Origin of the sequence: Yersinia ruckeri ATCC 29473, assembly GCF_000754815.1 — a bacterium.
In the GTDB taxonomy this organism is placed as follows: Bacteria; Pseudomonadota; Gammaproteobacteria; order Enterobacterales; family Enterobacteriaceae; genus Yersinia; species Yersinia ruckeri.
Map to the genome: position 1 here is coordinate 798,997 of NZ_KN150747.1, position 57,671 is coordinate 856,667.

The following is a 57,671-nucleotide window of genomic DNA, read 5'->3' on the forward strand; positions in this document are numbered from 1 at the left end:
AATTTTGATTGGCAAGGTAAGGTTGCGGTGCAGTTGCCGAAAAATGGCATGCCAAATTATCAGGTCGATGTGAATGCTGAGTTAAAAGAAGTAAGTAGTCACTTACCTCCGCCATTAGACACTCAAAGTGGTCAATCTTTGCCGGTCAGCATTCGAGCGACAGGAGATCTGGATGGTTTTACGCTCTCAGGTTCTGCGGCTGGCATGAATCATTTCAATAGCCAATGGTTGTTGAAAGACCAGAAAGTAGAACTGAGTAAAGCGATCTGGCAAACCGCCAGCAAAAAAATTCCGGCATTACCGGCGCAGAACGGGCTGATTGTCAGTTTACCGCGTCTTGATGGCGAACGTTGGCTGGCACTAGTCGGCCCGGCTTTGGCTTCTGTTTCACCGCTGGCTTCGTCATCCGGTTTGGGTAAAAAGGCCGTTAGCTCGACCTCATTCACTTTACCGGAACGTATTGAACTGCAAACGCCAGAGCTGCTGTTTGCCGGGCAAGCCTGGCATGATCTGACATTAAAGATTGAACCACAATTGCGCAGTACCGATGTGAGCGCCAAAGGACGCGAAGTGGACGGTAAGCTGCGAATCGCCAACAACGCTGCCTGGCGTGCTGATATTAACTACCTTTACTACAACCCGCAGTGGACGGTGCAGGATGCGGATCAACCGCTGGCAAAGGCCGCGTTACAAGATTCTCCCCTTGCTAATGATATCTCCTTCCGCGATTGGCCGGCATTGCAGCTTCGCTGCCAGGATTGTTGGGTATTGGGACAAAATATCGGCAAGGTCACGGCGGATATTGCCCACAGTGGCGATATTCTGAGCCTGACCAATGGCTTGATTGAAGTTAGCGGGGCGCGCATGGCGGTTAACGGTACATGGCGGAAAAACGGTGATGACAATACAACGTCGCTGACGGCAAAAGTATCCGGCAGCAAGATTGATCGCACTTTGTCATTCTTTGGCATTATTACTCCGCTGAAAGATGCCTCTTTTGACGCTAACGCCGCACTGACATGGCAAGGCGTGCCGTGGCAACCGCAGATTCAAACGTTGACTGGCACGTTGGGGGCTAAATTTAGTCAAGGCGCGATGGTCAATCTGGGCGGTGGGCGTGCTGGGCAACTATTGCGGTTGGTCAGCTTTGATGCGCTGCTACGCAAGCTACAATTGGATTTCAGCGATACCTTTAGTCGTGATTTTGCCTTTGATTCTATTCGCGGTACGGCGAAAGTCATATCGGGTGTGATTCATACTGATGATTTATTGATTGATGGTCTGGCAGCAGATATTGCCATGAATGGCCATATCGATTTGGTGAAGCGTCAGATTGATATGGAAGCGGTGATTACGCCAGATATCTCTGCCACCGTCGGGGTGGCAGCCGCATTTGTCATTAACCCGGTTATCGGGGCGGCGGTCTTTGCGGCAACCAAAGTGCTTGGGCCGTTGTGGAGTAAAATATCGCTGATTCGCTATCAGATAACCGGTAGTCTGGATCAGCCGGAAATCCATGAGGTGTTACGCCAGCTAAAGGAGAATAAGGCACCATGAAAAATGCCAATGTTGCACTTTTACAGCTTTGTAGCGGTGAGCAAACCCGGTCTAACCTGGCTCAAATAGAGCAACAGATTAAGCAGTTGAATTCAGGCATTAAATTGGTGATGACACCAGAAAATGCGTTGTTATTTTCCAATCCGGATGCCTATCGTAAACAGGCCGAACGTCACAACGATGGCCCGTTACAGCAGTCCATCCGTGACATGGCGCGTCGTTACGGCATCTGGTTGTTGGTCGGCTCGATGCCGATGATCAGCCGTGAATCACCCGATCGAATCACCACCAGCAGCCTGTTGTTTGATGATAAAGGCGAATTACAGGCTCGCTACGATAAAATCCATATGTTTGACGTGGATATAAACGATAGCCACGGCCATTACCGCGAATCTGATACCTACCAACCGGGAGAGCATCTGACCGTAGTGGATACACCGGTTGGGCGGTTGGGCATGACTCTCTGTTACGACTTGCGCTTCCCTGGTTTATTCCAGGCGTTACGCGCTCAAGGCGCTGAAATTATTTCTGTTCCGGCAGCATTTACCCGAGTCACCGGTGAAGCCCACTGGGAAGTGTTGCTGCGGGCGCGAGCCATTGAGAACCAGTGTATGATACTGGCCCCGGCACAAGTCGGTAGCCACGGTCTGACTCGTCGTACCTGGGGCCATTCAATGGCCGTTGATGCCTGGGGCAAAATCTTGGGCGAGAATCCAGATAACGTATCGGCTCTGAAAGTGAGGGTCGATATCAATGGCCTGCAAAAAATACGTAAGCAGATGCCGGTGATGCAGCATAATCGCTTCCAGCCAAGTCTGGTGCCGCCATTCAATGAAGTTTCATCCAATAAAGAGTGAAAAAAATATGAGCCTCACGTTTGTCAGTGAGCAGTTACTCGCTGCTAACAAATTGACCCAACAGGACCTTTTCTCGGTACTGGGTCAGTTGGCTGAACGCCGTCTTGATTATGCGGATCTGTATTTTCAGTCCAGCTATCACGAGGCATGGGTATTGGAAGACAGCATCATTAAAGATGGTTCTTACAATATCGATCAAGGTGTCGGTGTCCGGGCGGTTAGCGGTGAAAAAACCGGCTTTGCCTATGCAGATCAAATCACTCTGAATGCTTTGCAGCAGAGTGCGCAGGCCGCTCGCAGCATTGTGCGCGAGACTGGCAATGGCAGAGTCCATACGCTGGGTGAAGTATCCCATCGCTCGCTGTATCCGTTGCTCGACCCATTACAAAGCTTGCCGCGAGAAGAAAAAATTGCGCTGTTGCATCGGGTCGATAAAGTGGCCAGAGCGGCAGATGCGCGGGTACAGGAAGTTAGCGCCAGCCTAACGGGTGTTTACGAACTGATCTTGGTCGCGGCAACCGACGGTACATTAGCTGCGGACGTGCGTCCGTTGGTACGACTATCGGTTAGTGTATTAGTGGAGGACAATGGCAAGCGTGAGCGTGGTGCCAGCGGCGGCGGTGGCCGTTTTGGCTATGACTATTTCCTTGAGCAGGTTGGTGGTGATGTGCGTGCCGATGCGTATGCCAAAGAAGCTGTGCGTATGGCGTTGGTGAATCTGTTTGCCGTTGCCGCACCAGCAGGTGCCATGCCTGTGGTTCTCGGTGCCGGTTGGCCGGGCGTATTGTTGCACGAAGCGGTAGGCCACGGTCTGGAAGGCGATTTTAACCGTCGTGGTAGCTCGGTATTCAGTGGTCAAATGGGTCAGTTGGTGGCTTCTGAGCTGTGTACTGTGGTGGATGACGGTACGATTCAGGGGCGTAGAGGTTCACTGGCTATTGATGACGAAGGCGTGCCGGGGCAATACAACGTATTGATCGAAAATGGTATTCTGAAAGGCTATATGCAAGATAAGCTCAATGCTCGTCTAATGGGGGTTGCGCCAACGGGTAATGGTCGCCGTGAGTCTTATGCACATCTGCCGATGCCACGGATGACCAACACTTATATGCTGGCGGGGAAATCGACGCCGGAAGACATTATCGCCAGCGTGGAATACGGCCTATATGCACCAAACTTTGGCGGTGGTCAGGTGGATATCACCTCCGGTAAATTCGTATTTTCTACTTCAGAAGCTTATCTGATCGAGAACGGTCGCATTACCAATGCGGTGAAAGGAGCCACTCTGATTGGTTCGGGTATTGAAGCGATGCAGCAAATCTCAATGGTAGGCAACGACCTGGCACTGGATAAAGGTGTCGGCGTCTGCGGCAAAGAAGGGCAAAGCCTGCCTGTGGGGGTGGGTCAACCTACTTTGAAATTGGATAATCTGACGGTGGGTGGCACGGCTTAACCGTTACTGGCCTTCCCCATCGGTGGGAAGGCCATTGTCATTAGCGGTAACCCTGATATATTTCGGCCATCCTTTTGAAGTATTCCGTCAAATAATCAATGCACACCTGCACTTTCAACGGCATTTTATCCTTTTCTGTATACAGGGCATAAACTGGCCGAGGCTCTGAATGATAGTGACTAAACAACACCTCTATATCGCCACACTTAATTTCATTAATCACCCACATTAACGGTGCGTAAGCAATGCCAGCACCGGCTTTAAGCCAGTGGATCATGGTTTGTGCATCATTGGTGACAAAGCGGCCCCGCGGCGAAATTTGGGTTGAAATACCTTCAGGCGCGGTTAATTCGAAGCTGCTATCGGCTCGCAGGCTGTACTCCAACCAAGAAAAATTGACCATATCTGAGGGTTTCTCCGGTGTGCCGTGTTGCGCCAGATAGCTTTTTGCTGCACAGACCACCATCGGCATTGAGCCGAGTCGACGACAGAACAGCCCGGAATCTTGCAGGGTACCAACGCGAATAACCACATCCAGGCCATCGGCGATCAGATCCGGTGCGGGAATACCGGTGACCAGATTGACCGATAACCCCGGATAGGCTTTCAGCATCTCGGCAGTCATGGTCGCTAATACGTTTTGCGCCATGGTGGAGGAGCAGCCAATGCGTAATGTGCCAGTTGGCGTATTATTAAAGGCATAGAGTTGTTCATGAACCTCCTGTACCTCCTGCAACATACGACGACAACCCTGATAATAAATCCGGCCAGCCTCGGTCAGACCAATGCTACGCGTGCTGCGGTTCAATAGCTTGACCTGTAACTCATTCTCCAGTTTGGATACCGTCTGGCTGATTGAGGAAACGCTAATACCGAGCTGCCGTGCAGCTGCGGTAAAAGATCCGCACGCGACCACTTTGGCAAATACTGACATTCGTTTTAATCGTTCCATTGTTCACTCTGGATGAATTGTTAACTTTGGCTTAAAAGTGATTTAGATCACGGATTGTAGATCAGTTGATAATAAGCAGGCTAATATAAGCGTCGGGATCCATAAACCTTTGGTGTTCATCTGCTCCGCCTCAGTCACTCTCACACCATCTACAGACAAGCTTAGCCCTTCAGGCACCTGATGAGGTTTCAGGTTGATGTCGCGATCTCGTGGGTGAGACTTTTCACCAGAGGGCAAGAATCCAGCGGGAGGGTCAACCAACCGATCCCCTAAAACGATAAGGAAAATAGAATGAGTTTGCTTCCGGTGATGGTAATTTTTGGCCTGTCTTTTCCGCCGGTTTTTCTTGAACTGCTGATTTCTTTGGTTTTATTTTTTATTGTGCGTCGTCTGCTGCAACCGACGGGCATTTATGAATTTGTTTGGCATCCGGCGTTATTTAATACGGCGTTGTACTGTTGCCTATTTTATTTAACTTCCCGTTTATTTTCCTAAGGTTACCGTGAGTACATTTCTGACAAAAATAATTCGAATCGGTATCACTCTGATGGTGGTACTGCTGGCTATTATAGCCATTTTTAAAGTCTGGGTATTTTATACCGAATCACCGTGGACCCGTGACGCCAAATTTACCGCTGACGTAGTGGCTATTGCACCGGATGTCAGTGGCTTGATCACCGAAGTGCCGGTGGTTGATAACCAATTGGTACAAAAAGGTCAGGTGCTGTTTGTGATTGACCGACCGCGCTATGAACAGGCGCTGGCGGGTGCGGAAGCTGATGTGGCGTATTACCAAACGCTGACAACGGAGAAACAGCGGGAATCGGGTCGACGGTTGCGCTTGGGCGTACAGGCGTTATCTCAGGAAGAAATTGAGCAGTCTACCAATGTGCTACAAACCGTCAGGCACCAATTGGCAAAAGCGATTGCTGCCCGCGAGTTGGCGAAGCTGGATCTACAAAGAACCACGGTTCGTGCCCCTGCGCAAGGTTGGGTGACCAACCTGAATATTCATACCGGTGAGTTTATTAATCGTGGCTCAACGGTTGTGGCATTGGTGAAGAAAAACACTTTCTATATCCTCGCCTATCTGGAAGAAACCAAACTTGAAGGCGTAGGTCAAGGCGATCGCGTCGAGATCACACCGCTCGGTAGCAACCGCATTTTGCATGGGACTGTGGACAGCATATCCGCAGGTGTGACCAACAACAGTAGCCGCGCTGATAGCAAAGGGTTAGCCACCATCGACAATAATCTGGAATGGGTGCGTCTAGCACAGCGAGTACCGGTAAAAGTGCGTTTGGATGCAGAAGAACAACAGCATCCCTATCCGGCGGGTACAACCGCGACTGTGGTGATTACTGGGCCGAAGGATCGCCAACCTAGCCATGCTTCTGCACTGATCCAACTCATGCATCGCCTGCGTGAGTTTGGTTAAGGGAAATGATGTTCACTAGCCAGAGATTTATCCGCTACCGTTTTGCGTTCAAGCTGAGTTTTGCCATTATTGCGGCACTGTTCCTCGGTTTCCATTTTCAGTTGGAAACGCCGCGTTGGTCAGTGATGACAGCAGCCATTGTGGCCGCGGGTCCAGCTTTTGCCGCTGGTGGTGAGCCTTTTTCTGGAGCGATTCGCCGTCGGGGCTGGTTACGGATTATCGGGACATTTATCGGTTGTATTGGTGGCCTGATTATCATTGTGCTGACCATAAGAGCGCCGGTATTAACGCTGATGTTGTGTTGTATTTGGGCTGGTGTTTGCACCTGGATTTCTTCTCTGGTTAAAGTCGAAAACTCTTACGCATTCGGTCTGGCGGGCTACACCGCCTTGATTATCATTGTCACTATCGGTAAAGCCCCATTGTTGACGCCGCAGTTTGCAGTCGAACGCTGTAGTGAGATCGTACTGGGGATCGTCTGCGCGGTGATGGCGGATCTGTTTTTTTCACCTCGATCGATTAAACAGGACATCGATCGTCTGGTAGATAAACTGCTGGTGGATCAATATCACCTGCTTCAATTATGTGTTTGTTCGGCAGAAAAAGAAGAAATCGATCGTGCCTGGAATGATTTGGTGAAAAACACCACGGCTCTGAAAGGGATGCGCAGCTATCTGATGATGGAATCGTCTCACTGGCAGCGTTGCGATCGCCGCTTGCAGGCATTACACGTCCAATCGTTAGCCATGATTACTCAAGCTTGCGAAACCTATCTGCTTCAGATTAACCAGCCTGATTTGCTAACGGATGAGCTAAAGACGTTGCTCAGTGTACCGGGCAATCGCTGCGGCGATATTCACCGACAGATGAAAATTTTGCGCCAACACCTCGGTGGTAGCCACAGTAGTGCCATACCGCTGACCATCAGCAGTTGGGTGGGTGCTGCAACCCACTATTTATTATTGCTGAAAGGCATCCATACCAATGGCAGCATCAATAGTGTTGAAGAACCGCTGCTAATCACGCAACCAGAGGTAAAAAACACTTCTGCTGAAGGGCACCATGCGATGATCAATGGCCTGCGTACCGGTATTGCTACGGCTATCGGCGGTTTGTTCTGGCTGTGGACTGGCTGGACATCTGGTGCGAGCTGTATGGTGATGATTGCGGTGGTGACATCGCTGGCTATGCGTACGCCAAATCCACGCATGGTGGCAATAGATTTCCTGATTGGCATGTTAATGGCGTTACCGATTGGCGCGCTGTATTTTATGTTTATCCTGCCATCGACACAGCAGAGTCTACTGCTGCTTTGTATCAGTTTGGGTTTACTGGCCTTTATTATCGGAGTGGAAGTGCAAAAACGGCGGCTTGGCTCGTTGGGTACGCTAGCCGGAACCATCAATATTCTGGTATTGAGTAATCCAATGGAATTTAATGTTAGCCAGTTCCTGGATAGTGCTCTTGGCCAGATCGTTGGTTGTTTCGTTTCCTTGATCGTCTTGCTACTGATTCGGGATAACGCTAAGGCGCGAACGGGGCGGACATTATTAAATCGCTTTGTTTACCGTGCTGTTGCTGCTCTGACCCCCAATAAAGCCCAGCTCAGTGATAATCATTTGCCCGCGTTATATCAACAACTCAATCAACTGTTAATGATGTTCCCCGGCGATCTCGCCAAATACCGTCTGGCTTTATTATTAATCATTGCTCACCAGCGCTTAAATAGTGCCAATATTCCGGTTAATGACGAATTGAGCGCTTTTCATAAACAGATTCGTTATACGGCGGATCGAGTGATTACTGCGAAAAATGAGCAAAAACGGCGTGGCTACTTTTTCCTCCTACTACAACAGCTCAATGAATATCAACAGAAATTGATTGATTATCAAGCTCCTGCCAATGTGACCCAACCCGTCCAACATCTGGCTGATGTGTTGCATAAATATCAGCATGCGCTTATTCACTAACCTAATAAGGGGAGTGCGCCTGTTTTCCTAGTGCTATCAAGGGCTATACTCAACCTAAAACTTATTCTGCCCATTAAAATGGCATAGGCGTTAATCTTCCCTCGCGTTTGGGGAGCAGATGCCGATACAGGAGGCCTGAAAATGTCGTCACAAACCTATCTGGATCACCCGCTACAGCAACACGAACTGTTTAAAACTGGCTATTTTGTCGGAGGAAAATGGTATCAGGCGGCGGAAACATTTGATGTAGTTAACCCGGCTACCGGTGAAATGGTTGCTCAGGTGGCAAAAGCGGGTAAACGTGAAACGGAAGCGGCGATTAAAGCGGCTCATGACGCTTTTCCAGCTTGGCGAAAAACACCCGCTAAACAGCGTGCTGAAATCTTGCAACGTTGGTATCAACTGATGGTAGAGAATCGTGATTATCTGGCGGCATTGATGGTTGCGGAACAAGGTAAGCCATTGAAAGAAGCTCTAGGCGAGGTGGAATATGCTGCCAGCTTCATTCAATGGTTTAGCGAACAGGCCAAACGAGCCAACGGCGAGATTATTCCACCGACTAAAGCAGGCTCGCGGATATTTGCCACCCGCGAACCCGTGGGCGTAGTGGCGGCGATTACACCGTGGAATTTCCCGCTGGCGATGTTGACCCGTAAACTTGGCCCCGCGCTGGCAGCAGGCTGTACCGGCTTGATTAAACCCGCCAATAACACACCGCTTTCAGCGTTTGCCTTACTGGCTCTGGCTGAAAAAGCTGGGGTTCCGGCCGGGGTGTTAAACGGTGTAGCCGGTGATACTCAGGCGATCAGTGATGCCATTATGGTCAGCCCTGAGGTGCGCAAAATTTCCTTCACCGGCTCCACCGAGGTGGGCAAGACATTGATGCGTAACGCCGCTGAAACGGTGAAAAAAATCTCAATGGAGTTAGGCGGGAATGCGCCTTATATCGTCTTTGATGATGCCGATCTGGATACGGCGATTCAAGGTGCCATGGCGTGTAAATTCCGCAATGCGGGGCAGGTTTGCGTATGTGTTAACCGTTTTTATATTCAGGATGGCATTTACGAAGAATTTGTCACCCGTTTGGCGACGGAAGTCAAAAAACTGAAAGTGGGTAACGGCATGGATGATGGCGTCAATCTTGGGCCACTGATCAATTCTGCCGGTGTGAAGAAGGTAGAGGAGCAAGTTAAAGATGCGCTGGCGAAAGGCGGACGTTTGTTGGCCGGTGGTGAACGTCATGCACTGGGTGGGAACTTCTTCCAGCCAACGGTGATTGCTGATGCGACTGAAGAGATGAAAGTGGCTGATGAAGAAACCTTCGGGCCATTAGCTGCCTGTTTTCGTTTTACCAGTGAAGAGGAAGTGATTGAGCGCGCCAATAATACGCCATTCGGCCTGGCGGCTTACTTCTACACCCAAAATCTGAAACGGGTATTTCGCGTCTCGGAAGCATTGGAAAGCGGCATGATTGGTGTTAACGAAAGCTCGGTTTCTACCGAGTTGGCACCTTTTGGTGGTGTAAAAGAGTCGGGGTTGGGACGAGAAGGCTCCGTGCTGGGGTTAGAGGAGTTTATGCAAGTCAAAACCCTGCATTTAGGTAATCTGTAAGCCGCACAATAGGTTGGCGCTAATGAGCGTCAGCCGACGCTTTAACCTAATCAATGGGTGAGAAAACCATGAATAAACGTTTGCTGGGTATTCTGGCGGTAGCGCTGGTATTCATTGTTGCGGCCATTCAAGGGAATGAGCGGGGAAGCACGCCGAACAACGAGCGAGTAGCGACTAAAACAAACCAGCATACTGGCCAAAGTGATGCGGATAGCCATAATCAGGCTAGTTCTATTGATCAACTGACGCAACATGATAAAGTTTCAAAATACATTAAACAGAATAATGAGCTACCGGATTTCTACATCACAAAAAAGCAGGCTCGTGAGCAAGGCTGGAACCCAAAAGACGGTAATTTGTGTCAGGTATTACCGGGGAAAGCCATTGGTGGCGATCGTTTCTCAAACCGGGAAGGGATATTACCTAAAGCGGATAAGCGGATTTGGCGTGAGGCAGATGTCAATTATCAATGTGGCCACCGCGGCACAGATCGACTGCTCTATTCCAATGATGGCCTGATCTACCTGACTCGGGATCACTATAAGCATTTCGTTCGAATGGAGTGAAAAATGGTGAAAGTGACCTTTGATTTTGACCATATACCGGATCTTCCCGCGTTTTATCATGTATTTTCGCAGAAATTTGCCCTGAGTGAAGAATTCGGCGCCAATCTGGATGCGCTATGGGATACGGTCACTGGCGGCATCGGTTTACCGGTGGAAATTGAGTTTATTCATCTCAATCACCGCCGGAAACGGCGCTTTGGTGCGATTATTCTGCTATTTGAAGAAGCGGAGGAAGAGCTGTCCGGCAGTTTACGCTTTAACATCGGCTAGTCGGGTACCGGGGCCTGTAACAAGCTCCCGGCCCCGTCCGATCATGACTGCTTCTCGGCAAGATCACGCAGGTACTGGAAGATTTGACGGAATGCTTTCGGTGGCTTATTGGCAGCCTTTTCTTTCTGGGCATTACGAACCAGGCTGCGCAGTTGCTGACGATCAGCATCGGGATACAGTTCCAGTACGGTAGGTACGACGTTATCACCTTCGGCAACCAGACGATCGCGCAATACTTCCAGCTTATGGAACAGCGAAATCTGCTGATTATGGCGATTTTTCAGCTTATCCAGCGCGGTTTGGATCGGCTCGATGTCACGGGCACGCAGCATTTTACCAATCAACTGAATCTGGCGGCGACGGCCTTCTTTCTTGATCTTCTGCGCCAGCTCAATGGCGGCCAACAGATCTTCATCCAGCGGGATTTTATCCAGGGCATTTTTCCCCAGTTCAACCAGCTCGGTACCTAAATCTTTCAGTGCTTCGGCATCACGTTTAATTTCACTTTTACTGACCCAGATAATCTCTTCATCATCTTCGTTTTTTTCTTCTGGGACTTCGTCTAGCCAATCTTCGGGCTGTTTGTTCATGGTGTTATTCCTTAAAAAGAGGCTAATCCTATCAGGTTGTTGGCTTTCTGCGAAATTGTACGCAGATCCTGTTAGACTCAAAGCCATGGCACTCTACATTTTATCCGTGTAAACCGTCGTATTACTACGCCGTCACGGCACTTTTCTGAACGATTATCTCATTAATTATGGCAGATCGATGAAAGTAGTCACTCAAGTTGCAGAACAGCGTAAAACGCTGGAACAGGCTGTTGCACAAGCTTTGGAACTGGCACGCGCTGGTTCGGATGCGGCCGAAGTCGCCGTTACCAAAACCACCGGTATCAGCGTCAGCACCCGCTTTGGCGAGGTAGAGAACGTGGAATTCAACAGCGATGGTGCGCTGGGAATTACCGTTTATCATCAACAGCGTAAAGGCAGTGCCTCCACCACGGATTTAAATCCCGACGCGGTGGCTCGTACCGTGCAGGCGGCGTTGGATATCGCCCGTTACACCTCTCCGGACCCTTACGCTGGCCCGGCAGAACAATCCTTGCTGGCTTTCGATGCACCGGACTTGGACCTGTTCCATCCAGCAGAACTGGATGCCGAACACGGTATTCAACTGGCTGCCCGGGCAGAACAGAGCGCACTTCAGGCGGATAAACGCATCACCAATACTGAAGGCGGCAGCTTTAATAGTCATTACGGTATTAAAGTATTCGGCAATAGCCAGGGTATGTTGCAAAGCTATTGTTCCAGCCGCCATTCGATCTCCAGTAGCGTTATCGCAGAGCACGATGGCGATATGGAGCGAGATTATGCATACAGCATCAGTCGGCGGATGGAAGATTTAGCCAGCCCGGAATGGGTGGGTGAAGAGTGTGCTCGTCGTACCTTATCCCGTTTATCGCCGCGCAAGCTGCCAACGATGAAAGCCCCAGTATTATTCGCTGCTGAAGTGGCTACCGGTTTGTTTGGTCATTTGGTTTCCGCGATCAGCGGCGGCAATATTTACCGTAAATCTACTTTTTTGCTCGATCATTTAGGTAAGCAAATCCTGCCGGAATGGTTGACCATTGAAGAGCACCCACACCTATTACGCGGACTGGCGTCTACGCCATTCGATAGCGAAGGGGTTCGCACTTCGCAGCGTGATATTGTGAAAGATGGCGTATTACAAACCTATCTGTTGACCAGCTATTCTGCGCGTAAATTGGGGCTGCAAAGTACCGGCCATGCTGGTGGTATCCATAACTGGCGCATCGCGGGTCAAGGCCTGGATTTTGACGGTATGCTCAAGCAAATGGGTAAAGGTCTGGTGGTGACTGAATTGATGGGGCAAGGTGTTAGCACCGTCACGGGAGATTATTCTCGTGGTGCCGCCGGTTTCTGGGTTGAGAATGGCGAAATTCAGTTCCCGGTAAGTGAAATTACTATCGCAGGTAATTTAAAAGACATGTTGCGCCATATGGTGAGTGTGGGCAGCGATATTGAAACGCGCAGTAATATTCAGTGTGGCTCAGTATTATTGCCAGAAATGAAAATTGCCGGAGAATAACCGATTATCTATTTTTGCATAGCTAACCACGGTTAATGGTTTTAGGTTTCACAAATGATTTAAATGGCTAGTGGCAATTGTCCCTAGCCATTTTTATGCTCAAATTTTCAGTGTTTTACAAAAATAACATTGCCAGTTCTACTCTCTTACACCTATGTTTAGAGGGATACATAGTACTAACAATAATTATAAGGAATGTGAGCATGAGTCAGAAAATTAAGGTATTGGTTGCCGCTATGCTATTGAGCGCCAGTACTTTCGTCATGGCCGCAGACATTGCGGAAGACATGGATACCATTGCGACAAACTATGGTGCTGTCCTGAAAACCGATTCAATTGACCGCTTTAAAGAAGGTTTACAAGGGATGCGCGTCGCCGCTCTGGATGCACAAAAAGGCATACCGAGCAAATTGAGCAGCAAAGGACCAGATAGTGCGGAGGTGAAAGATTTTCGCCACGGATTAACCATACTAATTGATCAGATCGATCAATCTCTGGCATTAGCTAATCAGGGCAAATTGGAGGAAGCGCGGAAAGTCGCGCAGGAATTCAAAGTTACCCGCGATGTTTACCATAAGAAATACCGCTAATCGGTTGTCCTCCAAGCGAATAAAAGGGGAACAGCTCGTCGAGCTGCCACCCTTTACTGATTTATCGCATGGTACGGCTAGCGATAATGGTTTTCAACGCTAACATTAGCGGTGAAATTCACCAGCAGCTTCTGGCTGATAGAGTAATTCCAATACGGTAATACGAGCCTCGTCTCCGCCCGGCAGCGTCCAGTTGATTTCATCATTGACGTGCAGCCCAAGCAGCGCCGCCCCCAGTGGTGCCATCACTGATATTTGCTCACTACTATCTTTCAGCGACGCAGGGTAAACCAGCGTACGAATATGCTCTTCCTCGCTGTTCAAATCACGAAAACGCACCCGGCTGTTCATGGTTACCACATCAGCAGGAATCTCTGATGGTGGTAAAATGTCGGCACGATCAAGTTCTTCATTTAGCGCATTGGCAATAGGACTATCAGCAAAAGCAGGTTGTGCCAACAACGCATCCAAACGTTCGGCGTCCAGCTCGTTAATCGTGATGCTTGGCTTGGTCATACCACTCTCCAATTCAAGTACAGAAAACATAAAAACAACACCCCCGCACCAGAGGAGAGGGGGTGTTAGAAAATATCAGATTATTAGTCTGATACTAGGCGTTTCCGAAGAGAAAAGAAAGAGATCTGGATCACGGAGCATTTTTGGCGTGGCGGTAACGGACCATCGACGATTTTAAATGACTCACTTGAACTTCAATTTTAAGGCCTGTAGATATTCAATATCAATGAAGGGACTGTATTTGCAAAAAGATGATTAAAGTCCCAATTTTAACTAGTTTATTTTTACTTTCACAATAATACTTTGCTTTATATGTTTATAATTAAAAATGTACTTGTTGGTGCGGGTGAGATTTATCTAGAGAATACATTGGCTGAATTCCTAAATGCGGCGTATCTAATTAAAGATAATTTTTTTTGATATTAATATTTGGTTTTAATCTGTTATCATAGCAATGATAAAGGTGAAAAAGGCTAGTATATAACCCATGGACAATAACAGGATGGATAATGTATTACTACATGCCTTTTGTTTTTAGTTTAATCGGTTCCTATTTTTTCCTTAAAAAATACAAGCTAAGTAATAAGTTGATGATCTACATGCAGATATTATTTATATCTGTAATGTCTACTTTTTTATACATGATTTCACACGATATATCACATATGTATGAGTTGGTTAGTATCAATAAAATATCAGATTTATTGATATTCTCGACGTTGACGTCTTTGTTCATCTTTATCATTCATCTTTTAATTAACAATAATCGTATCAAAGGGAGCTAATATGATTAAATTAAATAATGAAGAAATGAGCTGTGTTTACGGCAGTGTCGATAATAGACAAGTTATTAAAGATATCCTTATTGATAGTGTGCTAGGTGCGGGTTTTGGCGCGCCTGGTGGTCCCCCTGGAATGTTGCTCGGCGCAGGGCTTGGCGCGAGCCAATCAGTGATTCATAGCGCGATAAATCATGGGCCAGTTGATGTTAAGATCCCGACGGTGCCAATGGGGCCAATATGGAATGGTAGTGGCGTAAATATTATGAAAAACACATGGGTTCCAGGATTCGGAAGCAAGGTGAATATGTATTGATTTTGATATTTGTTTTAATAAAAACTAATGGGTAAATAAAATACTTATTTAAAAGATGGTTTAATATGGTTGTGAATTTATTTGAATATTTAATATAAATGAATTCTCACCGTTGGCTGGTGTTTGCCAGCCTATTTTTAGTGTTCAAATAAATAAATTAATATACTCATCGCCATGATCAATAAAGTACTGGTTAATTTTTTATTATTTGTCGATAATAGATCTAAAAATGCAGAACCATCTCATATAATTAAATTTCAATCTAATTAAAAACCATATCTGCAATTATATACTCAATGGACTCCTTGTCGAATAACCACACTTATTGGCTTACCGATATTCTTCTGACGGTATATTATTCTACTTTCCCCAACGTTTAGAGATATAAAATTGCAATATTAAAGGCATCCGATTGATTGTTTAGGGAGAGCCTAAGCCCTCCCGTTATAGCGTGTGACTGGAGATATTATTGCCAACCATAGCGGCGAACAAACCAGCCTTTCACGAGTTGCGTCGTCACCATGTAGCCAGTCAGAATCACGATCAACCACGGGAAGTAGCTGAGCGGTAGCGCCTGCAATTGCAGGAATCCTGCTAACGGTGAAAAGGTCAAACCGATACCCGTGACTACCACGGCTAGCGTCATTAGGCACAGTGGCCATGAGGCTCGACTTTGAACAAACGGAATCTTTCTGGTGCGAATCATATGTACAATTAATGTTTGCGATAGGAGGCCTTCAATAAACCAGCCTGACTGGAATAATGTCTGCATCTCTGGTGTGTTAGCCTTAAATACCCACCACATTAGCGAGAAGGTCAATACGTCAAAAATTGAACTTATCGGGCCAAAGAACACCATGAAGCGCCCAAGATCTTTAGCGTTCCAGCGCTGAGGCTGGGTTAATTGTTCTTCATCCACGTTATCGAATGGGATCGCGATTTGTGAAATATCATACATCAGATTTTGTACCAGCAAATGCAGCGGCAGCATCGGTAGGAAAGGTAAAAATGCGCTAGCAATCAGTACGCTAAACACGTTGCCGAAGTTAGAACTTGCTGTCATTTTTATGTATTTCAGCATGTTGGCAAACGTCCGCCGTCCTTCAATTACCCCTTGTTCCAGCACCATCAGGCTTTTTTCCAGCAAGATGATATCTGCTGCTTCTTTGGCAATATCTACCGCCGAATCTACGGAGATACCGATGTCAGCCGCGCGTAACGCGGGTGCATCGTTGATACCGTCGCCCATAAAACCAACAACATGACCTGCGCTACGTAATGTCTGCACAATACGTTCTTTATGTAGCGGTGTCAGTTTGGCAAAGACGGTTGTTGTGCGAGCGGCGGTGGTTAATGCTTCATCACTCATTTGTTCAATATCGTTGCCGCACAACACCTGCTCGACGGAAAGACCTACCTCTTTGCAGACTTTCCGTGCCACCAATTCATTATCGCCGGTAAGAATTTTTACGGTAATACCGTTCTGTTTCAGTGCGTGTAGTGCCGGAGCCGTACTTTCTTTTGGCGGATCGAGGAAGGCAATATACCCTTCCAGAATCAGGTCGGACTCATCGGCTACGCTGTAGTCCTGATGATGGATTGCCGGTAAGATTTTATTGGCGACGGCGACAACTCGCAGGCCTTGCTGGTTTAAGTCGTCGGTAATACGACGAATACGGCTGAGTAATACCTCGGTCAGTGGAATCACGTCATCGCCCTGACGGACATGGCTGCAAATGCTCAGCATTTCTTCCAGTGCACCTTTGCAAATCAGTTCGTGATAGTCATCCTGAGTTGCGACGACCACCGACATTCGGCGGCGTTCAAAATCAAACGGAATTTCATCCACTTTTCGATAGCAGTTTAATGCCGCACTGGCATCGGATTCTGCCATCGCGCTGAGAACCGCCACGTCTAGCAGGTTTTTCAGGCCAGTCTGGTAATGGCTATTCAGCCAGGCGTAGTGCAAAACTCTTTCGCTGTTAGCGCCAAAGACATCGGTATGGCTTTCCAGTACGATTTTATCCTGTGTCAGTGTCCCGGTTTTATCAGTACACAGAATATCCATCGCCCCAAAGTTCTGAATCGCATCTAGACGTTTGACGATAACCTTTTGCTTTGAAAGTTTGACGGCTCCTTTTGCTAAGGTTGAGGTCACAATCATTGGCAGCATTTCAGGCGTTAAACCGACGGCGACAGAAAGCGCAAACAGCGCCGCTTCCCACCAGTCGCCTTTGGTAAACCCGTTGATCAGTAACACAATAGGTGTCATCACCAACATAAAGCGGATTAGCAACCAACTGACTTTACTGATGCCACTTTGAAAAGCATTAGGCTGCTCATCTTGGTGGGTAACCCGTTCTGCTAGCTGACCAAAATAAGTTTGATTACCAGTGCCGATAATGATGGCCAATGCTGATCCGCTGATCACATTGGTGCCCATAAAGCACAGAGTATCGCGCTCTAATGGATTAGATTCATCGGGATAACGACTGGTGGCGGTTTTTTCTACCGGTAGAGATTCACCGGTCAGCGCCGCTTGGCTGATAAATAAATCTTTAGCCAGTAGGATCCTGAGATCTGCGGGGATCATATCGCCAGCGGAAAGCTTGATAATATCGCCGGGCACTAGCTGGGAAATCGGAATTTCCCAGAGTTCGCTTTTCCCGGTTTTATCATCACTACGAATGGCGGTCGCGGTGTTGCTGACCATGGCTTTTAACGCATCAGCCGCCTTGTTGGAACGGGCTTCCTGAATAAAATGCATCAGCGTGGAAATCAGCACCATCATACCAATAACTAATGCGGCGGTAAGATCTTCTGTTGCATAAGAGATCAGTGCCAGCAGCGTAAGCAGTAAATTGAATGGGTTACGATAACAGTGCCACAGGTGAAGCCACCAAGGTGCAGCTTGCTGATTTTCAATGGTATTTTCACCACAGCGTAGGCGGATAGCGTTGACTTCCGTCTCGGTTAACCCCTCGGGATGGCTACCAAAGCGATCGTAAAGTTGTTGCGATGTTTCGTTGGCACAGTGCAGACGTTGTTGTGCCAGTTCAGCTGGCAGCTCTTTGGCCATGCCTTTTTTAGGCAGGCCATCCAACATGGTTTCGCGCCGGATCAGGCGGCGTGGCAGATTGCGGCTCAATGCATTAAGCATTTGCCGGGCAAGATTTTTTACTTTCATCGTACTGAACCTGATTACATCCACGACAAAACTGCCGTGGTAATGGCAAAAGTATTGCTAAGCAGGAACGAGCGAAATTATGACACGTTACTGCCTACCAGATTATTTTCCGGTAAGGCAGCAGCGAAAACGGAGCATGACCTTACCGGTGCCACCCTAAGGGGGCCGATTGGGGGACGGGGTCCACTGGGTATTAACCTCCGGTAAGGAAAAAAAATAGGGTAGGCGCTACGCGACTTCCACCCGCACATAGAAACCTTTACGGTATTTTTTATGGCGTAAAGGTAGGAAAATACGGTGTCTATAGGCATTATTGCCTTGATCTATCTTTCAAACCGCAGCGCCTTTACTCACCTCGGCCAGTCGTAGGCTAAGCTCACGAATGACGACTTTGTTGCGGTGTGAAATCTAGCGGTATTTCATCTTTAACACTGTTGATTGCAGAAGAAATAACCTTTCTATTATCAAGGTAAAACCTAATAATCGTCCTAGTTTATACTTTTCAACCTAAACGTTAGGTAAACCATGCAAAGCCGTTTGACGATCAAAGATATTGCCCGTATGAGTGGTGTGGGGAAATCCACCGTATCGCGGGTTCTGAATAATGAAGGCAGTGTTAGCCCACAAACTCGGGACAGGGTTGAGGCGGTGATTCGTCAGCACGGTTTTACACCGTCTAAATCTGCCCGGGCAATGCGTGGCCACAGCGATAAAGTGGTGGGTATTATTGTTTCCCGTCTGGATTCTCCCTCTGAGAATCAGGCGGTACGCACCATGTTGCCGCTGTTTTATCAGCAAGGCTATGATCCGATTTTAATGGAAAGCCAGTTTGATGCCGAGCGGGTTACTGAGCATCTCAATATCTTGCGGCAGCGTAATGTCGATGGCGTCATTGTGTTCGGTTTCACCGGGTTAAGTGCCGAAATGTTGATACCGTGGCAGGAAAAACTGGTTGTGCTGGCGCGAGAATATCCTGGATTTTCGTCTGTTTGTTATGATGATGATGGTGCCGTCAGCCTGTTAATGGATAAGCTGCGCAAGGCGGGTCATCAGCATATTAGCTATATTGGCGTCCAATCTTCTGATGCCACTACCGGTATGCGCCGCTATCAATCCTATCTGAATTACTGCCAACGGCATGGGTTGACGCCGACGGTCACGCTAGGAGAACTCAGTTACCAAAGTGGTTTTCAGCAAGCCTCTCAGGTGATCAAACCTGATACTTCGGCGTTGGTTTGCGCCTCAGATACTATTGCACTGGGCGTGAATAAATACTTGCAGCAGCAGGGTAAGCAACATATTCAAGTGTGTGGGATAGGGAATACACCATTGCTTAACTTCCTGTTTCCTAATTCTTTTTCTGTTGAATTAGGTTATGGTAGTGCTGGTGTTCAAGCCGCTCAGCAGTTGCTCGGCCAGCTAAATAATGGCTTGGCGATCCAACAGATCATCATCCCCGGAAAACTGATTTGATCGATCGAATCAACGTATTTTTGCTGGTTATATCAGCAATAAAAGGCGTTAAATTGTGATCTTCAACACAGCATGGGAACGTTCCCATTCCATAAGTGTAGATCAGTAGCTAATCTTTAATGAGCTACTAATTTAAATCTTGGTGTGTCTGTCCCGGCAAATGATCGCGGTTTCCCACCTTATGAAAGGTATGTTGAAATGAGCAAAGTAAAGCAACAAGACATCGACCAGCTGATCGTATTGGTGGGTGGCAGAGAGAATATTGCCACTGTCAGTCATTGTATTACCCGGCTACGTTTTGTCCTTAACGATCCGCTTAACGCCGATCCTAAGGCGATTGAAGATCTGCGGATGGTTAAAGGTTGTTTCACTAATGCAGGTCAGTTTCAGGTGGTTATCGGGCCAGAAGTGGATGATTACTATAAGGCGTTGATTGCTACCATTGGTCATGCCGAAGCCGATAAACAGCAAACCAAGCTGGCTGCCCGACAGAATATGACTTGGTTTGAACGCGGAATTTCCCATTTCGCTGAAATTTTCTTCCCGTTATTGCCCGCATTAATCAGTGGCGGTTTAATTCTTGGTTTCCGTAATGTTATTGGTGACATTCCAATGTCCGGTGGCCAGACATTGGCACAAATGCATCCGGCCTGGAAAACCATTTATGACTTCTTATGGCTGTTGGGCGAGGCTATTTTCTTCTACTTGCCAGTGGCTATCTGTTGGTCAACAGTTAAGAAAATGGGGGGGTCGCCAGTACTGGGTATCGTACTGGGCGTTACGCTGGTATCACCACAGTTGATGAATTCTTACCTGTTAGGACAACAATTACCTGAAGTGTGGAATTTTGGCTGGTTTACCGTTGAAAAGATCGGTTATCAGGCGCAGGTAATTCCATCAATTCTCGCCGGTTTGGCTCTGGGCTGGATTGAAGTCAATCTGAAGAAAATCATTCCGGCTTATTTGTATTTAGTTGTTGTTCCGGTGGTTTCTCTATTGCTGGCAGTGTTCCTGGCGCACACGCTAATTGGGCCGTTTGGTCGCATGATCGGCGACGGTGTGGCATGGGGCGTCAAAGCAGTGATGACGGGCAGTTTCGCACCCATTGGTGCGGCATTGTTTGGCTTCCTGTATGCGCCGTTGGTGATTACCGGTGTACATCAAACGACGCTGGCCATTGATATGCAGATGGTACAAAGCATGGGCGGTACACCCGTTTGGCCATTGATTGCGTTATCCAATATTGCGCAGGCATCGGCGGTATTGGGCATCATTATTATCAGCCGCAAAGTTAATGAACGTGAAATTTCGGTGCCTGCGGCAATCTCTGCCTACCTTGGCGTAACCGAGCCAGCCATGTACGGAATTAACCTGAAATATCGTTTCCCGATGCTGTGTGCGATGGTGGGTTCAGCGGTTGCTGGCCTGATTTGTGGTTTAAGTGGTGTGATGGCCAACGGCATTGGTGTCGGTGGTTTACCGGGAATTTTATCAATCAAGCCGCAGTTCTGGCTAATCTATTCACTAGCGATGTTGGTGGCAATTATTATTCCGCTAGGGCTGACTATTTTGGTTTATAAACGCAAAGAAAGCCGTGGAGAACTGCCGGTTTGATTAGCGTGATGCCCTGTTGACGTTTGGCGGGGCAATTTTTCAAATGAATAAATGAATAAGAGTCTCTGCTATGAATAATCCTATTCCCTGGTGGCAAAACGGTGTCATCTATCAGATTTACCCAAAAAGTTTTCAGGACAGTACTGGCAACGGTTACGGTGATTTGGCTGGCGTCACGCAGCGCTTGGACTATATTCGTCAATTGGGCGTTGATGCCATCTGGTTAACGCCGATTTATCTTTCGCCACAGGTAGACAACGGTTACGACGTAGCTGATTACTGCGCTATCGATCCTGCTTACGGCACCATGGATGATTTTAAAGCCTTTATACATGCAGCCCATCAGCGTGGAATTCGCATCGTGATGGATATGGTGTTTAACCATACTTCCACTGAACATGCTTGGTTCCAGGCGGCGAAAGATCCTGCCAGCCCGTATCGCCAGTTCTATATTTGGCGCGATGGTGAAGGAGAGCAATTACCTAATAACTGGCGATCCAAGTTTGGTGGTAACGCTTGGCAATGGCATGCGGAGAGTGGCCAGTATTACCTGCATTTATTTGCACCAGAGCAGGCTGACCTGAACTGGGAACACCCGCCCGTGCGCGATGAACTGAAAAAAGTTTGTGAGTTTTGGGCAGATTTAGGTGTCGATGGACTGCGGCTGGATGTGATTAATCTGGTGTCCAAGCAACAAGATTTTCCTTCTGATCCCACGGGTGATGGGCGTCGTTTCTATACTGATGGCCCACGAATCCATGAATTCTTGCAAGAGATGAGTCGGGAGGTATTCCAACCACGCGGTTTAATGACTGTTGGTGAAATGTCTTCCACCCATCTGGAACATTGTCAGCGCTATGCGGCATTAGCCGGTAATGAATTGTCGATGACGTTCAATTTCCACCATTTGAAAGTGGATTATCTGAACGGTGAGAAATGGTCGCTGGCGGAGCCGAATCTGGTTGAACTGAAAGAAATTTTCCGTACCTGGCAACAAGGTATGCATAACCGGGCGTGGAACGCTTTGTTCTGGTGTAATCACGATCAACCACGCATCGTCTCTCGTTTTGGTGACGAAGGCTCGTTGCGCGTACCCGCGGCTAAAATGCTGGGGATGGTATTGCAGGGTATGCAAGGCACCCCATATATCTATCAAGGGGAAGAGATTGGCATGACCAATCCGAGTTTTTCCACTATCGAACAATATCGGGATCTAGAAAGCCTGAATATGTTTGCTGAATTGAGTGCATCAGGGTGCCAACCTGATGAGTTATTGGCTATTTTGGCTAGTAAATCAAGGGATAACGGGCGCACGCCGATGCAATGGGACAGCAGTGCTAATGCCGGTTTCACTGTAGGGACACCATGGATTTCACCTTGTACTAACTATCCTGAAGTTAATGTCAGTGCCGCTTTGGCAGACAAAAACTCGGTGTTTTACGCTTATCAGCGGCTGATTAGCTTACGCAAACAGCACGATATTTTCACCTATGGAGATTATCAGGATCTTTGCCCCGAGCATCCGAGCCTATGGTGTTATCTACGTAGTTGGCGTAATCAGCGTTTGTTAGTGGTAGCAAACCTGAGTGATAAACCGGTGCAGTGGCAATCTGGCGATCTGGAACGAGGCAATTGGTCCTTGCTGATGAGCAGTTATGACGACAGTCAATCGCAGCCGGAATCTCTGATGTTGCGTCCGTACGAAGGAATCTACTGGATGAAAGATTGATCGATAAAACCAGGGGTTTTTCTCAGTGAGTTGTCAAATCAGGCAGGATGAACGGATAAGACGTTAATACGAGGTTAATGACAAAGTGCTCGCAGCGGTGAAAACAGGCAGATCGTCAAGACGCCGTGAATACGTCCTTGTCGGCTCGTTCCGCGCCATTATTGGCGCGGGCGCTTGACTCTTCTACCTGTTTCCCCCACCAGAGATCGCTGGATCGAGGTTTTTCAGCCGTTATTGGTACTGATACTGAGTCGGATTAACGACGCACGGCGATAGCTTCGATCTCGATTTTCACGTCTTTTGGCAAACGCGCCACTTCAACGCAAGAACGGGCCGGGAATGGTGCGTTATGTTCAGTAAAGAAAGCTTCATAGGTCGCATTGACTGTGCTGAAATCATTGAGGTCTTTAACGAATACCGTAGTTTTAACGATATCAGCAACTTTCAGGCCTGCGGCTTCAACAATGGCTTTCACGTTTTCAAGAGACTGACGAGCCTGAGCTGAAACGTCATCTGCAACCGCGCCAGTTTTTGGGTCTACTGGGATCTGGCCGGAAGTGATGATCATGCTGCCCAGATCAACGCCTTGAACATAAGGACCAATGGCGGCAGGGGCGAGCTCAGTGCTGATAATGCGTGACATATAGACTCCTGGTTAATGTGTAGCGGAAAGGGATATCAATTTATCTTCGCTATTATAGAGCTGAGGTGAATTACAGCAACCCAGGGACATAAAATGGGTGCGGTGCCTCACAGTCCCCGCCGCATAAAATCCTGCAATGTTAATCTCTTTGCCGCGATCAACCTTGTAATACCACCTGATGGTCGAATTCTTTCTCGCAGTATTTGCACTTCAGCAGTACTTCATCCTGCTGCTTTTTCACTTTAAAGCTGGAGTCTACCGGCTCATTACGACTGATACAGTTACTGTTAGGGCAAGTGAGCACACCGTCAATGTGGTCAGGCAGACTGAGGGTCAGTTTTTTCACCACGTTATAATTATCAATGCGATTTACTGTGGCGTGAGGGGCATACATAGCCAGTTGGTTAGCCTGCTGTTCTGTCAGGAAAGTATTCTCAATCTTGATGAGATCTTTACGACCTAGCTGATTGGATGGCAAATTTAAACCGATAGTGATGCGTTGGTCTGTGGCGGTCAGTTTGAACAGTGATAACAGCTTAAACCCGATTTGTGCCGGAATATGGTCAATTACAGTGCCACATTTAATCGCTTCTACCTGAAGTTTGTAATCCTGAGTCATAGCTTTCCCCTTAAAGAGCCAATTCAGCGTTTAAAACCAGCGCCAGCAATGCCTGACGTGCAAATATCCCGTTGCCAGCTTGTTGGAAATAGTAGGCATATGGCGTTTTATCCACATCAGCTGTGATTTCATCGATGCGTGGCAGCGGGTGAAGGATTTTCAGATGTTCACGGGCGTTGTTCAGATCCGCTGCGCGCAGCACAAACTGAGCTTTTACGTTAGCGTACTCAGAGGGATCGAGACGCTCTTTCTGTACTCGGGTCATATACAGAATATCCAGCTCCGGCACCACTTCCTCAATGCTGGCATGCAGACTGTACTGGATGCCTTTTTCTTCCAGCATTTTCAGAATATAGGCAGGCATGGCCAACGCATCTGGTGCGATAAAGAAGAAGCGGTTACCGTTAAACTTGGCTAGCGCTTGCGTCAATGAGTGAACCGTGCGGCCGTATTTCAGGTCACCCACCATCGCGATATTAATGTTATCCAACCGGCCTTGGGTTTCCTGGATGGTGAACAAATCCAGCAAGGTCTGGGTGGGATGCTGGTTGGCACCGTCGCCAGCATTGACCACGGGTACGCCGCCGGAAAACTCGGCCGCCAGACGCGCGGCACCTTCTTGCGGATGACGCATGACGATGGCATCAACGTAGGTACTGATGACAGATAGAGTATCTGCCAGCGTTTCCCCTTTCTTACCTAACGAGGTATTGCTGCTGTCAGAAAAACCCACCACAGAAGCACCCAGGCGATGAATCGCGGTTTCAAAGGAGAGGCGGGTACGGGTTGACGCTTCAAAGAAACAGCTGGCGATCACTTTATGTTTCAATAGCTCAGGCTGCGGATGATTTTTCAGGCTGGCGGCGGTGCGTAATACCAGCTCAAGATCCCCGCGGCTCAGATCGTTAATTGAGATAATATGTTTGTGATACAACGGATTGGCCATGTTTCGCTCTCCTCTGTGCTAGCCCGTGGCGTTGGGCTGAACCTGATATGTCATTCGGGTTAATGTATAATTCGCGTATTATTTGAAATCTGTTTACCGATCCGCAGACAAAAAAAAGCCCCTCAATGAGGGGCCTGATAAGATCGGTTTAGCAACGGCAGAAACCACGGCAGTTGGCTGCCAACAGGCAGACGATTTTGTCGATTTTCAATCTGATGATATCCAACAAAACACTCGCGGTTTTTCATGGGTTCTCCCGGCAAATTGTGGCGAATTATACGCGCAGCTGTGTTCTCTGCAAGCGCTAATATGCATATTTTTAAAATTAGCAAACGATTACCTTTGGTGCTGTAGGCTTTTATTGGCGGGAGTGGATAGATAGAACAACGTTGGAGTGAAAGCAGAGTGGCGGTATCGGTCAATGGAAATGTCGGGTGTTGTGGAACGATGATTGCGGCTAGTACATCAAGCCGCAATCATTGTTATCAATCTTCATCAAAGCCGGAATTAAACAGCTCAATAACTGCTGCAAGGGCAGAAATTTCATCCGCCCCAGTGGCTTCCACTTCAATTTGCCGGCCTTTGGCTGAATCAAGCATCAACAAGGCGATGACGCTACTGGCTTCGGCTTCGGTACCACTGTCATTGCGTAGTATCACTTCAGCGTCAAAACTCTGAACCAGCTCGAATAATTTCATCGCTGGTCTGGCATGCATACCCAGTTTATTTTTGATCTCGACTGTTTGTTTGACCGTCATTATTTACGTTTTTCCAGAGTACGGTGACGGGACTGAACATTTTTGCCCCGAGCCCGGAAGTAGTCGGCAAGTTGCTCGGCAACATATACCGAACGGTGTTTACCGCCGGTACAACCAATGGCTACCGTTAGATAGCTACGGTTATTGGTTTCCAGCATCGGCAGCCATTGTTCCAAATAACTGCGGGTCTGGTAGATAAAATTATGTACTTCCGTATGACGATCGAGGAAGGCGGCAACCGGACGATCCAAACCGGTCATCGGACGAAGTTTTGGATCCCAGTGCGGGTTCGGCAGAAAACGCACATCGAAGACATAATCAGCATCAATGGGTAAGCCGTGTTTAAAGCCAAAGGATTCAAACACCATCGTTAATTCGCGCTCGCGTTTCCCAAGTAGGCGAGTACGCAGCATTTCAGCCAGTTCATGTACTGACATTTCCGATGTATCGATAATTAAGTCAGCTCGTGAACGCAGGGGTTCCAGTAGCGCACTTTCTTCATCGATGGCACTTTCCAATGAGAGATTTTTATTGGAGAGCGGATGCAGACGACGGGTATCGCTGTAACGGCGGATCAGCGTGTTGCGATCGGCATCCAAAAATAGCAATTGTGGAGAGAAACTTTCCGGTAATTGTGCCATGGCATGCTCAAACACTTCCGGTGATTCCGGCATATTACGGACATCAATGCTTACTGCTGCGGAAATGTTCAGATCAGCAAGTGTTTGCGCCAGTTGTGGCAACAAGACGACGGGCAAATTATCGACACAATAAAAACCCATATCTTCAAGGGCACGTAAGGCAACAGACTTCCCGGAACCGGAACGGCCGCTGACAATCATCAGCACCATGTGGCAACTCCCCTGGCTATCTCAATGGCGTCTGACGCCACAATTAGAAACTTTTATTCCGGCATACTTGCCGGAATCCATCATTGGAAAATAATAAACCACAGCTAAACCTACATAAATATCATAGGCTTTCTGCTGGTACCTCGGTGATGATTTGATAAAGTTCCTCATCACTTTGTGCTGCACGTAAGCGCCGGCATACGGTTTTATCAGCTAATCGTTTGGCGACTAAAGATAAAGTGTGTAAGTGGGTTTTACATTGATCGGCTGGAACCAGCAAGGCAAATAACAGGTCAACCGGTTGATTATCAATAGCATCAAAAGCGATAGGTTGATCGAGACGAATGAAAACGCCAACGGCGCGCAGTGTATCCTCTTCCAGCTTGCCGTGAGGGATGGCAATACCATTGCCAATACCGGTACTGCCCATACGTTCGCGGGTTAGCACAGCATCGAACACGACCTGTGGCGGCAAGTTAAGCTGCTTGGCAGCAAGCTCACTAATAATTTCCAATGCCCGTTTTTTACTGGAGCACTGAACGGAGCTTTTGGTGCACTCGATATTTAATACCGAGTCTAATTGCATTGCTAAATCGTTGGTCATCTCATCTTTCACTTAAGCGCTGTTTCACTCCCGATACCGGCGGCAGGGAATCCCATGTCACCGGTTCAGGTAATGTAGCGCGACTGGCTACAGTGAGTGAAGAACCTTTCCCTTTAGACAACATGTCTGGTGGTTATTGTGTTCTTAATGTTGCTTTAATTTATCTTTATGTTTGTTTAGTTGGCGGGCTAATTTATCAATCAGACCATCAATTGCCGCATACATATCCTGGTGTTCCGAGGTTGCATGCAACTCTCCTCCATTAACATGAACCGTCGCTTCGGCAATTTGTTGTACTTTCTCCAAACTTAGAACGACATAGACCTGATTAATTCGATCAAAGTATTGCTCAAGCTTGGCGAATTTTGTGGTGACAAATTCGCGTAAAGGTTCGGTTATTTCGACGTGATGTCCGGTAATGTTGAGTTGCATAGTGTCTTCCTTCTCTGTTCGGGTCAAACCAACTGTTTACGTTGGTTAGACGGCGGGATGGATAACGACTCTCGGTATTTCGCGACGGTTCGCCGTGCCACCATAATACCTTGTTCGCAAAGTAGGGTGGTCAGCTTACTGTCGCTAAGTGGTTTAGCAGGATTCTCTGCCGCCACTAATTTTTTCACTAATGCCCGGATTGCCGTGGAAGAGGCTTCGCCTCCGCTTTCGGTATTTACATGGCTAGAGAAAAAATACTTTAGCTCGAAAATGCCCCGAGGACTATGCAAGAACTTTTGCGTCGTCACACGAGAAATCGTCGATTCATGCATATCCACGGCCTGAGCGATATCAGCCAGCACCATGGGTTTCATATATTCTTCACCGTTTTCAAAGAACGCGGTCTGTTGCTCGACAATGCAACGGGCAACTTTCAATAGCGTCTCGTTGCGGCTTTCCAGGCTCTTGATCAGCCACTTCGCCTCCTGCAAATGACTACGGATAAACTGACCATCGCTGTCATTGCGCGCACTGCCGCCCATTGCCGCATACTGCTGATTGATTTTCAGCCGTGGAATGCTATCAGCGTTCAGTTCTACTACCCAGCCACTATGCTCTTTACGTACCAGAACGTCAGGAATGACATACTCAGACTCACCGGTATTGATCGATTGGCCTGGGCGTGGATCCAATGATTGAATCAGTGTAATGGCTTCTTTAAGTGTATCTTCTTTTAAACGACTCAAGCGGATCATTGTGCGGAAATCATGGTGACCTAACAGATCCAGATAATCGCTCACAATCAGCTTGGCTTCAGCCAAATAAGGTGTTTCTTTCGCATACTGCGACAACTGAACCAGCAGGCATTCCCGCAGATTACGCGCCGCAACGCCAATAGGATCAAAATGCTGGATGCGCTTGAGTACCGCCTCCACTTCGTCAAGCGTCAGGTTGTCATCGCCCATGCTTTCCAGAATATCTTCCAGTGGCACGGTGAGATAACCAGTGTTATCTACAGCATCAACGATTGAGGTGGCGATAGCGCTATCGGTTTCAGAGAACGGCGTTAACTCTACCTGCCACATCAAATAGTCTTGCAGGGTTTGCGTGGTTTCGCCCTGATAAACCGGCAGTTCATCGTCGCTATAATCGTTGCCCATTCCTGACGGCGTGCCAGCAGTGTAAATTTCATCCCAAGTGGCATCCAATGGCAGCTCTTCGGGCATATCTTTTTGTTCAAGAGCTTCTCGGGTATCCAGTTCGTCCCGATCTTCAATCTCTTTGGCATCGACTTCTTCGTGAATATCCGTTTGCTCAAGCAGTGGGTTGCTTTCCAGCGCCAACTGAATCTCTTGCTGAAGTTCAAGCGTAGAGAGCTGCAACAAACGGATGGCTTGTTGGAGTTGGGGGGTCATTGCCAGTTGTTGGCTAAACCTGAGTTGCAAACCTTGCTTCATAGTATTAAGTCAACGTCCCTTAATGAATAACGAGCCAAAAAGACTAATATCAGAGGCGGAATTCTTCGCCTAAATAGACGCGCTTAACCTGTTCATCAGCCAGGATATCCTGCGGTGTGCCGTGGGCGATTAAATGCCCCTGACTCACGATATAAGCGCGTTCACACACATCCAGAGTTTCCCGCACGTTATGATCGGTAATCAGTACACCCAGACCGCTGTCGCGTAAATGCTCGATAATTTTCTTAATATCAATCACAGAAATAGGATCGACGCCGGCAAAAGGTTCATCCAGCAAGATGAATTTTGGGTTGGCTGCCAATGCGCGGGCAATTTCTACCCGTCGACGTTCACCACCGGATAACGATTGACCCAAGCTGTCGCGCAAATGGGTGATGTGGAACTCTTCCATCAACTCTTCAGCACGTTCTTTACGCTGCTCAGTGGAGAGATCGTGACGGATTTCCAGCACCGCCATAAGATTGTTATACACGCTCAGACGGCGGAAGATAGAGGCTTCCTGCGGCAGATACCCGATACCGCGGCGAGCGCGTTCATGTAATGGCAGCAGGCTGATATCTTCGTCATCAATCACGATACGCCCAGCGTCACGTTGAACAATGCCGACAACCATATAAAAAGTGGTGGTTTTACCCGCCCCGTTGGGGCCAAGCAGGCCAACAATCTCACCGGAGTTCACTTTCAGGCTAACGCCGTCGACCACTTTACGGCCTTTGTATGCCTTAGCCAGCTTTTCTGCGATTAATGTTGCCATAAATGATTACTTACTCTTCTTTTGGCCGGTTGCATTCGGCCCTTTGTCTTGTAACTGGGATGGTAATAGCACGGTGGTGACGCGTTTGCCTTTATCGCTGAACGCTTCCATTTGCTGCTCTTTCACCAAATAGGTGATTTTGTCACCTTTGATATTACTGTCCAACTGTTCCAGATATGCATCGCCCGTCAGAATGACAAACTCTTTGGCAACTTCATAACGCAGTTTCTGACCATGGCCTTTAACCGGTTTTCCATTGTCTTGCATTTGGTAGAAAGTCACGGGGTTACCAAAACCTTCAATCACGGTTTTACTTTGATCGCCGCCGGGGCGCGAAATCACCATTCTATCGGCTTTAATTTCGATACTACCCTGTTTTACGATCACATTGTCGGTGAAGGTCGCCGTATTACCGGTCATATCCAACGCCTGCTTGTCAGAGGTAATATTGATGGGCTGATCGGTATCGCCAGTTAATGCCAATGCCGGAACGCTTGCGGCCAAAAGCGAGCTGGCAATCAGAAGATGAAGAATTTTATTTTTGGATTTCATAGTAGGTATTAACCTTTTCAATCAGCTCTGCGGTTTTGTTCCGCAAGTTTCCACGCATTTTCATGCCGTTAGATGTAAACCCAATGCCATAAAGTGTCACTTCATCGTCTGAGGATATATCCTGAGTGATTAAATTAACCTGGGCATTATCAGTTTTGATTTTTTGTAGTTGTGAGGTGGTCGTCAAACTGTTGACCTCAACATTACCGTATAAAAACAGCATCCTATCGTCAGTCAATTTGGCGCGATCGGCGCGGACTGACCAGGTTGCTACGGCATTTTCATCGAACATGGTCATGACCGGTTTGGTAAACCAGGTGACTTCTTTGGTGGTGTAGTTTTTGACGTCTTCCGCCACCAGTTTGTAATTAAGTTTACCCACTGGATTATAAACTACCGTGACCGTATGCTGACTTTGATAGGTCGGTTCATTATCGTCGACAAGCACTTTTTGGTCTGGATGATTAAAACCAGAATAATTCCAGCCAATTAACGATAAGGCAATTAGCGCCAGTATCAGCGTTATCCAAAATTTTGTTTTACTCATATCGACAATCCTTTGGCGCCGTCAAGCTTACCCTGGGCTAACAATATCAGATCGCACAATTCACGTACCGCACCTCGGCCACCATGGATTCGGGTGACGTAATGAGCCTTGGGCAATAATATTGGGTGCGCATCTGCCACCGCGACGGACAAACCGACTTGAGCCATGACCGGCCAGTCGATGAGGTCGTCGCCAATATATGCCACTTCCTCGGGTTGACAGGATAAGCTGCTCAGCAGCTCGCCATAAGCCAAAAGCTTATCGGACTGCCCCTGATAAAGATGAGTAATACCCAAAGTTTTGGCTCGGTCTTCCAGCAATTTTGCCGATCTGCCGGTAATGATTGCGACCTCTATTCCTGACGTTATCAGGCAACGAATACCATAACCATCGCGAACATTAAAACTTTTCAACTCTTCGCCATTATTGCCCATAAAAATCAGGCCATCGGACATCACGCCATCAACATCGCAGATCAACAGGCGAATCTTGGCGGCGCGCTCGATCACATTAGTGGTGACCGGCCCGTAGCAGGTTGCTACATACTCAGTGTTACTCATTCCATATCCTTTATACGACGCCAGCTCTTAACATGTCATGCATATGAACCACGCCTAACAACTGGTCACCATCAGCAACCAACAATGCTGTTATATGGCGCGATTGCATCAGATTAAGCGCATCGACTGCCAACATATTCGGTCGTACCCGAATACCGCCACGGGTCATTACATCTGCAATTTTGGCATTATTCAGATCGATACCCATATCAAATACCCGGCGTAAATCACCGTCGGTAAAGATACCCTCGATCCTCATCAAATCGTTACAGATAACGGTTAAACCAAGATTCTTCCGAGTGATTTCCAAAAGCGCATCACGCAGGGACGCGTCGGGACTCACGTGGGGAATCTCATCACCGGTATGCATAATATCGCTAATGCGTAATAACAGCTTACGTCCCAGTGCGCCGCCGGGATGCGACAGTGCAAAATCTTCCTGAGTAAAACCGCGCGCCTGCAACAGTGCCACGGCCAGCGCATCACCCATCACCAACGTTGCTGTGGTGCTGGTGGTGGGCGCCAACCCCAGCGGGCAGGCTTCGTCTGGTACTTTGATACATAAATGAATGTCTGCCGCTTTGCCCATACTACTATTTGGATTATTAGTCATGCAGATCAGCGGAATCTGTAGTCGCTTCAGAACAGGAGTTAGCGCCAGAATCTCGTTGGATTCACCGGAGTTGGAGATAGCCAATACGATATCCTGTGGTGTAACCATGCCCAAATCGCCGTGGCTGGCTTCACCGGGATGAACAAAAAAGGCTGGTGTACCGGTACTGGCAAATGTTGCGGCTATTTTGCAACCGATATGGCCGGATTTTCCCATGCCCATCACCACAACTTTGCCTTGGCAGTAGAATATTTTCTCGCAAGCACGGGTAAAATCTTCGTTAATATATTGATCTAACTGGGCAAGACCTTCACGTTCAATCTTTAATACCTGTTTACCGGCCTGTTGAAAATCGACGTCCGGGTGCAAAGCAAAATTAGACATACTCAATTCCTGCTCATTTTAGAGTACTGCACTGAAAGGGGTAAAAAATAGCACCGCAAGGTATGCGATAAAGCCACATAATAACAGAGCGCCAGCCAGATGACCGATTCGTTGTTTTCGTCCCAGGCAAAGTAAGGTGAATATGACACTGACAATCAACATCACCCAGTAGTCCCGCTGTAGAGCTTCTGAATTAATCGCACCCGGAGATAATAAGGCCGGAACACCCAGTACAATAACGATATTAAAGATATTGGAGCCGATAATATTGCCAATGGCCATATCATCCTCACCTTTCAGCGCGCCAGCGATGGATGTAGCCAACTCAGGTAAACTGGTGCCGATAGCAATGACCGTCAGGCCGATGACCAACTCACTCAACCCGAAAAAACGGGCGATAACAGTAGCATTATCAATCACAATCTTGGCGGAAAGCGGCAGAATAATAAAAGCCAGTACCAGCCATAAACAGGCCACGGTATTACTGCTGTCCTGAGGAAGTTCCGAGAGCTGCTCGCGGGTGAGAATATCGTTGCCTTCTTTGTGCGCCAAACGGGTGATTTTCAGCATCAGGGTAATAAAGGCCGCCGCTGAGGTGAGCAGAATGACACCATCCCATTGGCTGAGGTAATTATCAGTGAGTATAAAACCGCATAATACCGTGACGACCAGCATTAATGGCAGCTCCCGCTGAAGAATTTCTGAGCGTACTGTTAATGGGCGAATTAATGCCGCACAACCAACAATAAGCAATAAATTCGTAATATTAGAACCGATGACATTACCCACGGCCATATCTGTTTGACCATTTAACGCTGCGGTAACCGAAATAATCAATTCTGGCAGAGACGTGCCGATACCAACAATGGTCATCCCAATGATTAATGGCGGGACACCCAATGAACGGGCTAACACCGCTGCGCCATAAACCAAACGGTCGGCACCGTACACCAATAAAACCAAACCAACGATTAATAATGCTATCGCAAGAAACATGCAGAGTCCTTATTAGGTATAATCCCGGGTTTGCTGGCGAAAGGGCATTTGCACGAATTTTCGCTTTCGTTCTCTTATGCACTAATTTTGACTGTGAGCGCTGGAAAAGTAAAACTTATGGCCACTTTGGCTACGAAAAAACGGAAATAAGTTGTAAGAATGCTACGCATTACACCTATTGGTGTCATTTACTGTAGCATTGGCGATTAAATAGGTAATAAACGGCTTAAAGGGATGAATGAGCATGAATCAGCCGGCCTCTAATCTGATTGAGATTCGCGGGATGAGTTTTACCCGCGGCGAGCGACCGATATTTACAGATATAAACATGACTGTTCCCAAAGGCAAAATCACTGCCATTATGGGGCCATCGGGCATCGGGAAAACGACATTGTTACGTCTGATTGGCGGACAACTTTCTCCCGACGTTGGTGAAATCTGGTTTGATGGCGATAATATTCCGTCATTATCAAGACATCGCCTCTATGACGTGCGCAAGAAAATGAGCATGTTATTCCAGTCTGGTGCGCTGTTTACCGACCTGACTGTGTTTGAGAATGTCGCTTTCCCTTTGCGGGAGCACGGTCATCTGCCAGAAACGCTGCTGCATAGCACCGTCATGATGAAACTCGAGGCCGTTGGACTACGTGGAGCAGCGAAACTGATGCCGGCGGAACTTTCGGGGGGGATGGCGCGCCGTGCGGCATTGGCCAGAGCAATCGCTTTAGATCCTGAACTCATCATGTTTGATGAGCCGTTCGTTGGTCAGGACCCAATTACCATGGGCGTTTTGGTCAAACTGATTGACGAACTGAATCACGCGTTGGGCGTAACCTGCGTGGTGGTGTCACATGATGTGCCAGAAGTGCTGAGTATTGCCGACTACGCCTATATTGTTGCCGATCAACATGTGATTGCAGAGGGTACGCCGGAACAGTTGCAAAGCAATTGCGATCCGCGGGTTCGTCAGTTCCTGGATGGTATTGCTGATGGGCCGGTACCATTCCGCTTCCCGGCTGGCGACTATAAAACCGAGCTATTAGGCTGATGGAGTGTTCATGTTAGTACAAACGTTAGCGTCCGTAGGCCGCAAAGGCATTAATGTCTGTGCCACGTTCGGGCGAGCGGGGTTGATGCTATTCAATGCGATTGTCGGCCGGCCACAACTGCGCCAGCAATGGCCACTATTGGTGAAACAGTTGTATAGCGTGGGGGTACAATCCCTGCTGATTATTATGGTATCCGGTCTGTTTATCGGCATGGTACTGGGGTTACAAGGCTATCTGATTCTGACGACCTACAGTGCAGAAGCCAGTCTGGGCATGATGGTATCACTGTCTCTGTTGAGGGAATTGGGGCCGGTGGTGACTGCGTTACTGTTCGCGGGGCGAGCTGGCTCGGCCCTAACCGCCGAAATCGGTTTGATGAAAGCAACCGAACAGATCTCTAGCCTGGAAATGATGGCTATTGATCCACTGCGGCGGGTGGTTGCACCGCGTTTCTGGGCTGGTTTAATCAGCATGCCTTTGCTGACGGCAATTTTTGTGGCTGTGGGTATTTGGGGGGGATCGGTTGTTGGTGTTGACTGGAAAGGAATTGATAGCGGTTTCTTCTGGTCGGCGATGCAAGGCGCGGTTGAGTGGCGCACCGATTTACTGAACTGCTTAATCAAGAGTTTGGTATTTGCAATTACCGTAACCTGGATTGCGTTGTTTAATGGTTATGATGCGATCCCAACATCGGAAGGGATTAGCCGAGCAACCACCCGTACGGTGGTGCATTCATCACTGGCGGTATTGGGATTAGATTTTGTGCTCACAGCACTGATGTTTGGGAATTAAGTCATGCAAACGAAGAAAACCGAAGTTTGGGTAGGTCTGTTTATTGTGATCGCTTTAGCGGCAATCATTTTCTTATGCCTGAAAGTGGCAGATATAAAATCAGTTGGCAATCAGCCTACTTACCGAATATATGCGACTTTTGATAATGTCGGTGGGCTAAAAGCCAGCTCACCGGTTAAAATTGGTGGTGTAGTCGTAGGACGAGTAGCAGAAATTTCCCTCGACACTAAAAATTACACTCCGCGAGTGGCGATTGATATTCAGGATCAATATAACAATATTCCTGATACTAGTTCTTTAGCGGTCCGCACATCGGGTTTATTGGGTGAACAATATCTGGCGCTGAACGTCGGATTTGAAGATCCGGAGATGGGCACTAGCATTCTGAAAGAAGGCAGCACAATTCAGGACACGAAATCAGCATTGGTTCTAGAAGATTTAATCGGCCAGTTCCTGTACAGAAGTGGTGGCAATACGGATGGAGCTCCTGCGGCTGCACCAGCACCGGCTGGTGAACCTACCTCACCCGCAGCGCATATTCATTAAGAGGGCATTTGAATGTTTACACGTTTATTAATGGTCGCATTGTTGGTGGTCGCTCCGCTGGCAAATGCTGTTGACCAAACTAATCCGTACCGCATGATGGACGATGCGGCACAAAAAACTTTTACGCGCCTGAAAAATGAACAGCCGAAAATCAAGCAAAATCCTGATTATCTGCGGACTATTGTTCATGAAGAACTGATGCCTTTTGTGCAGATTAAATATGCTGGAGCTTTGGTTCTCGGCAGCTATTACAAAGGTGCAACCCCAGCTCAACGCGAAGCGTACTTCAACGCCTTCGGCAAATATCTGGAACAGGCTTATGGTCAGGCATTAGCACTGTATCATGGACAAACGTACCAGATTGCTCCAGATCAACCACTGGGTGATGCCAATATCGTCGCCATTCGCGTTACCATTCTTGATCCCAATGGCCGCCCACCCGTGCGTTTAGATTTCCAGTGGCGTAAGAATAGCCAAACGGGTCATTGGCAGGCATTTGATATGATTGCTGAAGGTGTCAGTATGATCAGTACCAAGCAAAATGAATGGGCATCTATCCTGCGGACACAAGGTGTTGATGGTTTGACTCAGCAATTACTGATTGCCGCCAAACAGCCAATCACTCTGGATAAAAACTGATTATGGCCGCTGAACTCCGTTGGGAATCCCAACAACATACGCTGTTGTTGATCGGAGATCTTGATCGCGAGACGCTGATGCCATTATGGCAGCAGCGGGAGACTCTGTTGGCGGACAAAACCTGTCTGGATGTGGCGCAACTACAACGCGTAGACTCTTCCGGCCTGGCCTTGTTGGTCCATTTACGTGAAGAACAGCACCAAAGGGGTAGTGACCTGATTATTTCAGGTGTCAGCGACCGTCTGGCGACGCTGATTACGTTATATAATTTACAGGAAATCATTCCAGTTACGGCGGTGACTTAGCTCACCTTGCTACGATAGTTGCGCATCACGGTATTTTGGCCCCTGTACGTAATCACGACGCAGGGGCTTTTCTTTAGTTTAAGAGCTTGCCGTATTCCTCTACTATGTTTGACTGGTTATGATCCTCTGAAAATAGAGCGAATATTATGGAAACGACCGAAATTAAAGATGTGCTGATGCGAGCATTGGCACTGGATGAAGTACAGGTAACCGGTGATGGTAGCCACTTTCAGGTTATTGCCGTTGGTGAGTTATTTACCGAGATGAGCCGTGTGAAGAAACAACAGACAGTTTATGCGCCATTGATGGAATACATCGCTGATAATCGCATCCATGCTTTATCGATCAAAACTTATACGCCCCAAGAGTGGCAGCGAGATCGCAAACTTAACGGTTTTTAATGCTGTTGGCTACGGCGAACAGCGACATCGAATCTGACAACAGAGAGTAGTCAAATGGAGAAATTTCGTGTGCAGGGGCGGACTCGCCTAAGTGGTGAAGTCACTATTTCCGGCGCTAAAAACGCAGCCCTGCCAATCATGTTTGCCGCGTTGTTGGCCGAAGAACCGGTGGAATTGCAGAATGTCCCACGCCTTAAGGACATTGATACCACCATCAAATTACTGAGCCAACTGGGCACGAAGATTGAACGTAATGGTTCGGTTTTTATTGATGCCAGTGGGGTCAATGAATTCTGTGCACCTTACGACTTGGTTAAAACCATGCGAGCCTCTATCTGGGCTTTAGGCCCGTTAGTCGCCCGCTTTGGCCGCGGTCAGGTTTCTCTGCCAGGCGGCTGCGCTATCGGCGCTCGCCCAGTTGATTTGCACATTACCGGGCTGGAACAACTGGGTGCAGAGATCAAGCTGGAAGAAGGCTATGTTAAAGCATCGGTTAATGGTCGCCTGAAAGGCGCACATATCGTGATGGATAAAGTTAGCGTAGGTGCGACTGTCACCATCATGAGTGCAGCAACGCTGGCAGAAGGCACTACGGTGATTGAAAACGCTGCGCGTGAACCGGAAATTGTTGATACAGCGAACTTCCTGAATACGCTGGGCGCCAAAATTACCGGTCACGGCACCGATAGTATCACTATTGAGGGCGTTGAGCGTTTAGGGGGCGGCGTATACCGCGTTTTGCCAGATCGTATCGAAACCGGTACTTTCTTGGTCGCGGCGGCTATTTCTGGTGGCAAAGTCGTATGTCGAGCTACCCGCCCGGATACGTTGGATGCAGTATTATCGAAACTGCGTGAAGCGGGTGCCGATATTGAAGTCGGCGATGACTGGATCAGCCTGGACATGCATGGCGAGCGTCCTAAAGCTGTCACTTTGCGTACTGCGCCGCATCCTGGTTTCCCTACCGATATGCAGGCACAATTCAGCTTGCTGAACTTGGTGGCTCAAGGTACGGGCGTGATTACCGAAACTATCTTTGAAAACCGCTTTATGCACATCCCTGAACTGATTCGGATGGGTGCACGAGCAGAAATCGAAAGTAATACCGTTATTTGCTACGGCGTTGAGCAGCTTTCTGGCGCACAGGTTATGGCCACCGATTTACGTGCTTCCGCCAGCTTGGTATTGGCCGGTTGTATTGCAGACGGTGTCACCATCGTGGATCGTATTTATCATATTGATCGTGGTTATGAGCGTATTGAAGATAAATTGCGTGCTCTGGGTGCCAATATTGAGCGTGTGAAAGAGGAATAAGGCTGTTGCTACGACGGAATAGCTGACTTCGGTTAAACCTGACCGCATTTTGATGCGTTCGCATTTTAACCAGCCCGCTCCAATAAAAAGCCAGTCAGGTTCTTTAACCGGCTGGCTTTTTTATTGTAATTTATTTGACGTTTCCTAGCTCTCAGGATACTCGCTAATGGTCACATTCAGGGTTATCTGCTCACCATTACGTAGAATTAATACCGGAATAGTGGTTCCAGGACGAACCTCAGCCACCTGATCCATTGTTTCCACCGCCGAAACTGCTGGCTTGTTATTAACGCTCAGAATGATATCACCAACCTGAATATTTGCTGCTGCCGCAGGCCCGTTAGGTGAAATCTGATTGACTTTAATCCCGTGGATACGTTCCAGCGTTTGGGAGTTATTGCGGTTACTAGCATGGAAAGGTGGGTAATCTCCGCCGGTAATTCCGATATAACCACGAATGACACGGCCATCACGAATCAGCTTTTCCATCACTTTGGTTGCTAATACGGTAGGAATGGCGAAACCGATACCTTCAGGTGTTTCACCATTGCTGCTTTTGTCAAAGGATAGTGTATTGATGCCCACTAATTCACCCAGAGAATTGACCAGCGCACCACCAGAGTTTCCCTGATTAATCGAGGCGTCAGTTTGCAGAAAATTTTGTCGGCCTGAGGCGCTCAAACCGATGCGTCCGGTGGCACTGATGATACCTTGAGTGATGGTCTGGCCTAAATTATAGGGATTACCTATCGCCAGCACGACATCACCAATATGAGGAATTCGATGAACATTGATAGGAATGACTGGCAGGTTTCCTGCATCAATTTTCAGTACTGCTAAATCGGTCATATTGTCTGAACCGACCAATAACGCCTCCGACACCCGACCATCTTGTAGAGCAACGATAATTTGTTCGGCGTTATTGACCACGTGTTTATTGGTTAGGATATAACCCTTGTCGCTCATGATGACGCCAGAACCTAGCGTACGAATCTCAAGGCCATCCTGCGCGGTGGCACCCATGCTGCGGTTATACACATTGACTACGGCAGGTGCGGCTCTACGTACCCCAAGATTATAGCTAACGGGGGCTTCACTATCGGTGCTTGCCGTTTTACCGGCAAACAGGTTGCTGGATGAACGCAATACGGGTAATGCGGCCAGTAAAATACCCGCAACAACCAGACCAATAATGATGGATCGCAATAGCTTAATAAACATGAGGTTTAAGACGTGAAAGATAGATGATTGGAGAATAGCACGAGTTAAGCGGACACAGCGTTGCACTGTGTCCGATTTTTCTGCAAATTAGCGTAATAGTAGATAAATAGTTTCATTGCCACGGATGATATTCAACGCCATGACTGGCGGCTTGGCTTCAAGTGCCTTACGCAGTTGGGTAATATCCTGAATGCGTTGGCGATTGATACCAATAATCACATCGTCTTTTTGCAAGCCAGCTTGTGCAGCTGGTGAGCCTTTAGCGACGCTATCGATTTTAACACCTTTGCCTGAGCCTTTAATGTCGGTATTGCTCAGCGATGCTCCCTGTAATGATGAAGATAAGGTTTCTGCACTGGTGGAGGTTGGATTACTGTTCTCCAATGTTACCGCTACTTCCAGAGGTTTACCCTCACGTAACAAGCCAACTTTAATGGTTTTACCCGGCCCGGTGGTACCGATCTTGGCACGCAGCTCCGCGAAACTGCTAATCGGTTTGCCATCAACGGAAACCAGTACGTCGCCAGCTTTGATACCCGCTTTCGCTGCCGCAGATTTCGGCATAACTTCACTCACAAAAGCCCCACGTTGTGCGTCGATATTAAAGGCTTTGGCGATATCAGCGGTCATTTCACTGCCTTTGATACCCAAGATGCCGCGCTTCACTTCGCCGAACTCAATTAATTGCTGGCTCAGGTTTTGTGCCATATTGCTCGGGATAGCAAAGCCGATACCAATATTACCGCCACCTGGAGCCAAAATCGCGGTATTGATGCCAATCAGTTCCCCATTCAGGTTAACCAACGCACCGCCTGAGTTACCGCGGTTGATGGAGGCATCGGTCTGAATAAAGTTTTCCAGCCCTTCCAGATTCAGCCCACTACGGCCTAGTGCCGAAATAATGCCGGACGTTGCTGTTTGTCCTAATCCGAATGGGTTACCTACCGCCACGGCAAAATCACCGACACGCAAATTATCGGAATCGGCGATAGGAATGGCTTTCAGGTTTTTTGCATCGGTCAACTGCAACAATGCGATATCGGTTTGTTCATCTCGGCCGAGCAGTTTGGCGTCGTATTCACGGCCATCATTTAATTGAACGCGGATTTTGTCAGCATTATTGATGACGTGATTATTGGTCAGGACATAGCCTTTTTCCGCATTGATAATGACACCGGAACCCAACCCTTCAAATGGACGGCTGTTCTCTTTGCCCATTGGGGCATTCGGGCCAAAGAAGAATTTAAATTCTTCAGGCAAACGCTGTTGCTGAGCCTGAGTACCGGTTACATGAACGCTAACAACGGCAGGCAGCACTTTTTCCAACATAGGTGCCAGACTTGGCAGAGATTGCCCGGCAACGGCCATTGGCAATGGTGCGGCATTGACCGCCGGTGCTACAGCAAGACCAAGACCAACGCTCATAGCTAGAGCACTAAGAAATAATGACTTTTTTTTCATTGGATTAAATTCTCTCAATACCTAACGGTGAATGAATTGATGATATTGCGCCATGGGCCCCATTGAAAGCTAAGACCGTTGAACAGATAAAAAATTCACTTATTTCAAAAAGCTACTGTTATGGTAAACAGCAGTGACCACGCAATGCTCCATGATATAGGGATCGGATGGCAGTGATTCAAGGAGTGGGAAGTATAGAACTGTAAAAGAAGGGTAAATTAAAGAAAACCGGATAGCGTAAGTAGGAACGCTATCCGGATAAGAGACTGATATATAAAATCAATCTCGGGTTTGATGCTCTGGACGCAATAAACCTGATGCACCATCGGAATAATCACGCGGCGGCATTTTTACCGGTGCCTGATCGTTATCCGCTTCGGATTCGGTTAAACGGTAGCGGAACGGGTTATCCTGCATTGGCAGGTCAGGCAACAGATTATTCGAGCTTTGCGCCATGTGCTGATAAAGCTGACGATAATCTCGAGCCATATTATCCAGTAACTCTGCACTACGAGCGAAATGACCCACTAACTCCTGGCGGTATTCTTCCAGCTCAGATTTGCTCTTTTCCAGTTCATTTTGCAGCACTTGCTGCTGACGCAATTTACGATTGCCGAAGCGCATGGTTATCGCACCGATGGCGATACCAACAACTAACCCAATAAGCGCATACTCCCAGGTCATAGTGACTCCTTTTTTGACTTCATTGTTCGGTAGGGCTTTTTCACTTAATAATACCCACTATAACCGTTAACCTTGTCAGAGTGGAATCCTGATGCAACTTTGCTTATGGTTATCAGGTCTTTTCTGATGCAGTCACCGTCGGTAAATGCGTCGATTACCAGATAAATCAGCATAAAAGCGCAGCGAAAAACAGATAAATATTTTATCAGGAATTGTTGAAAAACATGCAACTCAGTACACCTACAGCACGTTATCAGCAGGCTTTAGCCGCTGGAGAATACCAACCTGATGAAGTTCAACGTCAGGCCGTTGAGCAACTTGATATCATCTATCGGGCGCTTTGTGACCGTGCCACTCAACCAAAACCCACTCCTGGCTTACGCCACCGGCTGAGCCGATTGCTCGGAAAACCGGTAGGTCAGGCGGCTATACAGCCGGTTCAGGGCTTATATATGTGGGGAGGCGTAGGGCGTGGAAAAACCTGGTTAATGGATCTTTTCTTCCACAGTTTACCCGGCGAACGCAAGCTCCGACTGCATTTCCATCGTTTTATGTTGCGGGTACATCAAGAGCTAACTGAGTTGCAAGGGCATGAAAATCCATTGGAAATCATTGCCGATGGGTTTAAAACGCAAACGGATGTGCTGTGTTTTGACGAATTTTTTGTCTCGGATATTACCGATGCCATGTTGTTGGCAACGCTACTCCAAGCCTTGTTTGCTCGTGGAATCACGCTGATTGCCACTTCGAATATCCCGCCGGATAATTTGTATAAAAACGGTCTGCAACGGGCGCGTTTCTTACCAGCGATTACTTTGATTAATCAATATTGCAACGTGATGAATGTGGACGCCGGTATTGATTATCGGCTACGTACTTTAACGCAGGCACATCTCTACATGACGCCGCTAAATCCGCAAAATACATTGCTCATGCAGCAGATGTACATCAAGTTGGCGGGTAAAGAAGGTGAGCTGGCGCCGGTTCTGGATATCAATCATCGGCCACTTACGGCGATCCGTGCAGCAGATGGCGTTTTGGCGGTAGATTTCTATACCTTATGTGAAGAGGCGCGCAGCCAATTGGATTACATCGCGTTATCCCGCGAGTATCACAGTGTGCTACTGCACAATGTGCGTTTGATGACGGCAAAGGAAGAGAATGCTGCGCGGCGTTTTCTGGCGCTGGTTGATGAGTTTTACGAGCACCGGGTGAAGCTGATTATCTCTGCGGAAGTACCAATGTTTGAAATTTATCAAGGAGAACGGCTAAAATTTGAGTACCAGCGCTGTTTATCTCGTTTACAGGAGATGCAGAGCGAGGAGTACCTTAAGCTGCCTCATCTGCCTTAAAACGTCAGGTTACAGTATATTGACGTCGTTGCTCGCACATTGCTGGTTAAACATGCTATTCTGCGCTAGGGCGATTATTGATCGCCCGATTGAACACCTGTAATTTATGCTTTTCACGCCAAAAACAGTTCGATCTTTGCAGCCGACTTCTCTATAATCTTGCGACCCCACGTTACAATAAAGTTTTTTTCCCAAAAACTTTATAGTGCCAGCAATAGGCTATTCGAAGGGGTAGGTTTGCTGGACTTGATGGTCGTGTGAGCCTCAACTGTTGATTTGAGCGTTTGGGTGTTCACCAACGTGTAACTTATAATTGGGTAAGCTTTTAATGAAAACTTTCACAGCTAAGCCAGAAACCGTAAAACGCGACTGGTATGTTGTTGACGCGAACGGTAAGACCTTAGGTCGCCTCGCTACTGAACTGGCTCGTCGCCTGCGCGGCAAGCATAAAGCGGAATACACCCCGCACGTTGATACTGGTGATTACATCATCGTTCTGAACGCAGAAAAAGTTGCTGTAACTGGTAACAAGCGTACAGACAAGATTTATTACCGTCATACCGGTCACATCGGTGGTATCAAACAAGCGACCTTTGAAGAGATGATTGCCCGCCGTCCTGAGCGTGTGATTGAAATCGCGGTTAAAGGCATGCTGCCTAAGGGCCCGCTGGGTCGTGCAATGTTCCGTAAACTTAAAGTTTACGCAGGCACTGAGCACACCCATGCGGCACAGCAACCGCAAGTTCTGGACATTTAATCGGGATTATGGCAATGGCTGAAAATCAATACTACGGCACTGGTCGCCGCAAAAGTTCTTCCGCACGCGTCTTTATTAAGCCGGGTAGCGGTAACATCGTTATTAACCAACGTAGCATCGAACAGTACTTCGGTCGCGAGACTGGCCGCATGGTCGTTATGCAGCCTCTGGTACTGCTAGATATGGTTGGTAAGTTTGACCTGTACATCACTGTTAAAGGTGGTGGTATTTCTGGTCAGGCTGGCGCTATCCGTCACGGTATCACTCGTGCACTGATGGAGTATGACGAGTCTCTGCGTGGTGAACTGCGTAAAGCTGGCTTCGTAACGCGTGATGCGCGTGAAGTTGAGCGTAAGAAAGTGGGTCTGCGTAAAGCACGTCGTCGTCCACAGTTCTCCAAACGTTAATTTTTTGCCTTTATGGCATCAGATTAATGCTAAAAACCCGGTGTTTCACCGGGTTTTTTTATGCCTGAAAATCAAGCATACCCTTGTCTATTGCCATCTACGTACGGTATAAACTGCGAGTCGTCAGACAAATCACCATGAAATGACGGCAGCATCCCCACAAAACAAGCAAAATCTGGTAAACTATCACTCACTTTTGTGCCTGTTCGCCGAGCTGTTGACGTCCGTTTATCTCCCTGGCTGAATGATTATCTCGACCAAGGCTTATTAACGGCATGTTGGTCGAGACAGTGAACTGGCGGTAAAACTACTCAGGATAGCAGCCTCTGCGTTGGCTATTCGCACTGTTTTCTAGATAAACTTGGAGGTTTTCATGGCTGTCGCTGCCAACAAACGTTCGGTAATGACGCTGTTCTCTGGCCCGACCGACATTTTTAGCCATCAAGTACGTATCGTACTGGCGGAAAAAGGTGTCAGTGTTGAGATTGAGCAGGTTGAGATGGATAACCTGCCGCAGGATCTGATTGACCTCAATCCATACCAGACGGTACCTACACTGGTTGATCGCGAGCTGACTCTGTATGAGTCCCGTATCATCATGGAATATCTTGATGAACGTTTCCCGCACCCTCCACTGATGCCGGTATACCCTGTTGCTCGTGGTGAAAGCCGTCTGATGATGCTGCGCATTGAAAAGAACTGGTACTCTCTGATGTACAAGATTGAGCAAAAGAGCGGCCAGGAAGCAGAATCAGCGCGTCGCCAACTGCGTGAAGAATTGCTGGCTATCGCGCCAATTTTCGCTCAAACCCCGTATTTCATGAGTGAAGAATTTAGTCTGGTAGATTGCTACCTGGCTCCGTTGCTGTGGCGCTTACCTGAATTGGGTATCGAGTTGACAGGTACCGGTTCTAAAGAGCTGAAAGGCTATATGACCCGCGTGTTTGAACGCGATGCGTTCTTGGCTTCCCTCACGGAAGCTGAGCGCGAAATGCGTCTGCGCATGCAGGGGTAATGGCTATGGAGATGTCTGATATGTCTCCGCGTCGCCCTTACTTGTTGCGCGCGTTTTACGATTGGCTGATTGATAACGAACTGACGCCCCATTTAGTGGTGGATGTCTCTCTGCCTGATGTGATGGTACCGATGGAGTTTGCCCGTGATGGTCAGATTGTATTGAATATCGCACCACGTGCAGTGGGTAATCTGGAACTGGGTAATGAAGACGTTCGTTTTAATGCCCGTTTTGGTGGTGTTCCACGGCAGGTCGTTGTACCTATGGGGGCTGTTCTGGCGATTTATGCCAGAGAAAACGGTGCCGGGACAATGTTCGAACCTGAAGTGGCATATAACGATGATGTTGACGGCGATTTTTCTGAAATGGATGACGCTGGTGAAGCGGTGCCAACAGACAGTTTGGTGCTGGTAACTGACGATTCTTCGGCAAAATCGGATAGCGATGGCGGCACTGATGATGAGCCTCCACCGCCTTCCCGCAGTGGCCGACCTGCATTACGGGTTGTGAAATAATATCCATTCATTTGCGTATTATTCTTCAGGGCGGCTTAGGCCGCCCTGGTTGTTTCTGTCGAGCCATCAGGGTATCAGGATAACTTTTTCAGCTCGGCCAGGCAGGTATCTCGTGGACCGGTCATATCGTTGTTTCTGATTGTCGATAACGTATGCGAGGCTCGTTGTTGGAAGCTGGTTTTTGCTGCGCTATCTGTAGCCTCTGTCGGTGCAGTACAGACATCAGTCAGGGCTAGCGTTTTACTGTCACTGACGGCTCTTAGCACCGCCGCCGGGTTATAAATCAGGGCGGAAGAAAGTGCTGATTTTATAGATTGAGTAAACTTCTGATTCCCGCCATCTGCCAGCTTCGGCGCCATTGCAATCCAATTATCGTCGCCTAGCTTGATATTGTTTTCTACCGCAGCCAATTGCCCCGATTTGGCCAGCTCTGCAACCACCGCTTTGGCTCCCCGAGCTTCAATATTGTAGCTCACTTCCTGATAGTTTAGAGACATGGCTAGAGAGCTAAAACTGGTGGCGAGTAGACCACCGGCAATAAGCAGCAAAGGGGTTTTCATCATTGATTTCCTTATATTCCAAAACACGATGTAACTGATACGCTGATGATATTGCGAGTCCATTACTATAGCGCGTCATATATAAAAAGCTGCAAATAAGGGATGATGAGTGTTACAAAATCTGTATTTTCATCATATTTACAGATTAAATTCGGCCTTTATGCTTATCTCTTATCGTTAGCGGGAAGACACTAAATAAATAGTGCTGTGATGTATCTAATAAGAAAATAGCAAATGGTCAGCAGAAGGTGGGTTGATCTATCTACTTGAGTATCAAATGGATATCCTGAATAGACTCACGCTAGAGAAAGTTATGTATCGGTGAGTCATAACGATAAATCCACGGCTCGAACCGACAAAAATGTATTGATGGTACCTTGACGATCTGCCGGTTTTCACTACTGCGGCGACGGAGTGATTAATCTCAAGGGCTGGATCCTTGGTCATCCAGCCCTTTTATTTGGTCTTGTCTAGCAAGCTTTTATACTTCCAGATAACCCATAATGCCTTCAGCCGCTTTACGACCTTCGGCAATCGCAGTGACGACCAGATCAGAGCCACGAACAATATCGCCACCGGCAAAGATTTTCGGGTTGCTGGTCTGGAAGGCGTTACTGGCTGTTTCCGGCGCGACGACCCGACCCTGCTTATCTAGATTAACATCATGAGCGGCTAACCATTCCATGCTGTGTGGACGGAAACCAAACGCCATCACTATCGCATCGGCATCCAAAACATGCTCGGAACCGGCAATAGGTTCAGCCTGACGGCGGCCTTGTGCATCCGGCGCACCTAATTGGGTACGCACCATTTTCACACCGCAAACTTTACCTGTGCCACTGACTTCAATGCTGAGTGGCTGCAAATTGAATTTGAACTCGACACCTTCTTCACGGGCATTTTTCACTTCCCGTTTTGAACCTGGCATGTTCACTTCATCGCGACGATAGGCACAAGTGACGTGAGTGGCACATTGGCGCACCGCAGTACGAACGCAGTCCATTGCGGTATCACCACCACCCAGCACCACGACACGTTTACCTTCCATATTGACATAAGGCTCGTCAGTGGTTGCTTGATAACCCATTAATTGTTTGGTGTTGGCAATCAGGAACGGCAGAGCATCGTAAACGCCGGGAGCTTCTTCATTTTCCAGCCCTGCGCGCATGGATTGGTAAGTCCCGACGCCAAGGAATACCGCATCGTAATCACTGAGTAGGGTTTCCATCGTCACGTCTGTGCCGACTTCAGTATTAAGCTGAAATTCGATTCCCATCTCGGAGAAAATTTTACGCCGCTTGATCATCACCTCTTTTTCCAGCTTGAAGGCTGGAATACCAAAGGTCAGCAGGCCGCCAATCTCAGGATGACGATCAAATACCACGGCCTGAACACCGTTGCGGGTGAGTACGTCCGCACAGGCTAGCCCTGCCGGACCTGCGCCGATGATAGCCACGCGTTTACCCGTTGGATGCACGTGGGACATATCTGGCTTCCAACCCATTTCAATGGCTTTATCGCTGATATAACGCTCGATATTGCCGATGGTCACAGCACCGAATTCGTCATTCAGGGTACAGGAGCCTTCGCACAGGCGATCCTGAGGACACACCCGGCCACAGACTTCTGGCAGGCTGTTAGTCTGGTGAGCCAGATCAGCGGCTTCCATTATTCGCCCTTCGTTAGCCAGTTTCAACCAATTCGGGATGTAGTTATGTACAGGACACTTCCATTCACAATACGGATTACCACAGGATAGGCAGCGGTCTGCTTGCGCTTTGGCCTGGGTTTCTGAGAACGGTTCGTAAATTTCGACAAATTCAATTTTACGGATCTTCAGCGGCTTTTTCGGCGGATCAACACGCTGCAAGTCGATAAATTGATAAACATTCTGGCTCATTTTAACCCCTTACTGCGCTTGAACCCGCAACTCGGCTGCGGAACGACTACGGTGGCCCAACAGTGCTTTCACATCGCTGGATTTTGGTTTCACCAAGGCGAATTTGGTTACCCATTCCGGCCAGGTGGCCAAAATTTCTTCGCCACGACTGGAACCGGTCAACTGAACGTGTTCAGTGATTAGCCCGCGCAGATGTTCTTCATGGATTGCCAGTTGATCGACATCCAATACTTCTACCAACTCAGGGTTAACGCGTTTACGGAATTCACCGTCTTCATCCAAAACATAAGCAAAGCCACCGGTCATTCCTGCGCCAAAGTTGATGCCGGTACGACCCAGAACACAGACGATACCACCGGTCATGTATTCACAGCCGTTATCACCGATACCTTCAACCACGGTAATTGCGCCAGAGTTACGCACGGCGAAACGCTCACCAGCACGGCCTGCGGCAAATAATTTACCACCGGTTGCACCATACAGGCAGGTGTTACCGACAATGCTGGCTTCGTGGCTGCGGAAAGCAGAACCGACCGGAGGACGTACCGCAATACGGCCGCCAGCCATACCTTTACCGACATAATCGTTGGCATCACCAGTCAGGGTCAATTCAACGCCACCGGCATTCCAAACGCCAAAGCTCTGACCCGCAGTACCGGAGAAGTGCACTTTGATTGGATCGGTTGCCAAACCTTGATCACCATGTTTTTCAGCGATAGCACCTGACAGTGCCGCGCCTACCGAGCGATCGGTGTTACGGATATCAAAGTAGAACGTCTTACTGTGTTTGGCTTCGATATAGGGTTCAGCCTGTGCCAGCAAGGCTTTGTTTAACGAGCCTTTATCGAATGGCGGATTGCTTTCAGTGCAATACAGTGCCTTGCCCGGATGTGGTTTAGCCGTTGCCAACAGTGGCGACAAGTCCAGTTTGTTCTGTTTGGCCGAAATACCGTCCAGCTCGATTAACATATCGGTGCGGCCAATTAAATCAACCAGTTGGCTTACACCCAACTCAGCCATAATCTGACGTGTTTCTCTGGCGATAAACTGGAAATAGTTCACCACACGCTCCGGCAGGCCGTGATAATGGTCGCGTCGCAGCTTTTCGTCCTGAGTTGCTACACCCGTAGCGCAGTTATTCAGGTGACAAATACGCAGATATTTACAGCCTAACGCGACCATTGGGCCGGTACCAAAGCCGAAGCTTTCGGCACCAAGAATGGCTGCTTTGATAATATCGACACCGGTTTTCAGACCGCCATCAACTTGCAGACGGATTTTATGGCGCAGGCCATTAGCAACCAGCGCCTGTTGGGTTTCAACCAGGCCCAGCTCCCACGGACAACCGGCGTATTTCACTGATGAGAGCGGGCTAGCCCCGGTACCACCATCGTAGCCAGCAATGGTGATCAGGTCGGCATAGGCTTTCGCTACGCCAGTGGCAATCGTACCGACACCCGGTTCGGAAACCAGCTTCACCGAAATCATGGCTTTCGGATTGACCTGCTTCAAATCGAAAATGAGCTGTGCCAAATCTTCAATGGAGTAAATATCGTGATGCGGCGGTGGGGAAATCAGGGTCACGCCCGGCACGGAATAGCGCAGTTTGGCGATATAAGGTGTGACTTTATCTCCTGGCAACTGACCGCCTTCACCGGGTTTTGCCCCTTGGGCAACTTTGATCTGAATAACGTCAGCGTTGACCAGATACGCCGGGGTTACGCCGAAACGGCCTGATGCCACTTGTTTGATGCGGGACACTTTATTGGTGCCATAGCGCACCGGATCTTCGCCGCCTTCGCCAGAGTTGGAAAAACCACCCAGACTATTCATCGCGATAGCCAGTGATTCATGGGCTTCTGGGCTGAGTGCGCCGATAGACATGGCCGCAGTATCAAATCGGGTAAATAAGGATTCTGCGGGTTCAACTTGATCAACCGGGATCGGCGTGTTTTGTGGCTTGATCGCCAGCAGATCCCGCAGGGTCGCGACCGGACGCTCATTGACCAGTTTTGCATAGACTTGATAATCGCTGTATTCGCCGCTGTGTACTGCTTTCTGCAAGGTACTGACCACATCTGGGTTATACGTGTGGTATTCGCCGTTATGGACAAATTTGAGTAAACCGCCTTGATCCAAAGGTTGACGTTTCAGCCAGGCGCGTTTGGATAGATTTTGCAGATCTTGCTGGAAGTCGCTGAAGTCGGCACCGCCGATACGGCTAACCACGCCCTGAAAACACAGGTTACATAGCGCTTTATCTAGACCCACGGCTTCGAACAGCTTGGCGCAGCGATAAGATGCCACAGTGGATATGCCCATTTTGGACATGATTTTGTAGAGGCCTTTGTTGATGCCGTTGCGATAATTGAGCATCACATCGCGGTATTTCTTATCTATAGCCTGAGTATCGACAAGTTTAGCCAGTGATTCGTAAGCTAAATATGGATAGATAGCCGTTGCACCAAAACCGAGTAACACGGCGAAGTGGTGCGGATCGCGGGCACTGGCGGTTTCAACAATGATGTTGGCGTCACAGCGCAGATTTTTTTCTACCAGACGCGTCTGGATCGCACCGACCGCCATCGGGGCGGGTACCGGCAGGCGAGTTGGCGAAATAGAACGGTCGGACAGTACCAGCATGACCGCACCGTCACGTACTTTGCGCTCGGCCTCGTCACACAGTGATAAAACGCTCTGTTGCAGGTCTTGCTGGCTAGGATCGAACGTCAAATCCAGGCGATCGGCACGATAATATTCGCCTTCCAGCGTCGTGAGCTGCTGGAAATCTGAATACAGCAGGATCGGCGATTTGAAGCTCAACCGATGAGCCTGGCCTTCGGCTTCGCAGAATACGTTCATCTCGCGACCAATACTGGTGGCCAATGACATAACATGGGCCTCCCGCAGTGGATCGATCGGCGGGTTGGTGACCTGTGCGAACTGTTGACGGAAATAGTCATAGATAATACGTGGACCGCTGGAAAGCACGGCAAATGGCGTATCGTCACCCATTGAACCCGTCGCTTCCTGACCATTCTCACCCAATACGCGGATGATTTGATCCAGTTCTTCGTTACTGTAACCAAACTGTTTTTGATAGGTTTCAAGCTGAGAGTCGTCTAACTGGCGGCTACCGACTTGATCTTCTGGCAGATCTTCGAATGGCACCAAACGCTTAACGTTCTTTTCCATCCATTCTTTATACGGGTGACGGCTTTTCAGATCGTTATCGGTTTCTGCAGAATGTAGGATTTTTCCGGTACGGGTATCGATCACCATCAGTTCACCGGGGCCGACGCGGCCTTTTTCAACCACTTCATCCGGCTGATAATCCCAAATACCGACTTCCGAGGCACAGGTAATCAATTTGTCTTTGGTGATGACGTAGCGCGCGGGACGCAGGCCGTTACGATCCAGATTACAGGCAGCATAGCGTCCGTCAGACATAACGATCCCGGCAGGGCCATCCCACGGTTCCATATGCATCGAGTTAAAGTCGAAGAAGGCGCGCAGATCGGTATCCATATCCGGGTTGTTCTGCCAGGCAGGCGGAACCAGTAGGCGCATGGCACGAATCAAATCCATCCCGCCGCTAAGGAACAGCTCCAGCATGTTATCCAGCGAGCTGGAATCGGAGCCGGTTTCATTGACGAAAGGCGCGGCATCCTGCAAATCCGGGATCAGTGGCGTCTTGAATTTATAGGCACGAGCTCGCGCCCATTGGCGGTTACCAGCGATAGTATTGATTTCGCCGTTGTGCGCCAGATAGCGAAACGGTTGCGCCAGTGGCCAGCGTGGCACGGTATTGGTGGAGAAACGCTGGTGGAACAGGCAAATGGCCGATTCGAGACGCAGGTCGGCCAGATCCAGATAGAAACGTGGCAGATCTGCAGGCATACACAGGCCTTTATAGATCGTCACCAGATTGGAAAAACTACAGACGTAGAAGTCTAAATCTGAAATACGCTTTTCGATACGGCGGCGTGCCACAAACAGGCGGCGTTCCATATCACGTGGCCGCCACCCGGCAGGGGCATTGACAAAAATCTGTTCAATACGCGGCAGAGAAGAGAGGGCAATTTCACCGAGAACATCGGGATTAGTCGGCACGGCGCGCCAGCCAACGACGGAGAGTGTCTCGTTTTGCAGCTCTTCTTCCACAATGCGGCGGCTGGCCTGAGCCAGTTCATTATCCTGGCTCAGGAATATCATGCCAACAGCGTAGTTTTTTGCTAAACGCCAGCCGCGCTCTTCGGCGACCATGCGGAAAAAACGATCCGGTTTTTGTAATAGCAAGCCGCAGCCATCGCCTGTTTTACCATCGGCGAGTATGGCTCCACGGTGCTGCATGCGGGCCAGTGCGTGTATTGCCGTACGCACGACTTTATGGCTTGGTTCGCCTTCTATGTGGGCGATGAGGCCAAAACCGCAATTGTCCTTCTCTTGGGATTTATCGTACAACATATCAGTGAACCTCCCCAGGCTCTGCGTGACTCTCACAACCTACTGCGAGGGACAATTCACGGTGACGGGTGGGCTGACAGGCACGTATTTCACGGCAAATCTGCTTTTCCGCCCTCCGCCAATGACCTCTCGTGACGGGTCTCACAAGTGGTATATAACTTGTTTTAAGAGGGAGTCTTAAATTACTGCATAATTATGACTAGACGTTTGCCCGTCTAGAAAGCTTCCAGCGGACTTCCAACTTAGCGAGAAAGAATACTGAGGTCAAATATAAGTCTAAGATATATCCTTACCACTAAAAACATATTTATCATTATGAATTTAAAGTGAATTATTGGACTTATTGCCTTTTGTATAGTCTGTTGGATAGGCGTGAAAATGTGAGCTGTCTCACTATAGTGCAATCACCAAATCTCTGCACCATGCTAGTTCTGGCTTAGAACGCAGAGTTATATCCTGCAATTTGCTATTCTAATAAGATTAAAAACTATTTTTAATCAATTTGTAATCGATGGGCTAAGCCGTTTGTCATGATTAGAAAAATTAATCGGTATTTAAATGATTTTATTTTCATTTATAATGAATGGTTATGCGAAATTGCACCCAAAGAGGAGGGAGTTGATCTCTGTCATCGCACGGAACACCCTGGCCAGTTAGGCTAAGCGACTTTTCCGACAGGCAGCCTCCAGATTATGCAGTTGCAGAAATTAGTCAATATGTTTGGTGCGGATTTACAACGCCGCTATGGTGAAAAAATCCATAAACTCACGCTCCACGGTGGTTTCAGCTGTCCAAACCGCGACGGTACGTTGGGGCGCGGTGGCTGCACTTTCTGCCAGGTCGCCTCTTTTGCCGATGAACAAATGCAGCAACGCACCATTAGCGAACAATTGGCCGCACAGGCCAAAAAGGTTAATCGTGCCAACCGTTATCTGGCCTATTTTCAGGCTTATACTAGTACCTATGCCGAAATAAATGCGTTGGCAGCGATGTATCAGCAGGCATTGACCGAAGCCGATATCGTGGGGATTTGTGTCGGTACGCGCCCAGACTGCGTACCCGATGCAGTGCTGGATTTGCTCAGCAGCTACCACCAACAAGGCTATGAAGTTTGGCTGGAACTGGGTTTGCAAACGGCCAATGATAAAACCCTCAAACGTATTAACCGTGGTCATGACTTTGCCAGTTATCAACATACCGCTCGCCGTGCCAGAGCGCGTGGCTTAAAAGTCTGTTGCCATCTGATAGTCGGATTGCCCGGAGAAGATCAAGCCCAAGGCCTGCAAACGCTACAACAAGTCGCCGATACCGGTGTCGACGGGTTAAAACTGCATCCGTTGCACATCGTCGAAGGCAGTACCATGGCCAAAGCCTGGCGAGCAGGTCGCCTGCCCGAGCTGGCACTGGAAGATTATGTCGTCACCGCCGGTGAAATGATCCGCCATACACCAACGGATATTGTTTATCACCGTATTTCGGCCAGCGCCCGCCGCCCGACGTTGCTTGCTCCGCTGTGGTGCGAGAATCGGTGGACCGGTATGGTGGAGTTGAATAAGTATATGCTTGTCCACGGTGGGCAAGCCTCTGCATTGTGATCGGCTACTGCGCGTTTGTCACTTGAGTTTGGGCTGTGCTCGGCCTCCTCGTGTACTGCGTGTACACTCCGGGGCACTGCGCGCAGGCCGCGCTCAATTGTCTGCCGCTCGCTACGCCCTTGGCTTGGGTGATTGTCGGCTACTGCGCGTTTGTCACTTGAGTTTGGGCTGTGCTCGGCCTCCTCGTGTACTGCGTGTACACTCCGGGGCACTGCGCACAGGCCGCGCTCAATTGTCTGCCGCTCGCTACGCCCTTGGCTTGGGTGATTGTCGGCTACTGCGCGTTTGTCACTTGAGTTTGGGCTGTGCTCGGCCTCCTCGTGTACTGCGTGTACACTCCGGGGCACTGCGCGCAGGCCGCGCTCAATTGTCTGCCGCTCGTTACGCCCTTGGCTTGGGTGATTGTCGGCTACTGCGCGTTTGTCACTTGAGTTTGGGCTGTGCTCGGCCTCCTCGTGTACTGGCATCGCTATTATCAACTTTCGCCATTTCCCTTTGATTTGCAGTCTTTTCCACACTTCTGGGTAACTCGCCTTATCTATTCCCGGTTTTACGGTATGATTTATCTTATGAAGTCTGACGGGAGTCGTTATGAAGCAAATCAGGGTGTTAGCCCAGTATTACGTTGATCTCATGGTGAAGTTAGGGCTGGTGCGCTTCTCGCTGTTATTGGCATCGGTGCTGGTGGTACTGGCGGTGGTGGTGCAAATGGCCGTTACGCTAGTGCTGCGTGGCTCGGTTGAAAGTATCGATTTTGTTCGCTCGATCTTCTTCGGCCTGTTGATCACGCCCTGGGCTGTTTACTTTTTGTCGGTGGTGGTGGAACAACTAGAAGAATCCCGTCAGCGTTTATCTCGTTTGGTAGATAAGCTGGAAATTATGCGTTACCGCGATCGGGAACTTAATCAGCAACTACAAGAAAACATCGCTCAACTGAATCTGGAAATTATTGAGCGAGAGAAAGCGGAAAAAGCTCATCTTCAGGTAGTCGATAAGCTGAAAGAGGAAATGGGTCATCGCGAGCAGGCACAGATAGAGCTGGGGCAACAATCGGCATTACTGCGTTCATTCCTCGATGCGTCGCCGGATTTGGTTTATTACCGTAATGAAGATAACGAATTCTCCGGTTGTAATCGGGCGATGGAACTACTGACCGGCAAGAGTGAAAAACAATTGGTAGGCTTGACGCCGCAAGAAGTCTATACGCCTGATATTGCAGAAAAAGTGATGGAAACTGACGAAAAAGTCTTCCGTCATAACGTTTCTTTGACCTACGAACAGTGGTTGGTGTACCCCGATGGGCGTAAAGCCTGTTTTGAGCTGCGTAAAGTGCCGTTCTACGATCGCGTGGGTAAACGTCATGGATTAATGGGTTTTGGCCGCGATATAACGGAGCGTAAGCGTTACCAAGACGCGTTGGAGAACGCCAGTAGGGATAAGACAACATTTATCTCAACAATCAGCCACGAGCTTCGTACGCCGCTTAATGGCATTGTTGGTCTGAGTCGTATTTTGCTGGATACGGATTTGAATGATGAACAACTGAAATACCTCAAGACCATTCATGTCAGTGCCATCACTCTGGGCAATATTTTCAACGATATTATCGAAATGGATAAGCTGGAACGCCGCAAAGTGCAGTTGGATAACCAGCCAATCGATTTCACCGGCTTTATGGCCGATCTGGAAAACCTTTCTGGTCTGCTGGTTCAGCCGAAGGGACTGAAGTTTCTGATGGAGCCACAGGGCCGCTTACCGGAAAAAATCATTACTGATGGCACTCGTTTACGTCAGATTTTGTGGAATCTGATTGGCAATGCGGTGAAATTTACCCAGCAAGGGCAGATTGTGGTACGCATTTACCGTGAAAATACCGACCGACTGATTTTTGAAGTAGAAGATTCGGGTATGGGGATTCCTGAGGACGAACAGGACAAGATTTTCGCCATGTACTATCAAGTCAAAGATCGCAACGGTGGCCGTCCAGCTACCGGCACCGGCATTGGTCTGGCCGTTTCTAAACGTCTGGCACAAAGTATGGGGGGCGACATCATGGTGAAAAGTACCCAAGGTGTTGGCTCTTGCTTCACTTTATCCATCAAGGCCCCGGCGGTGCAGAAAGAGGATAGCAGTATCCAGAACCATGAGGATATGCCGCTACCGGCTTTGCACGTGCTGTTAGTGGAAGATATTGAGCTTAACGTGATTGTGGCGCGCTCGGTGCTGGAGAAATTGGGTAACAGCGTTGAAGTGGCGATGAATGGTCATGATGCGTTGGCGATGTTTAATCCGGATGATTTTGATTTAGTGCTACTGGATATTCAGTTACCGGATATGTCCGGGCTGGACATTGCGCGTAAAATTCGCGCGGATTACGCCAGTCACTCATTGCCACCGCTGGTGGCATTAACGGCCAATGTACTGAAAGATAAAAAAGAATATCTCGATGCTGGGATGGATGACGTGCTGAGCAAGCCGCTGTCCGTCCCCGCGTTAACGGCAATGATTAAGCAGTTCTGGGATCATCAGCCTTCTCAAGCCATGAAAAAGCAGGAGCAGAAGCCAATGCAAACCAATGAGTCGTTACTTGACACGGTCATGTTGGAGCAATATATCGATTTGGTTGGGCCGCAGTTGATTCATCAGAGCCTGGAAATATTTGAACAAATGATGCCGGGATATCTGGCTGTGCTGGATTCCAACATGACGGCCCGCGATCAGAAAGGGATTGCCGAAGAAGCGCACAAAATTAAAGGTGCAGCTGGCTCTGTGGGGCTACGTCATTTGCAGCAACTCGCTCAACAAATTCAGACGCCTTCTCTGCCAGCATGGTGGGATAACGTTCAGGACTGGATTGATGAGTTGAAATTGGAATGGCGTAACGATGTACAGGTGTTGCGGGAATGGACTGCGGAAGCTGAAAAAAAATAACCCCGACCGAGGCCGGGGTGCGCGAATACTGCGCCA

Annotated in this window: 54 protein-coding genes (1 of these 54 running past the window's edge); 30 read left to right on the top strand and 24 right to left on the bottom strand. The window is 48.4% G+C overall.

Translation table 11 applies throughout. From position 1 onward, the window contains the following. The 3 genes in view from yhdP to tldD are tightly spaced (at most 7 nt apart) and all read left to right on the top strand, a layout consistent with a single transcriptional unit that may run on beyond the window. On the top strand, positions 1–1,557 hold the 3' portion of the coding sequence (gene yhdP / locus DJ39_RS03535) for an AsmA2 domain-containing protein YhdP (RefSeq protein ID WP_038251144.1). 2,301 nt of this gene lie to the left of the window's left edge; 1,557 of the gene's 3,858 nt are visible here — the last part of the coding sequence; its start codon lies beyond the left edge, outside the window; it ends in the stop codon at positions 1,555–1,557. Beyond that, positions 1,554–2,414 carry a deaminated glutathione amidase gene (gene nit1, locus DJ39_RS03540; RefSeq protein WP_038241212.1) on the top strand — a complete coding sequence of 287 codons (861 nt, stop codon included), beginning with the start codon at positions 1,554–1,556 and terminating at the stop codon, positions 2,412–2,414. The genes yhdP and nit1 overlap by 4 nt, the downstream gene beginning before the upstream one ends. A gap of 7 nt (positions 2,415–2,421) precedes the next feature. Then, positions 2,422–3,867, top strand: a complete 1,446-nt coding sequence (gene tldD, locus DJ39_RS03545) for a metalloprotease TldD (RefSeq protein ID WP_004719346.1) — start codon at positions 2,422–2,424, stop codon at positions 3,865–3,867. A gap of 40 nt (positions 3,868–3,907) precedes the next feature. Here the strand turns inward: tldD and aaeR are convergent, their stop codons facing one another. Further along, entirely contained in the window at positions 3,908–4,819 is a 912-nt protein-coding gene (gene aaeR, locus DJ39_RS03550; RefSeq protein ID WP_004719344.1) for an HTH-type transcriptional activator AaeR, read from the bottom strand. Between the two features lie 291 nt (positions 4,820–5,110). Here aaeR and aaeX point away from each other — a divergent pair, with 291 nt between their 5' ends. From aaeX to DJ39_RS03580, 6 genes are all read left to right on the top strand, one after another. Then, positions 5,111–5,314, top strand: a complete 204-nt coding sequence (gene aaeX, locus DJ39_RS03555; protein ID WP_004719342.1) for a p-hydroxybenzoic acid efflux pump operon protein AaeX — start codon at positions 5,111–5,113, stop codon at positions 5,312–5,314. 7 nt (positions 5,315–5,321) lie between these two features. Beyond that, a complete protein-coding gene (gene aaeA, locus DJ39_RS03560; protein WP_004719341.1) occupies positions 5,322–6,257 on the top strand; it encodes a p-hydroxybenzoic acid efflux pump subunit AaeA in 936 nt (311 codons plus the stop codon). An 8-nt stretch (positions 6,258–6,265) separates the two neighbouring features. Beyond that, the gene (aaeB, locus tag DJ39_RS03565; RefSeq protein ID WP_004719338.1) at positions 6,266–8,227 is read left to right on the top strand and encodes a p-hydroxybenzoic acid efflux pump subunit AaeB; all 1,962 of its coding nucleotides are present in this window, start codon (positions 6,266–6,268) and stop codon (positions 8,225–8,227) included. Positions 8,228–8,368: 141 nt separating this feature from the next. Beyond that, positions 8,369–9,838 carry an NAD-dependent succinate-semialdehyde dehydrogenase gene (locus DJ39_RS03570; protein WP_004719335.1) on the top strand — a complete coding sequence of 490 codons (1,470 nt, stop codon included), beginning with the start codon at positions 8,369–8,371 and terminating at the stop codon, positions 9,836–9,838. A 68-nt stretch (positions 9,839–9,906) separates the two neighbouring features. Beyond that, positions 9,907–10,404 carry a ribonuclease gene (locus tag DJ39_RS03575; RefSeq protein WP_038241277.1) on the top strand — a complete coding sequence of 166 codons (498 nt, stop codon included), beginning with the start codon at positions 9,907–9,909 and terminating at the stop codon, positions 10,402–10,404. 3 nt (positions 10,405–10,407) lie between these two features. Then, entirely contained in the window at positions 10,408–10,674 is a 267-nt protein-coding gene (locus DJ39_RS03580; RefSeq protein ID WP_004719331.1) for a barstar family protein, read from the top strand. Between the two features lie 41 nt (positions 10,675–10,715). Here DJ39_RS03580 and yjgA read toward each other — a convergent pair whose 3' ends face one another. Beyond that, positions 10,716–11,264: a ribosome biogenesis factor YjgA gene (yjgA, locus tag DJ39_RS03585; protein WP_004719329.1), complete on the bottom strand. Its 549-nt coding sequence runs from the start codon at positions 11,262–11,264 to the stop codon at positions 10,716–10,718. A gap of 178 nt (positions 11,265–11,442) precedes the next feature. Between yjgA and pmbA the strand changes: the two genes are divergently transcribed. Both pmbA and cybC read left to right on the top strand, forming a co-directional pair. Continuing rightward, positions 11,443–12,783: a metalloprotease PmbA gene (gene pmbA, locus DJ39_RS03590; RefSeq protein WP_004719328.1), complete on the top strand. Its 1,341-nt coding sequence runs from the start codon at positions 11,443–11,445 to the stop codon at positions 12,781–12,783. Positions 12,784–12,986: 203 nt separating this feature from the next. Then, complete coding sequence (gene cybC / locus DJ39_RS03595; protein ID WP_038241200.1) at positions 12,987–13,373, top strand: cytochrome b562; 387 nt, start codon at positions 12,987–12,989, stop codon at positions 13,371–13,373. Positions 13,374–13,478: 105 nt separating this feature from the next. Here cybC and rnk read toward each other — a convergent pair whose 3' ends face one another. After that, positions 13,479–13,889, bottom strand: a complete 411-nt coding sequence (rnk, locus tag DJ39_RS03600) for a nucleoside diphosphate kinase regulator (RefSeq protein ID WP_004719324.1) — start codon at positions 13,887–13,889, stop codon at positions 13,479–13,481. Between the two features lie 786 nt (positions 13,890–14,675). On the opposite strand from rnk, the gene DJ39_RS03610 reads away from it, so the two are divergent. Continuing rightward, positions 14,676–14,984, top strand: a complete 309-nt coding sequence (locus DJ39_RS03610; RefSeq protein WP_004719321.1) for an E492 group microcin — start codon at positions 14,676–14,678, stop codon at positions 14,982–14,984. 466 nt (positions 14,985–15,450) lie between these two features. Here DJ39_RS03610 and mgtA read toward each other — a convergent pair whose 3' ends face one another. Beyond that, a complete protein-coding gene (mgtA, locus tag DJ39_RS03615) occupies positions 15,451–18,171 on the bottom strand; it encodes a magnesium-translocating P-type ATPase (protein WP_004719319.1) in 2,721 nt (906 codons plus the stop codon). A 525-nt stretch (positions 18,172–18,696) separates the two neighbouring features. Between mgtA and treR the strand changes: the two genes are divergently transcribed. From treR to treC, 3 genes are all read left to right on the top strand, one after another. Beyond that, a complete protein-coding gene (treR, locus tag DJ39_RS03620; RefSeq protein ID WP_004719317.1) occupies positions 18,697–19,644 on the top strand; it encodes a trehalose operon repressor TreR in 948 nt (315 codons plus the stop codon). A gap of 198 nt (positions 19,645–19,842) precedes the next feature. Further along, positions 19,843–21,258 carry a PTS trehalose transporter subunit IIBC gene (gene treB, locus DJ39_RS03625; RefSeq protein ID WP_038241190.1) on the top strand — a complete coding sequence of 472 codons (1,416 nt, stop codon included), beginning with the start codon at positions 19,843–19,845 and terminating at the stop codon, positions 21,256–21,258. 70 nt (positions 21,259–21,328) lie between these two features. Beyond that, positions 21,329–22,987, top strand: a complete 1,659-nt coding sequence (gene treC / locus DJ39_RS03630) for an alpha,alpha-phosphotrehalase (protein ID WP_004719312.1) — start codon at positions 21,329–21,331, stop codon at positions 22,985–22,987. Between the two features lie 256 nt (positions 22,988–23,243). On the opposite strand, the gene ridA is transcribed toward treC, so the two are convergent. The 14 genes from ridA to DJ39_RS03700 form a co-directional block, all read right to left on the bottom strand. Beyond that, entirely contained in the window at positions 23,244–23,630 is a 387-nt protein-coding gene (ridA, locus tag DJ39_RS03635) for a 2-iminobutanoate/2-iminopropanoate deaminase (RefSeq protein ID WP_004722408.1), read from the bottom strand. 157 nt (positions 23,631–23,787) lie between these two features. Then, on the bottom strand, positions 23,788–24,249 hold the full coding sequence (gene pyrI / locus DJ39_RS03640; RefSeq protein ID WP_004722407.1) for an aspartate carbamoyltransferase regulatory subunit: 462 nt from the start codon (positions 24,247–24,249) through the stop codon (positions 23,788–23,790). Between the two features lie 10 nt (positions 24,250–24,259). Continuing rightward, a complete protein-coding gene (pyrB, locus tag DJ39_RS03645; RefSeq protein WP_004722404.1) occupies positions 24,260–25,195 on the bottom strand; it encodes an aspartate carbamoyltransferase in 936 nt (311 codons plus the stop codon). A 485-nt stretch (positions 25,196–25,680) separates the two neighbouring features. Beyond that, positions 25,681–25,953 (bottom strand): PTS phosphocarrier protein NPr, encoded by a 273-nt coding sequence (gene npr, locus DJ39_RS03650; protein ID WP_038241188.1) that lies wholly within the window; start codon positions 25,951–25,953, stop codon positions 25,681–25,683. Further along, the gene (gene rapZ / locus DJ39_RS03655) at positions 25,953–26,804 is read right to left on the bottom strand and encodes an RNase adapter RapZ (protein ID WP_004722401.1); all 852 of its coding nucleotides are present in this window, start codon (positions 26,802–26,804) and stop codon (positions 25,953–25,955) included. Before rapZ ends, npr begins: the two co-directional genes overlap by 1 nt. Positions 26,805–26,925: 121 nt before the next feature. Further along, positions 26,926–27,408: a PTS IIA-like nitrogen regulatory protein PtsN gene (gene ptsN / locus DJ39_RS03660; protein ID WP_038241186.1), complete on the bottom strand. Its 483-nt coding sequence runs from the start codon at positions 27,406–27,408 to the stop codon at positions 26,926–26,928. A 144-nt stretch (positions 27,409–27,552) separates the two neighbouring features. Beyond that, positions 27,553–27,840, bottom strand: coding sequence for a ribosome hibernation promoting factor (gene hpf / locus DJ39_RS03665; RefSeq protein WP_004722398.1), 288 nt, complete (start codon positions 27,838–27,840; stop codon positions 27,553–27,555). Between the two features lie 23 nt (positions 27,841–27,863). Then, complete coding sequence (rpoN, locus tag DJ39_RS03670; RefSeq protein ID WP_004722396.1) at positions 27,864–29,297, bottom strand: RNA polymerase factor sigma-54; 1,434 nt, start codon at positions 29,295–29,297, stop codon at positions 27,864–27,866. 49 nt (positions 29,298–29,346) lie between these two features. Then, positions 29,347–30,072 carry an LPS export ABC transporter ATP-binding protein gene (gene lptB / locus DJ39_RS03675; RefSeq protein ID WP_004722394.1) on the bottom strand — a complete coding sequence of 242 codons (726 nt, stop codon included), beginning with the start codon at positions 30,070–30,072 and terminating at the stop codon, positions 29,347–29,349. A 6-nt stretch (positions 30,073–30,078) separates the two neighbouring features. Continuing rightward, positions 30,079–30,624, bottom strand: a complete 546-nt coding sequence (gene lptA, locus DJ39_RS03680; protein ID WP_038241184.1) for a lipopolysaccharide ABC transporter substrate-binding protein LptA — start codon at positions 30,622–30,624, stop codon at positions 30,079–30,081. Next, positions 30,608–31,171: an LPS export ABC transporter periplasmic protein LptC gene (gene lptC, locus DJ39_RS03685; protein WP_038241183.1), complete on the bottom strand. Its 564-nt coding sequence runs from the start codon at positions 31,169–31,171 to the stop codon at positions 30,608–30,610. Before lptC ends, lptA begins: the two co-directional genes overlap by 17 nt. Then, the gene (gene kdsC / locus DJ39_RS03690; RefSeq protein ID WP_004722388.1) at positions 31,168–31,731 is read right to left on the bottom strand and encodes a 3-deoxy-manno-octulosonate-8-phosphatase KdsC; all 564 of its coding nucleotides are present in this window, start codon (positions 31,729–31,731) and stop codon (positions 31,168–31,170) included. Before kdsC ends, lptC begins: the two co-directional genes overlap by 4 nt. Positions 31,732–31,741: 10 nt before the next feature. After that, positions 31,742–32,728 (bottom strand): arabinose-5-phosphate isomerase KdsD, encoded by a 987-nt coding sequence (gene kdsD / locus DJ39_RS03695; RefSeq protein ID WP_004722386.1) that lies wholly within the window; start codon positions 32,726–32,728, stop codon positions 31,742–31,744. An 18-nt stretch (positions 32,729–32,746) separates the two neighbouring features. Beyond that, positions 32,747–33,724, bottom strand: a complete 978-nt coding sequence (locus DJ39_RS03700) for a calcium/sodium antiporter (protein WP_004722384.1) — start codon at positions 33,722–33,724, stop codon at positions 32,747–32,749. Positions 33,725–33,968: 244 nt separating this feature from the next. Between DJ39_RS03700 and mlaF the strand changes: the two genes are divergently transcribed. The 7 genes from mlaF to murA all read left to right on the top strand — a co-directional run bounded on the left by mlaF (position 33,969) and on the right by murA (position 38,770). Further along, a complete protein-coding gene (mlaF, locus tag DJ39_RS03705; RefSeq protein WP_038241180.1) occupies positions 33,969–34,772 on the top strand; it encodes a phospholipid ABC transporter ATP-binding protein MlaF in 804 nt (267 codons plus the stop codon). Positions 34,773–34,782: 10 nt separating this feature from the next. Further along, a complete protein-coding gene (gene mlaE, locus DJ39_RS03710; protein ID WP_004722380.1) occupies positions 34,783–35,565 on the top strand; it encodes a lipid asymmetry maintenance ABC transporter permease subunit MlaE in 783 nt (260 codons plus the stop codon). Positions 35,566–35,568: 3 nt separating this feature from the next. Continuing rightward, positions 35,569–36,111 carry an outer membrane lipid asymmetry maintenance protein MlaD gene (gene mlaD / locus DJ39_RS03715; RefSeq protein ID WP_004722378.1) on the top strand — a complete coding sequence of 181 codons (543 nt, stop codon included), beginning with the start codon at positions 35,569–35,571 and terminating at the stop codon, positions 36,109–36,111. 12 nt (positions 36,112–36,123) lie between these two features. Next, positions 36,124–36,750, top strand: a complete 627-nt coding sequence (mlaC, locus tag DJ39_RS03720; protein ID WP_004722374.1) for a phospholipid-binding protein MlaC — start codon at positions 36,124–36,126, stop codon at positions 36,748–36,750. Between the two features lie 2 nt (positions 36,751–36,752). After that, positions 36,753–37,055: a lipid asymmetry maintenance protein MlaB gene (gene mlaB / locus DJ39_RS03725; protein ID WP_004722372.1), complete on the top strand. Its 303-nt coding sequence runs from the start codon at positions 36,753–36,755 to the stop codon at positions 37,053–37,055. A 146-nt stretch (positions 37,056–37,201) separates the two neighbouring features. Further along, positions 37,202–37,456, top strand: coding sequence for a BolA family iron metabolism protein IbaG (gene ibaG / locus DJ39_RS03730; RefSeq protein WP_004722370.1), 255 nt, complete (start codon positions 37,202–37,204; stop codon positions 37,454–37,456). Positions 37,457–37,510: 54 nt separating this feature from the next. Beyond that, positions 37,511–38,770: a UDP-N-acetylglucosamine 1-carboxyvinyltransferase gene (gene murA, locus DJ39_RS03735; protein WP_004722368.1), complete on the top strand. Its 1,260-nt coding sequence runs from the start codon at positions 37,511–37,513 to the stop codon at positions 38,768–38,770. A gap of 144 nt (positions 38,771–38,914) precedes the next feature. Here the strand turns inward: murA and degS are convergent, their stop codons facing one another. The 3 genes from degS to zapG all read right to left on the bottom strand — a co-directional run bounded on the left by degS (position 38,915) and on the right by zapG (position 42,136). Continuing rightward, on the bottom strand, positions 38,915–39,991 hold the full coding sequence (gene degS, locus DJ39_RS03740) for an outer membrane-stress sensor serine endopeptidase DegS (protein ID WP_004722366.1): 1,077 nt from the start codon (positions 39,989–39,991) through the stop codon (positions 38,915–38,917). A gap of 87 nt (positions 39,992–40,078) precedes the next feature. Then, entirely contained in the window at positions 40,079–41,452 is a 1,374-nt protein-coding gene (degQ, locus tag DJ39_RS03745; RefSeq protein WP_038241174.1) for a serine endoprotease DegQ, read from the bottom strand. Between the two features lie 279 nt (positions 41,453–41,731). Continuing rightward, on the bottom strand, positions 41,732–42,136 hold the full coding sequence (zapG, locus tag DJ39_RS03750) for a Z-ring associated protein ZapG (protein WP_004722362.1): 405 nt from the start codon (positions 42,134–42,136) through the stop codon (positions 41,732–41,734). A gap of 224 nt (positions 42,137–42,360) precedes the next feature. Here zapG and zapE point away from each other — a divergent pair, with 224 nt between their 5' ends. The 5 genes from zapE to sspB all read left to right on the top strand — a co-directional run bounded on the left by zapE (position 42,361) and on the right by sspB (position 46,182). Then, the gene (gene zapE, locus DJ39_RS03755; protein WP_004722359.1) at positions 42,361–43,488 is read left to right on the top strand and encodes a cell division protein ZapE; all 1,128 of its coding nucleotides are present in this window, start codon (positions 42,361–42,363) and stop codon (positions 43,486–43,488) included. Positions 43,489–43,816: 328 nt separating this feature from the next. After that, positions 43,817–44,245 (top strand): 50S ribosomal protein L13, encoded by a 429-nt coding sequence (gene rplM, locus DJ39_RS03760; protein WP_004722357.1) that lies wholly within the window; start codon positions 43,817–43,819, stop codon positions 44,243–44,245. A 14-nt stretch (positions 44,246–44,259) separates the two neighbouring features. Continuing rightward, complete coding sequence (rpsI, locus tag DJ39_RS03765; RefSeq protein WP_038241165.1) at positions 44,260–44,652, top strand: 30S ribosomal protein S9; 393 nt, start codon at positions 44,260–44,262, stop codon at positions 44,650–44,652. Between the two features lie 373 nt (positions 44,653–45,025). Next, complete coding sequence (gene sspA / locus DJ39_RS03770; protein ID WP_004722353.1) at positions 45,026–45,667, top strand: stringent starvation protein SspA; 642 nt, start codon at positions 45,026–45,028, stop codon at positions 45,665–45,667. A gap of 5 nt (positions 45,668–45,672) precedes the next feature. Beyond that, positions 45,673–46,182 (top strand): ClpXP protease specificity-enhancing factor, encoded by a 510-nt coding sequence (sspB, locus tag DJ39_RS03775; protein ID WP_004722352.1) that lies wholly within the window; start codon positions 45,673–45,675, stop codon positions 46,180–46,182. A gap of 74 nt (positions 46,183–46,256) precedes the next feature. Here sspB and DJ39_RS03780 read toward each other — a convergent pair whose 3' ends face one another. The 3 genes from DJ39_RS03780 to gltB all read right to left on the bottom strand — a co-directional run bounded on the left by DJ39_RS03780 (position 46,257) and on the right by gltB (position 53,109). After that, entirely contained in the window at positions 46,257–46,742 is a 486-nt protein-coding gene (locus DJ39_RS03780; protein WP_038241163.1) for a hypothetical protein, read from the bottom strand. A 481-nt stretch (positions 46,743–47,223) separates the two neighbouring features. Beyond that, on the bottom strand, positions 47,224–48,642 hold the full coding sequence (locus DJ39_RS03785; protein ID WP_004722348.1) for a glutamate synthase small subunit: 1,419 nt from the start codon (positions 48,640–48,642) through the stop codon (positions 47,224–47,226). A 9-nt stretch (positions 48,643–48,651) separates the two neighbouring features. After that, positions 48,652–53,109, bottom strand: coding sequence for a glutamate synthase large subunit (gene gltB / locus DJ39_RS03790; RefSeq protein WP_038251146.1), 4,458 nt, complete (start codon positions 53,107–53,109; stop codon positions 48,652–48,654). Positions 53,110–53,801: 692 nt separating this feature from the next. On the opposite strand from gltB, the gene mnmL reads away from it, so the two are divergent. The 3 genes from mnmL to arcB all read left to right on the top strand — a co-directional run bounded on the left by mnmL (position 53,802) and on the right by arcB (position 57,635). Further along, positions 53,802–54,704 (top strand): tRNA modification radical SAM protein MnmL/YtqA, encoded by a 903-nt coding sequence (mnmL, locus tag DJ39_RS03795; protein WP_038241159.1) that lies wholly within the window; start codon positions 53,802–53,804, stop codon positions 54,702–54,704. Continuing rightward, on the top strand, positions 54,682–55,203 hold the full coding sequence (locus DJ39_RS03800; protein WP_038251147.1) for a hypothetical protein: 522 nt from the start codon (positions 54,682–54,684) through the stop codon (positions 55,201–55,203). Before mnmL ends, DJ39_RS03800 begins: the two co-directional genes overlap by 23 nt. Before the next feature lie 92 nt (positions 55,204–55,295). Next, on the top strand, positions 55,296–57,635 hold the full coding sequence (arcB, locus tag DJ39_RS03805) for an aerobic respiration two-component sensor histidine kinase ArcB (RefSeq protein WP_004723311.1): 2,340 nt from the start codon (positions 55,296–55,298) through the stop codon (positions 57,633–57,635). The last annotated feature ends 36 nt before the right edge of the window (positions 57,636–57,671 follow it).

What these genes read in the sequence shown, in the direction of transcription:
- kdsD (WP_004722386.1), bottom strand. Translation starts at nt 32,728, where the DNA reads ATGTCTAATTTTGCTTTGCACCCGGACGTCGATTTTCAACAGGCCGGT.
- sspB (WP_004722352.1), top strand. Translation starts at nt 45,673, where the DNA reads ATGGAGATGTCTGATATGTCTCCGCGTCGCCCTTACTTGTTGCGCGCG.
- DJ39_RS03780 (WP_038241163.1), bottom strand. Translation starts at nt 46,742, where the DNA reads ATGAAAACCCCTTTGCTGCTTATTGCCGGTGGTCTACTCGCCACCAGT.
- DJ39_RS03570 (WP_004719335.1), top strand. Translation starts at nt 8,369, where the DNA reads ATGTCGTCACAAACCTATCTGGATCACCCGCTACAGCAACACGAACTG.
- pyrB (WP_004722404.1), bottom strand. Translation starts at nt 25,195, where the DNA reads ATGGCCAATCCGTTGTATCACAAACATATTATCTCAATTAACGATCTG.
- gltB (WP_038251146.1), bottom strand. Translation starts at nt 53,109, where the DNA reads ATGTTGTACGATAAATCCCAAGAGAAGGACAATTGCGGTTTTGGCCTC.
- aaeB (WP_004719338.1), top strand. Translation starts at nt 6,266, where the DNA reads ATGTTCACTAGCCAGAGATTTATCCGCTACCGTTTTGCGTTCAAGCTG.
- DJ39_RS03575 (WP_038241277.1), top strand. Translation starts at nt 9,907, where the DNA reads ATGAATAAACGTTTGCTGGGTATTCTGGCGGTAGCGCTGGTATTCATT.
- lptA (WP_038241184.1), bottom strand. Translation starts at nt 30,624, where the DNA reads ATGAAATCCAAAAATAAAATTCTTCATCTTCTGATTGCCAGCTCGCTT.
- arcB (WP_004723311.1), top strand. Translation starts at nt 55,296, where the DNA reads ATGAAGCAAATCAGGGTGTTAGCCCAGTATTACGTTGATCTCATGGTG.
- murA (WP_004722368.1), top strand. Translation starts at nt 37,511, where the DNA reads ATGGAGAAATTTCGTGTGCAGGGGCGGACTCGCCTAAGTGGTGAAGTC.
- treR (WP_004719317.1), top strand. Translation starts at nt 18,697, where the DNA reads ATGCAAAGCCGTTTGACGATCAAAGATATTGCCCGTATGAGTGGTGTG.
- rapZ (WP_004722401.1), bottom strand. Translation starts at nt 26,804, where the DNA reads ATGGTGCTGATGATTGTCAGCGGCCGTTCCGGTTCCGGGAAGTCTGTT.
- sspA (WP_004722353.1), top strand. Translation starts at nt 45,026, where the DNA reads ATGGCTGTCGCTGCCAACAAACGTTCGGTAATGACGCTGTTCTCTGGC.
- rplM (WP_004722357.1), top strand. Translation starts at nt 43,817, where the DNA reads ATGAAAACTTTCACAGCTAAGCCAGAAACCGTAAAACGCGACTGGTAT.
- pmbA (WP_004719328.1), top strand. Translation starts at nt 11,443, where the DNA reads ATGAAAGTAGTCACTCAAGTTGCAGAACAGCGTAAAACGCTGGAACAG.
- npr (WP_038241188.1), bottom strand. Translation starts at nt 25,953, where the DNA reads ATGACGGTCAAACAAACAGTCGAGATCAAAAATAAACTGGGTATGCAT.
- mgtA (WP_004719319.1), bottom strand. Translation starts at nt 18,171, where the DNA reads ATGAAAGTAAAAAATCTTGCCCGGCAAATGCTTAATGCATTGAGCCGC.
- DJ39_RS03785 (WP_004722348.1), bottom strand. Translation starts at nt 48,642, where the DNA reads ATGAGCCAGAATGTTTATCAATTTATCGACTTGCAGCGTGTTGATCCG.
- treC (WP_004719312.1), top strand. Translation starts at nt 21,329, where the DNA reads ATGAATAATCCTATTCCCTGGTGGCAAAACGGTGTCATCTATCAGATT.
- mlaD (WP_004722378.1), top strand. Translation starts at nt 35,569, where the DNA reads ATGCAAACGAAGAAAACCGAAGTTTGGGTAGGTCTGTTTATTGTGATC.
- DJ39_RS03610 (WP_004719321.1), top strand. Translation starts at nt 14,676, where the DNA reads ATGATTAAATTAAATAATGAAGAAATGAGCTGTGTTTACGGCAGTGTC.
- DJ39_RS03700 (WP_004722384.1), bottom strand. Translation starts at nt 33,724, where the DNA reads ATGTTTCTTGCGATAGCATTATTAATCGTTGGTTTGGTTTTATTGGTG.
- mlaF (WP_038241180.1), top strand. Translation starts at nt 33,969, where the DNA reads ATGAATCAGCCGGCCTCTAATCTGATTGAGATTCGCGGGATGAGTTTT.
- mnmL (WP_038241159.1), top strand. Translation starts at nt 53,802, where the DNA reads ATGCAGTTGCAGAAATTAGTCAATATGTTTGGTGCGGATTTACAACGC.
- degS (WP_004722366.1), bottom strand. Translation starts at nt 39,991, where the DNA reads ATGTTTATTAAGCTATTGCGATCCATCATTATTGGTCTGGTTGTTGCG.
- aaeR (WP_004719344.1), bottom strand. Translation starts at nt 4,819, where the DNA reads ATGGAACGATTAAAACGAATGTCAGTATTTGCCAAAGTGGTCGCGTGC.
- mlaE (WP_004722380.1), top strand. Translation starts at nt 34,783, where the DNA reads ATGTTAGTACAAACGTTAGCGTCCGTAGGCCGCAAAGGCATTAATGTC.
- zapG (WP_004722362.1), bottom strand. Translation starts at nt 42,136, where the DNA reads ATGACCTGGGAGTATGCGCTTATTGGGTTAGTTGTTGGTATCGCCATC.
- zapE (WP_004722359.1), top strand. Translation starts at nt 42,361, where the DNA reads ATGCAACTCAGTACACCTACAGCACGTTATCAGCAGGCTTTAGCCGCT.
- aaeX (WP_004719342.1), top strand. Translation starts at nt 5,111, where the DNA reads ATGAGTTTGCTTCCGGTGATGGTAATTTTTGGCCTGTCTTTTCCGCCG.
- cybC (WP_038241200.1), top strand. Translation starts at nt 12,987, where the DNA reads ATGAGTCAGAAAATTAAGGTATTGGTTGCCGCTATGCTATTGAGCGCC.
- lptC (WP_038241183.1), bottom strand. Translation starts at nt 31,171, where the DNA reads ATGAGTAAAACAAAATTTTGGATAACGCTGATACTGGCGCTAATTGCC.
- rpsI (WP_038241165.1), top strand. Translation starts at nt 44,260, where the DNA reads ATGGCTGAAAATCAATACTACGGCACTGGTCGCCGCAAAAGTTCTTCC.
- hpf (WP_004722398.1), bottom strand. Translation starts at nt 27,840, where the DNA reads ATGCAACTCAACATTACCGGACATCACGTCGAAATAACCGAACCTTTA.
- mlaC (WP_004722374.1), top strand. Translation starts at nt 36,124, where the DNA reads ATGTTTACACGTTTATTAATGGTCGCATTGTTGGTGGTCGCTCCGCTG.
- rnk (WP_004719324.1), bottom strand. Translation starts at nt 13,889, where the DNA reads ATGACCAAGCCAAGCATCACGATTAACGAGCTGGACGCCGAACGTTTG.
- degQ (WP_038241174.1), bottom strand. Translation starts at nt 41,452, where the DNA reads ATGAAAAAAAAGTCATTATTTCTTAGTGCTCTAGCTATGAGCGTTGGT.
- mlaB (WP_004722372.1), top strand. Translation starts at nt 36,753, where the DNA reads ATGGCCGCTGAACTCCGTTGGGAATCCCAACAACATACGCTGTTGTTG.
- ibaG (WP_004722370.1), top strand. Translation starts at nt 37,202, where the DNA reads ATGGAAACGACCGAAATTAAAGATGTGCTGATGCGAGCATTGGCACTG.
- treB (WP_038241190.1), top strand. Translation starts at nt 19,843, where the DNA reads ATGAGCAAAGTAAAGCAACAAGACATCGACCAGCTGATCGTATTGGTG.
- rpoN (WP_004722396.1), bottom strand. Translation starts at nt 29,297, where the DNA reads ATGAAGCAAGGTTTGCAACTCAGGTTTAGCCAACAACTGGCAATGACC.
- pyrI (WP_004722407.1), bottom strand. Translation starts at nt 24,249, where the DNA reads ATGACTCAGGATTACAAACTTCAGGTAGAAGCGATTAAATGTGGCACT.
- DJ39_RS03580 (WP_004719331.1), top strand. Translation starts at nt 10,408, where the DNA reads ATGGTGAAAGTGACCTTTGATTTTGACCATATACCGGATCTTCCCGCG.
- nit1 (WP_038241212.1), top strand. Translation starts at nt 1,554, where the DNA reads ATGAAAAATGCCAATGTTGCACTTTTACAGCTTTGTAGCGGTGAGCAA.
- yjgA (WP_004719329.1), bottom strand. Translation starts at nt 11,264, where the DNA reads ATGAACAAACAGCCCGAAGATTGGCTAGACGAAGTCCCAGAAGAAAAA.
- ridA (WP_004722408.1), bottom strand. Translation starts at nt 23,630, where the DNA reads ATGTCACGCATTATCAGCACTGAGCTCGCCCCTGCCGCCATTGGTCCT.
- kdsC (WP_004722388.1), bottom strand. Translation starts at nt 31,731, where the DNA reads ATGAGTAACACTGAGTATGTAGCAACCTGCTACGGGCCGGTCACCACT.
- ptsN (WP_038241186.1), bottom strand. Translation starts at nt 27,408, where the DNA reads ATGACCAACGATTTAGCAATGCAATTAGACTCGGTATTAAATATCGAG.
- tldD (WP_004719346.1), top strand. Translation starts at nt 2,422, where the DNA reads ATGAGCCTCACGTTTGTCAGTGAGCAGTTACTCGCTGCTAACAAATTG.
- lptB (WP_004722394.1), bottom strand. Translation starts at nt 30,072, where the DNA reads ATGGCAACATTAATCGCAGAAAAGCTGGCTAAGGCATACAAAGGCCGT.